At 55.3% G+C, this 55,489-nt stretch carries 57 protein-coding genes, 3 tRNA genes and 1 other annotated feature (1 of these 61 cut by a window edge); of the genes, 34 read left to right on the top strand and 26 right to left on the bottom strand.

Going from position 1 to position 55,489, the window contains the following annotated elements:
* The 8 genes from opgB to ACOTX2_RS14955 form a co-directional block, all read right to left on the bottom strand.
* Positions 1-1,469 carry the 5' portion of a phosphatidylglycerol--membrane-oligosaccharide glycerophosphotransferase gene (opgB, locus tag ACOTX2_RS14990; protein WP_063148259.1) on the bottom strand. Its footprint begins 823 nt before the window's first position, so only the first 1,469 of its 2,292 coding nucleotides appear in the window; its start codon is at positions 1,467-1,469; the stop codon falls past the left edge of the window.
* A gap of 271 nt (positions 1,470-1,740) precedes the next feature.
* Positions 1,741-2,223 carry a DUF2501 domain-containing protein gene (locus ACOTX2_RS14985; RefSeq protein ID WP_032625373.1) on the bottom strand — a complete coding sequence of 161 codons (483 nt, stop codon included), beginning with the start codon at positions 2,221-2,223 and terminating at the stop codon, positions 1,741-1,743.
* Positions 2,224-2,307: 84 nt separating this feature from the next.
* Positions 2,308-3,045, bottom strand: coding sequence for a DNA replication protein DnaC (gene dnaC / locus ACOTX2_RS14980; RefSeq protein WP_003856580.1), 738 nt, complete (start codon positions 3,043-3,045; stop codon positions 2,308-2,310).
* Entirely contained in the window at positions 3,042-3,587 is a 546-nt protein-coding gene (gene dnaT, locus ACOTX2_RS14975; RefSeq protein WP_023299265.1) for a primosomal protein DnaT, read from the bottom strand. Before dnaT ends, dnaC begins: the two co-directional genes overlap by 4 nt.
* A gap of 124 nt (positions 3,588-3,711) precedes the next feature.
* Positions 3,712-4,140, bottom strand: a complete 429-nt coding sequence (locus ACOTX2_RS14970; protein ID WP_063148258.1) for an organic hydroperoxide resistance protein — start codon at positions 4,138-4,140, stop codon at positions 3,712-3,714.
* Between the two features lie 84 nt (positions 4,141-4,224).
* Entirely contained in the window at positions 4,225-4,677 is a 453-nt protein-coding gene (locus ACOTX2_RS14965) for a MarR family winged helix-turn-helix transcriptional regulator (protein WP_022646966.1), read from the bottom strand.
* Between the two features lie 44 nt (positions 4,678-4,721).
* A complete protein-coding gene (locus ACOTX2_RS14960; protein ID WP_032621429.1) occupies positions 4,722-5,195 on the bottom strand; it encodes a threonine/serine exporter in 474 nt (157 codons plus the stop codon).
* The gene (locus ACOTX2_RS14955; protein WP_032625377.1) at positions 5,186-5,962 is read right to left on the bottom strand and encodes a threonine/serine ThrE exporter family protein; all 777 of its coding nucleotides are present in this window, start codon (positions 5,960-5,962) and stop codon (positions 5,186-5,188) included. Before ACOTX2_RS14955 ends, ACOTX2_RS14960 begins: the two co-directional genes overlap by 10 nt.
* Before the next feature lie 389 nt (positions 5,963-6,351).
* Between ACOTX2_RS14955 and ACOTX2_RS14950 the strand changes: the two genes are divergently transcribed.
* Together ACOTX2_RS14950 and bglJ are read left to right on the top strand one after the other, a co-directional pair.
* The gene (locus ACOTX2_RS14950; RefSeq protein WP_022646969.1) at positions 6,352-7,089 is read left to right on the top strand and encodes a helix-turn-helix transcriptional regulator; all 738 of its coding nucleotides are present in this window, start codon (positions 6,352-6,354) and stop codon (positions 7,087-7,089) included.
* Positions 7,086-7,721: a DNA-binding transcriptional activator BglJ gene (gene bglJ / locus ACOTX2_RS14945; protein ID WP_032625381.1), complete on the top strand. Its 636-nt coding sequence runs from the start codon at positions 7,086-7,088 to the stop codon at positions 7,719-7,721. Before ACOTX2_RS14950 ends, bglJ begins: the two co-directional genes overlap by 4 nt.
* Before the next feature lie 37 nt (positions 7,722-7,758).
* Here bglJ and ACOTX2_RS14940 read toward each other — a convergent pair whose 3' ends face one another.
* Positions 7,759-8,217: a YbaK/EbsC family protein gene (locus ACOTX2_RS14940; protein WP_063148257.1), complete on the bottom strand. Its 459-nt coding sequence runs from the start codon at positions 8,215-8,217 to the stop codon at positions 7,759-7,761.
* Between the two features lie 328 nt (positions 8,218-8,545).
* On the opposite strand from ACOTX2_RS14940, the gene ACOTX2_RS14935 reads away from it, so the two are divergent.
* Positions 8,546-9,892 carry a PTS cellobiose transporter subunit IIC gene (locus tag ACOTX2_RS14935; RefSeq protein ID WP_006810218.1) on the top strand — a complete coding sequence of 449 codons (1,347 nt, stop codon included), beginning with the start codon at positions 8,546-8,548 and terminating at the stop codon, positions 9,890-9,892.
* A 77-nt stretch (positions 9,893-9,969) separates the two neighbouring features.
* Here ACOTX2_RS14935 and fhuF read toward each other — a convergent pair whose 3' ends face one another.
* Both fhuF and ACOTX2_RS14925 read right to left on the bottom strand, forming a co-directional pair.
* Complete coding sequence (gene fhuF / locus ACOTX2_RS14930) at positions 9,970-10,758, bottom strand: siderophore-iron reductase FhuF (protein ID WP_022646974.1); 789 nt, start codon at positions 10,756-10,758, stop codon at positions 9,970-9,972.
* Between the two features lie 95 nt (positions 10,759-10,853).
* Positions 10,854-11,918, bottom strand: a complete 1,065-nt coding sequence (locus ACOTX2_RS14925) for a GGDEF domain-containing protein (RefSeq protein WP_063148256.1) — start codon at positions 11,916-11,918, stop codon at positions 10,854-10,856.
* 216 nt (positions 11,919-12,134) lie between these two features.
* On the opposite strand from ACOTX2_RS14925, the gene ACOTX2_RS14920 reads away from it, so the two are divergent.
* Positions 12,135-12,404 (top strand): DUF1435 domain-containing protein, encoded by a 270-nt coding sequence (locus tag ACOTX2_RS14920; protein ID WP_006810214.1) that lies wholly within the window; start codon positions 12,135-12,137, stop codon positions 12,402-12,404.
* 42 nt (positions 12,405-12,446) lie between these two features.
* Here the strand turns inward: ACOTX2_RS14920 and ACOTX2_RS14915 are convergent.
* The 4 genes from ACOTX2_RS14915 to rsmC all read right to left on the bottom strand — a co-directional run bounded on the left by ACOTX2_RS14915 (position 12,447) and on the right by rsmC (position 13,939).
* Positions 12,447-12,533: transfer RNA gene (locus tag ACOTX2_RS14915), tRNA-Leu, on the bottom strand.
* Positions 12,534-12,565: 32 nt separating this feature from the next.
* Positions 12,566-12,651 (bottom strand) — tRNA-Leu (locus ACOTX2_RS14910).
* Positions 12,652-12,679: 28 nt separating this feature from the next.
* Positions 12,680-12,766, bottom strand: a tRNA-Leu gene (locus ACOTX2_RS14905).
* Positions 12,767-12,910: 144 nt separating this feature from the next.
* Positions 12,911-13,939 carry a 16S rRNA (guanine(1207)-N(2))-methyltransferase RsmC gene (rsmC, locus tag ACOTX2_RS14900; RefSeq protein ID WP_032625390.1) on the bottom strand — a complete coding sequence of 343 codons (1,029 nt, stop codon included), beginning with the start codon at positions 13,937-13,939 and terminating at the stop codon, positions 12,911-12,913.
* A gap of 102 nt (positions 13,940-14,041) precedes the next feature.
* On the opposite strand from rsmC, the gene ACOTX2_RS14895 reads away from it, so the two are divergent.
* From ACOTX2_RS14895 to ACOTX2_RS14860, 8 genes are all read left to right on the top strand, one after another.
* Positions 14,042-14,455 carry a DNA polymerase III subunit psi gene (locus ACOTX2_RS14895; protein ID WP_048965864.1) on the top strand — a complete coding sequence of 138 codons (414 nt, stop codon included), beginning with the start codon at positions 14,042-14,044 and terminating at the stop codon, positions 14,453-14,455.
* A complete protein-coding gene (gene rimI / locus ACOTX2_RS14890) occupies positions 14,424-14,867 on the top strand; it encodes a ribosomal protein S18-alanine N-acetyltransferase (RefSeq protein ID WP_032625392.1) in 444 nt (147 codons plus the stop codon). The genes ACOTX2_RS14895 and rimI overlap by 32 nt, the downstream gene beginning before the upstream one ends.
* 19 nt (positions 14,868-14,886) lie before the next feature.
* Entirely contained in the window at positions 14,887-15,564 is a 678-nt protein-coding gene (gene yjjG / locus ACOTX2_RS14885) for a pyrimidine 5'-nucleotidase (RefSeq protein WP_022646980.1), read from the top strand.
* Positions 15,565-15,656: 92 nt separating this feature from the next.
* Positions 15,657-17,246 (top strand): peptide chain release factor 3, encoded by a 1,590-nt coding sequence (gene prfC / locus ACOTX2_RS14880; RefSeq protein ID WP_046619833.1) that lies wholly within the window; start codon positions 15,657-15,659, stop codon positions 17,244-17,246.
* Between the two features lie 304 nt (positions 17,247-17,550).
* On the top strand, positions 17,551-18,168 hold the full coding sequence (osmY, locus tag ACOTX2_RS14875; protein WP_022646982.1) for a molecular chaperone OsmY: 618 nt from the start codon (positions 17,551-17,553) through the stop codon (positions 18,166-18,168).
* 125 nt (positions 18,169-18,293) lie between these two features.
* Complete coding sequence (locus ACOTX2_RS14870; protein ID WP_003856556.1) at positions 18,294-18,455, top strand: DUF1328 domain-containing protein; 162 nt, start codon at positions 18,294-18,296, stop codon at positions 18,453-18,455.
* Positions 18,456-18,577: 122 nt separating this feature from the next.
* Positions 18,578-19,630, top strand: a complete 1,053-nt coding sequence (locus ACOTX2_RS14865) for a patatin-like phospholipase family protein (RefSeq protein ID WP_023299272.1) — start codon at positions 18,578-18,580, stop codon at positions 19,628-19,630.
* Positions 19,627-20,409 (top strand): TatD family hydrolase, encoded by a 783-nt coding sequence (locus ACOTX2_RS14860; protein WP_063146394.1) that lies wholly within the window; start codon positions 19,627-19,629, stop codon positions 20,407-20,409. Before ACOTX2_RS14865 ends, ACOTX2_RS14860 begins: the two co-directional genes overlap by 4 nt.
* Here ACOTX2_RS14860 and ACOTX2_RS14855 read toward each other — a convergent pair.
* Both ACOTX2_RS14855 and ACOTX2_RS14850 read right to left on the bottom strand, forming a co-directional pair.
* Complete coding sequence (locus tag ACOTX2_RS14855) at positions 20,404-21,264, bottom strand: YjjW family glycine radical enzyme activase (protein WP_046619840.1); 861 nt, start codon at positions 21,262-21,264, stop codon at positions 20,404-20,406. The two genes, ACOTX2_RS14860 and ACOTX2_RS14855, sit on opposite strands and share 6 nt — an antisense overlap.
* Positions 21,239-22,774, bottom strand: a complete 1,536-nt coding sequence (locus ACOTX2_RS14850; protein WP_063843837.1) for a YjjI family glycine radical enzyme — start codon at positions 22,772-22,774, stop codon at positions 21,239-21,241. Before ACOTX2_RS14850 ends, ACOTX2_RS14855 begins: the two co-directional genes overlap by 26 nt.
* A gap of 263 nt (positions 22,775-23,037) precedes the next feature.
* Here ACOTX2_RS14850 and deoC point away from each other — a divergent pair, with 263 nt between their 5' ends.
* The 4 genes from deoC to deoD all read left to right on the top strand — a co-directional run bounded on the left by deoC (position 23,038) and on the right by deoD (position 27,362).
* Positions 23,038-23,817 (top strand): deoxyribose-phosphate aldolase, encoded by a 780-nt coding sequence (gene deoC, locus ACOTX2_RS14845; RefSeq protein WP_003856543.1) that lies wholly within the window; start codon positions 23,038-23,040, stop codon positions 23,815-23,817.
* Between the two features lie 100 nt (positions 23,818-23,917).
* Positions 23,918-25,240 carry a thymidine phosphorylase gene (gene deoA / locus ACOTX2_RS14840; protein WP_023299277.1) on the top strand — a complete coding sequence of 441 codons (1,323 nt, stop codon included), beginning with the start codon at positions 23,918-23,920 and terminating at the stop codon, positions 25,238-25,240.
* A gap of 53 nt (positions 25,241-25,293) precedes the next feature.
* Entirely contained in the window at positions 25,294-26,517 is a 1,224-nt protein-coding gene (deoB, locus tag ACOTX2_RS14835) for a phosphopentomutase (RefSeq protein WP_063148254.1), read from the top strand.
* A gap of 125 nt (positions 26,518-26,642) precedes the next feature.
* The gene (gene deoD, locus ACOTX2_RS14830) at positions 26,643-27,362 is read left to right on the top strand and encodes a purine-nucleoside phosphorylase (RefSeq protein ID WP_003856538.1); all 720 of its coding nucleotides are present in this window, start codon (positions 26,643-26,645) and stop codon (positions 27,360-27,362) included.
* Positions 27,363-27,447: 85 nt separating this feature from the next.
* Here the strand turns inward: deoD and lplA are convergent, their stop codons facing one another.
* Together lplA and ACOTX2_RS14820 are read right to left on the bottom strand one after the other, a co-directional pair.
* Positions 27,448-28,464, bottom strand: coding sequence for a lipoate--protein ligase LplA (gene lplA, locus ACOTX2_RS14825; protein WP_022646990.1), 1,017 nt, complete (start codon positions 28,462-28,464; stop codon positions 27,448-27,450).
* 39 nt (positions 28,465-28,503) lie between these two features.
* Complete coding sequence (locus ACOTX2_RS14820) at positions 28,504-29,148, bottom strand: YtjB family periplasmic protein (protein WP_015572615.1); 645 nt, start codon at positions 29,146-29,148, stop codon at positions 28,504-28,506.
* A gap of 117 nt (positions 29,149-29,265) precedes the next feature.
* Here ACOTX2_RS14820 and serB point away from each other — a divergent pair, with 117 nt between their 5' ends.
* From serB to nadR, 3 genes are all read left to right on the top strand, one after another.
* On the top strand, positions 29,266-30,234 hold the full coding sequence (gene serB, locus ACOTX2_RS14815) for a phosphoserine phosphatase (protein WP_003856524.1): 969 nt from the start codon (positions 29,266-29,268) through the stop codon (positions 30,232-30,234).
* Positions 30,235-30,309: 75 nt separating this feature from the next.
* Positions 30,310-31,695 (top strand): DNA repair protein RadA, encoded by a 1,386-nt coding sequence (gene radA, locus ACOTX2_RS14810; RefSeq protein WP_003856523.1) that lies wholly within the window; start codon positions 30,310-30,312, stop codon positions 31,693-31,695.
* Positions 31,696-31,730: 35 nt separating this feature from the next.
* On the top strand, positions 31,731-32,963 hold the full coding sequence (gene nadR / locus ACOTX2_RS14805) for a multifunctional transcriptional regulator/nicotinamide-nucleotide adenylyltransferase/ribosylnicotinamide kinase NadR (protein ID WP_063148253.1): 1,233 nt from the start codon (positions 31,731-31,733) through the stop codon (positions 32,961-32,963).
* Between the two features lie 111 nt (positions 32,964-33,074).
* On the opposite strand, the gene ACOTX2_RS14800 is transcribed toward nadR, so the two are convergent.
* Positions 33,075-34,076, bottom strand: coding sequence for a zinc-binding alcohol dehydrogenase family protein (locus ACOTX2_RS14800; RefSeq protein ID WP_045308048.1), 1,002 nt, complete (start codon positions 34,074-34,076; stop codon positions 33,075-33,077).
* Between the two features lie 107 nt (positions 34,077-34,183).
* On the opposite strand from ACOTX2_RS14800, the gene ACOTX2_RS14795 reads away from it, so the two are divergent.
* Positions 34,184-35,083 (top strand): LysR family transcriptional regulator, encoded by a 900-nt coding sequence (locus tag ACOTX2_RS14795; protein ID WP_022646992.1) that lies wholly within the window; start codon positions 34,184-34,186, stop codon positions 35,081-35,083.
* 126 nt (positions 35,084-35,209) lie between these two features.
* Here ACOTX2_RS14795 and ettA read toward each other — a convergent pair whose 3' ends face one another.
* The gene (ettA, locus tag ACOTX2_RS14790) at positions 35,210-36,877 is read right to left on the bottom strand and encodes an energy-dependent translational throttle protein EttA (protein ID WP_014882470.1); all 1,668 of its coding nucleotides are present in this window, start codon (positions 36,875-36,877) and stop codon (positions 35,210-35,212) included.
* Between the two features lie 226 nt (positions 36,878-37,103).
* On the opposite strand from ettA, the gene sltY reads away from it, so the two are divergent.
* Positions 37,104-39,041: a murein transglycosylase gene (sltY, locus tag ACOTX2_RS14785; RefSeq protein WP_063843839.1), complete on the top strand. Its 1,938-nt coding sequence runs from the start codon at positions 37,104-37,106 to the stop codon at positions 39,039-39,041.
* Between the two features lie 55 nt (positions 39,042-39,096).
* The gene (gene trpR / locus ACOTX2_RS14780; RefSeq protein ID WP_003856511.1) at positions 39,097-39,426 is read left to right on the top strand and encodes a trp operon repressor; all 330 of its coding nucleotides are present in this window, start codon (positions 39,097-39,099) and stop codon (positions 39,424-39,426) included.
* Positions 39,427-39,453: 27 nt separating this feature from the next.
* Here the strand turns inward: trpR and yjjX are convergent, their stop codons facing one another.
* Positions 39,454-39,969 (bottom strand): inosine/xanthosine triphosphatase, encoded by a 516-nt coding sequence (gene yjjX, locus ACOTX2_RS14775; RefSeq protein WP_022646994.1) that lies wholly within the window; start codon positions 39,967-39,969, stop codon positions 39,454-39,456.
* Between the two features lie 48 nt (positions 39,970-40,017).
* Here yjjX and gpmB point away from each other — a divergent pair, with 48 nt between their 5' ends.
* Positions 40,018-40,665 carry a 2,3-diphosphoglycerate-dependent phosphoglycerate mutase GpmB gene (gpmB, locus tag ACOTX2_RS14770; RefSeq protein WP_006810187.1) on the top strand — a complete coding sequence of 216 codons (648 nt, stop codon included), beginning with the start codon at positions 40,018-40,020 and terminating at the stop codon, positions 40,663-40,665.
* Here gpmB and robA read toward each other — a convergent pair.
* Positions 40,662-41,531, bottom strand: a complete 870-nt coding sequence (gene robA / locus ACOTX2_RS14765; RefSeq protein WP_022646995.1) for an MDR efflux pump AcrAB transcriptional activator RobA — start codon at positions 41,529-41,531, stop codon at positions 40,662-40,664. The two genes, gpmB and robA, sit on opposite strands and share 4 nt — an antisense overlap.
* 214 nt (positions 41,532-41,745) lie before the next feature.
* Here robA and creA point away from each other — a divergent pair, with 214 nt between their 5' ends.
* On the top strand, positions 41,746-42,216 hold the full coding sequence (creA, locus tag ACOTX2_RS14760) for a protein CreA (RefSeq protein ID WP_003856503.1): 471 nt from the start codon (positions 41,746-41,748) through the stop codon (positions 42,214-42,216).
* A 48-nt stretch (positions 42,217-42,264) separates the two neighbouring features.
* Here the strand turns inward: creA and arcA are convergent, their stop codons facing one another.
* Positions 42,265-42,981: a two-component system response regulator ArcA gene (arcA, locus tag ACOTX2_RS14755; protein WP_003856501.1), complete on the bottom strand. Its 717-nt coding sequence runs from the start codon at positions 42,979-42,981 to the stop codon at positions 42,265-42,267.
* 95 nt (positions 42,982-43,076) lie between these two features.
* Between arcA and yjjY the strand changes: the two genes are divergently transcribed.
* From yjjY to ACOTX2_RS14720, 7 genes are all read left to right on the top strand, one after another.
* A complete protein-coding gene (yjjY, locus tag ACOTX2_RS14750; protein WP_001541509.1) occupies positions 43,077-43,217 on the top strand; it encodes a protein YjjY in 141 nt (46 codons plus the stop codon).
* Positions 43,218-43,616: 399 nt separating this feature from the next.
* Positions 43,617-44,303, top strand: coding sequence for a tRNA/rRNA methyltransferase (locus ACOTX2_RS14745; protein WP_063148251.1), 687 nt, complete (start codon positions 43,617-43,619; stop codon positions 44,301-44,303).
* Between the two features lie 211 nt (positions 44,304-44,514).
* Positions 44,515-44,583, top strand: a complete 69-nt coding sequence (gene thrL / locus ACOTX2_RS14740) for a thr operon leader peptide (protein WP_015572623.1) — start codon at positions 44,515-44,517, stop codon at positions 44,581-44,583.
* Positions 44,522-44,639 (top strand) — a sequence feature (Thr leader region). It overlaps the preceding gene by 62 nt.
* A 24-nt stretch (positions 44,640-44,663) precedes the next feature.
* The gene (gene thrA, locus ACOTX2_RS14735) at positions 44,664-47,126 is read left to right on the top strand and encodes a bifunctional aspartate kinase/homoserine dehydrogenase I (RefSeq protein ID WP_022646997.1); all 2,463 of its coding nucleotides are present in this window, start codon (positions 44,664-44,666) and stop codon (positions 47,124-47,126) included.
* A 1-nt stretch (position 47,127) separates the two neighbouring features.
* Positions 47,128-48,057: a homoserine kinase gene (gene thrB, locus ACOTX2_RS14730; RefSeq protein WP_023299286.1), complete on the top strand. Its 930-nt coding sequence runs from the start codon at positions 47,128-47,130 to the stop codon at positions 48,055-48,057.
* Between the two features lie 3 nt (positions 48,058-48,060).
* A complete protein-coding gene (gene thrC / locus ACOTX2_RS14725) occupies positions 48,061-49,347 on the top strand; it encodes a threonine synthase (RefSeq protein ID WP_003856490.1) in 1,287 nt (428 codons plus the stop codon).
* 248 nt (positions 49,348-49,595) lie between these two features.
* Complete coding sequence (locus ACOTX2_RS14720; protein WP_022646999.1) at positions 49,596-49,883, top strand: DUF2502 domain-containing protein; 288 nt, start codon at positions 49,596-49,598, stop codon at positions 49,881-49,883.
* 31 nt (positions 49,884-49,914) lie between these two features.
* Here the strand turns inward: ACOTX2_RS14720 and yaaA are convergent, their stop codons facing one another.
* Both yaaA and ACOTX2_RS14710 read right to left on the bottom strand, forming a co-directional pair.
* A complete protein-coding gene (gene yaaA / locus ACOTX2_RS14715) occupies positions 49,915-50,688 on the bottom strand; it encodes a peroxide stress protein YaaA (protein ID WP_063148250.1) in 774 nt (257 codons plus the stop codon).
* Positions 50,689-50,754: 66 nt separating this feature from the next.
* Positions 50,755-52,188, bottom strand: a complete 1,434-nt coding sequence (locus ACOTX2_RS14710; RefSeq protein ID WP_023299289.1) for an alanine/glycine:cation symporter family protein — start codon at positions 52,186-52,188, stop codon at positions 50,755-50,757.
* 262 nt (positions 52,189-52,450) lie between these two features.
* Here ACOTX2_RS14710 and tal point away from each other — a divergent pair, with 262 nt between their 5' ends.
* The 3 genes from tal to ACOTX2_RS14695 form a co-directional block, all read left to right on the top strand.
* Complete coding sequence (tal, locus tag ACOTX2_RS14705; RefSeq protein WP_003856481.1) at positions 52,451-53,404, top strand: transaldolase; 954 nt, start codon at positions 52,451-52,453, stop codon at positions 53,402-53,404.
* Positions 53,405-53,514: 110 nt separating this feature from the next.
* Complete coding sequence (mog, locus tag ACOTX2_RS14700) at positions 53,515-54,102, top strand: molybdopterin adenylyltransferase (RefSeq protein WP_003856479.1); 588 nt, start codon at positions 53,515-53,517, stop codon at positions 54,100-54,102.
* Between the two features lie 122 nt (positions 54,103-54,224).
* Positions 54,225-55,489: MFS transporter (locus tag ACOTX2_RS14695; protein WP_421625934.1), on the top strand; the 1,265-nt coding region annotated here is incomplete at its 3' end.

Below are 55,489 nucleotides of genomic sequence, written 5' to 3'. Positions count from 1 at the left end.
TCTTTCGGGAAGTTCCACAGGCGAATGATATCCGGCTTCCAGGCGAGGATTTTTTCCTTCATGTTGAGGAAGATTTCCGACAGGGACTGGCCCGACAACGTACTGCGGCCCAGGCCAATGAAGTTATCGCCACCCAGAATATCCAGCACGGTAGCGCCGTTATCCATCGAGTTACGTTTAGCGGCAATGATCTCCTGCTGCGGTTTATCGCCGCGCAGCACAAAGAACAGGTTGCTGCGATCCAGCTTATTCAGCTCATCCCAGGCGCTGTTTTTCATCGCCAGATGGTCAGATGAAACGACGATGACCGTATTTTTGAAATACGGCGACGCTTTGATTTTCTCGATTAACGCCGCGATATGTTCCTGGCTACAGGTCACAGCGCTGAACGACTTGTTGTTTTTACCGTCAATGTCGTAGCCCTGACGTTTACAGGTGCGTGAGACGAAACCATCCGGATGATGCGTGTCGACGGTCAACGCAAACAGCGAGAAGCGTTTACCGGCGCGGGAAAGCTCCTCGAATTTCTTCCAGGTTTCATCCAGAACGGTATCGTCGTAAAAGCCCCAGTCGTTGCGGTAGGCCGGATCGGCGACCGTGGTTTTCAGCTCTTCGGAACCATATAAGTGATCGAAACCGTGGGATTTCAGGAACACATCTTTCCCGGCAAAGCGCAGGTTAGCGCCCTGCATAAAGTAGTTTTCATAGCCCGAGTTTTTCAGGATATCGCCGAGACAAATGTTCTGCGGGAAGAAACTCGACATCGAGGCGGAGGCGTTGCCTTCAAACGGGGCGAACAGGGGAATGCCGCACTGGGAAGCCACCATCCCGGCGATGGTGTAATCCGTGCCAGGCAGTTGCATGGTGTGGCTGAAGTCGAGGCCCTGGTTTTTCAGCGCGCCGAGCTCTGGCGTCAGGTTCGGGAAAGCATCGTTATCAAACCAGGTGCGTTCCAGACTTTCGCCGTATATATAGACCAGGTTGAGTCTGGGATTGTCGATCTTCTTCGAGGGTTCTTTGTAATAGGCCGCAAAGTCCGGATCGCCATCGCGCGACTGGGATTTTACCAGCTCGGTAATTTGATGGAATGCCGGGCTGGCATCCACGGAGGCCAGCGCCAGGCACAGCGCCAGCAGGCTGTAGCCATGATGATGCGGACGGTGACGGCGACGGCGCAGAACCCAGGCCAGCGCGGCGAAGATGCCCACCAGGGCGACCACCAGCCCCAGACCCGGAAGGATGTACTTACCCACACCAGCGCCGGTGAGGCTGTTGGTCAACGTGTAGAGCACCGCGTCGTTAATACCGTCGCCGGTAAAGTAATCGCTGGCATATAACGTAATGTTTAAAACAATAAAAATGCCGAGCACCACCAGGGTGGCCACAAACCACCAGGTGTGACGACCGGCTTTCCAGGCATAAACGCCGATGGAAGCCAGGAAAAGGACAAGGGACATTAACTCTGACAACAGCAGATCCTCATCATGCCGGACGCTTAGCCGGCTAATTGCTTATTTTTTGGGTAATACAATGTAATTGCGATGTCGCTTAGCTGCAATTTTAGTGTCACGAAAGTGTGCTGTTGTTAGGATTTGGTTTATAAAATCGGATTTTTGAATACAGTCGCATCGTGGCATACGGAGGCTGAGGTGGTGGCAGGGGGTAAAAAAACGCACTTCACGCCGCGGTATAAGACTAATGTAATAAACGCGGCGTGTTGTGGCAGAAAAAGGGGGACAATCAGGAGAGGAAATTAACGCCTTGTTTCAGCACCAGATCGCAGGCTTTCGTTTTCACCTGTTTCGCCAGAGATGAATTTCCAAGGGTGCTGAGGTTCAGCTGCTGACCATTTTGCGCGTTAAGCAGGCCCTGAATACCGTCCATATAGTTGGTGTCCGCTTTCTGCTCCTGGGTGTCCAGTCCCAGTTTACCCAACACCTGGTTTTTGATGTTTTCGGTATCGGTGACGGAAGCCAGTTTCTGCTTCGCGCAGTATTCCAGAATACCCGCGGCGTTGTTCATCGTTCCGGCACTCAGGCTTTGGGAGCTGTTGCCCAGCAGGCCGGTGAGGGACGAGGCTGACAGTCCGCCCTGGGACGTGCCGCTCTCTTTGGTTAACTCACTTGCTGCGCTGGAGAGCGACTCCTGCCATGATGCGGCCGGCGCTGCGCCAGTCACCAGCAGGGCGCCAGTAAGGATGCTGATAAGAAATTGTTTTTTCATAATGATTTACTCAACAAGGTCCGTTTTGGGCCAGAAGTGGGTTCAGTATATACCTCTGCTCTTCCGGCGCTCCCTGGAAATATCTTAATACTCTTTGCCGGTGACGCGGCTGCGGTAGCTGTCCCAGTCGAAGATGACGTACAGGCTGTTACCCAGCTTCATGCGATCCATCACCCGCTCGCCAAGAAGTCGGGTCATCTCGTCGATATTGTGGTTCGTCAACATACCGGTTGGGCGTTTTGACGACGAACGGCGATCGACAATCTGGTTGATGATCACTTTTTCGTAGCGGGACTCCGTCTGGACACCGATCTCGTCGATGACCAGCAAATCCACGTTACTTAAATCATTCAGCAACTGTTCTTCGCTGGTTTCGCGATTACTGAAGGTGTCTTTCATGGCGGACATAATATCGGCCACGGTGATAATCAGCACTGACTTCCCGCGCAGCAGCAGCTCGTTGCAGATAGCGGCGGCGAGGTGATTTTTCCCGGTGCCGGGTTTTCCGCTAAAGATGAAGCTGGCGATGTTGCCGTCAAATTCATCCACGTACTGGCGCGCCTGGTTAAGGGCGTTCATCTGCCCCTGAGACTCGACCTTATAATTCTCGAAGGAGCAGTTCTGGTGCAGAGGGCGAATGCCCGAGCGGTTAAAGGTGCGCTGCATTTTCATCGCGCGGTTTTCGCGGGCGAGGGCAGCCGCGCGAATTTTACCCTGCTCTTTTTGCCATGCCAGCAGCTCTTCACCGGTGGTGAAGGCGGGCTTCACGTTGGCAGGCATCATCTTCTGCAAACGTTTCATCAGGTCGCCGACGTTTTTCATTTCGCACCTCGGAATCCATCAGGGATTTTTTTGTCCGGTTCTGAAAAAGCATTGATATCACGTTTTGGCTGGCCGTTGTTGCTGGCGCGGTTGATTTGCAGACTGCGCGCGAATTTTTGCTGCCACTGAACATGGTGGAAGACTTTTCCTTCAGCTTGCCAGTATGCGGTAAAGGCTGCCAGCTCTTCCGGTGTTGCGGGCTGCGAGAGGGCTATTCCCCATAAGGCCGCCTGCCGCTGAAAATCGGCGTCCGGCTGCCAACCGGCGTACATGGGAAATTTCCCCATTGGAACGGCCACCGGGGCGCTGGCGGGTTCGTCAAAAAACTGATTATCCAGCATGACATCGCTCGCCGGGCGCGACAGCTTCTCTTCAATTTCCAGAAGCTGCGCCAGACGTTCCGGCGTGACCGCATAAAACGCCGGGGCGTTGTCGGCAAATACCGCGAGCGTGCCGCCTTCAGCGTGCGTCAACACACCGCGAGGATCGCGCATAAAGGCATCAATGCCAGCAATACTGGTGGTCAGAATTCTGGAGGACATAACACTTTCTCAACTGATTACTACGGGCGTGATTGAGGGTTATGGTAGCACAGAGAGAGGGGAGGAAAGGAGAGGATTTCCCCGGTGGCGTTACGCTTACCGGGGCTAAAATCACAGGGGCTGGTTACGCGATGATGTTCAGCGTCACGTCGATATTGCCGCGCGTCGCGTTAGAGTACGGACAGACGATGTGGGCCGCATCCACCAGTTTTTTGGCTTCCGCTGCGTCCATCCCTTCAACGTGGATGTTAAGCTTCGCTTCGATACCAAAACCGGTTGGCAGCGGGCCAATCCCTACTTCGCCTTCAATAAAGGCGTCTTTTGGCAGAGCGAATTTATCGCGTGCCGCAACGAACTTCATTGCGCCCAGGAAGCAGGCGGAGTAGCCCGCAGCGAACAGCTGTTCAGGGTTGGTTACGTCACCCCCCATGCCGCCCATCTCTTTTGGCACACCCAGTTTGACATCCAGAACGCCATCGGAAGACGTGGCGCGGCCATCACGGCCTCCGGTTGCTTTGGCTTTGGCAGTGTAGACAACTTTTTCTAAAGACATGGCAGGTTCCTCATCTTACGTTTATATGCGCTATTAAATAGCGCGCGATGTTTTAAGTTAAAATTAGACGCGTAAAGTACAGCCTTACGCGCGATGCAGCTGTTGGCGCAAACTTTCGAGCTGTTGCTTGAGCGCCAGCATGGTGTCGGTATCACACTGCGCTGCACAGCCCACGGCGTGGGGTATCGTCACGGCCTGCTGTTGCAGCGCCCGACCCGCGTCGCTCAGGGTGACGGCGACCTGACGCTCATCCTGACGGGAACGCTGGCGGAGGATCAATCCTGCGCTTTCCAGGCGTTTCAGCAGGGGAGTCAGCGTGGCGGAATCCAGGAATAGCCGCTCGCCAATGTCTGACACCGTAATATCATCCTGTTCCCAGAGCACCAGCATCACCAGGTATTGCGGGTAGGTCAGATTAAGCGGCGCCAGCAGTTGCCGGTACAGCTTGTTAAGCGCCAGATTTGCCGAATAGAGGGCAAAACAGAGCTGGTTATCCAGCAGAAGCGCGTTGGTAGTGTCGTTCGTTTTTGCGTCCATGAAATGAATATAGATAGTGCGCGATACAATTGCAAGCGATTTTATTATACGCGTGGACGTTTGCGGTAAAGCCATAAGCCGGGGATCGACAGGCCGATGGAGAGCGCACCCACGATCGACGAGGCTTTAAGGAAGTTGCTCAGGAGCAGGATCATCTGGGGTTCGCTGTAGCCAAAATGGCTGATTTTGACGGCGGAGATCATCGCCGTATAGGCTGAAATGCCCGGGAACATAGGAATCACTGCCGCCACGGTGAATACCTTCGGGTGCGCCAGATACCAGCGGGACCACTGAATACCGATGCTGCCAACCAGCATGGAGGCGATAAACGTCGACCATTCAATATTAAAGCCCGCTGTCATCATGATCATACGAGAGCCGTGGCCAATGGCACCCAGCAGCGCACACCAGGGTAATGCACGCTGTGGGACGTTAAACACCATCGCAAAACCAACGGCGGGAAGGGCAGACAAGAGCATGTCCTGTGCCAGTGCGAGCATAAAATCCATCACGCCCATCCGCGTAACCCCCAGAGTGTCATGGCCATTACCACCCCGATACAGGTCGCCAGCGTCAGCAGGCTGGCTATCGCCCAGCGCGCCAGACCGGTGTTGATATGGCCTTTGAACATATCAGCGACGGCATTAATTAAGGGAAAACCTGGCACCAGCAGCAATACGCTGGCGGCCATCGCAATAGTAGGCGTGCTGGCGAAGTAGGGCTGGCGCAAAAGCAGGCCGGATACGGTTGTCGCCACAAATGCCGTGATGCAGAAGTTAATTTGCGGATGTAGCTGTCTGTGCGTCAACAGCTGGCGGACATACATTGCGATGCTGCTGGCAAAGAAGGTCACGACAGCGCCGTCCCAGCCGCCCGCGTTGAGCTTGCAGAAGCAGGCGCAGGACAGTCCCACCATCAGCACAACCAGCCAGCGCGGATACCGGAGGGGTTTGATTTGATTGAAACGTTTTTCTATCTCCCGGAGATCGAGCAGCTTGTGTTCAGCAAGGATCACGATGTGCTGCACTTCCGTCACGACGTGCATGTTAATGCCGCGGTCATGATTTTTACGGGTGGAGGTCAGGCACTGTCCGTCTTTAATGGTGGTCAGCACAATGGCATTTGACGAGATGGAACTCTCAACGCTGTCCATCCCCAGCGCCAGCCCAAGGCGTGTGGAGAGCTCTTCGACGAGGGCGCTTTCTGCGCCGTGCTGTAAGAGAAAAAGCCCGCACTGAATACATAGCCGCGTGGTGGCACGTTGCGTAGACCGATCTGCCTGCATGAAACGCCCTGAAGAGAAGAGAGATTGCTTACTTTTAACACAAAGTGCAGGGCCCTTTGCGCTGGGCCAGATCAACATTTGTGCGATCAGTGGCGCGATGGGGGCGGAGGAAAGACAACATTGTTATTTATTTAATGAATGTGAAATTAGGATTTATAAAAACAATATATTAAGTATTTCTAATTTCATATTTTCGATCTTTTCACGCAATTTGAATTAAATTTAAATGGTCTTTATGCGATATTAGGCCTGTATTGGGCGTTTCTTAACCCATGTGATATTTGTTCTATTTTGCGAGTATTAACCCGTTTGTACTTCGGAATGCAAACGTGTTTAACCTTGCAGGGTTAGTTCGTTCTTAAATAAAGAATTCATGACAGGGAGGGTCTATGTTGCCATTGAATGGTAAACACGGAGTGGTGATCAGCAGAGTACCGGTTATGCAAAATGGGTTAGGTGGCGTCATGTCGCGTCATTTTCCCGATTTTGAGATAACGTACTGCCGTTCGATGCAGGAGTTGACGTTATTACAATTGCGTCGCGCTGGGGTCGTTATTGCCGATATTTCGGGTGAGTATCGTAATCCACGCGGCACGCTTGAGCAATATTATGGGTTAATGAATCAGTACCGGGATATTCACTGGATATTCCTCGTTTCGCGCCCCCTTTATCCACTTGCAGTAGAGCTTCTTATGCGTCCGGAAAGCACGCTGCTTTCGGATATGGAACCCATTGAAGGCGTAATTAACGCTATTCGCGCGGGGAGTGAACGTGCCGAGCGAATAAGCCAGACGTTATTGATACCGGAAAATCCTGATATTGAAGAGGAGAGTGAGCAAATGATTGCGCTTACCCACTCTGAACGCAAGGTGTTGCGTTTGTTAGGTAAAGGTTGGGGAATCAACCAAATAGCCACGCTACTTAATAAAAGTAATAAAACGATCAGTGCACAGAAAAACAGTGCAATGCGTCGCTTATCACTTCGCAGTAATGCCGATATGTACGCGTGGATAAGCAGTACCCAGGGAATGCGAGAACTCAGTTTAATGTCGGCTTATGGAGAGTTTGAGGAATGGAAAAGACCACTGCAACAAAACATATCGCCGTCATCGAAAGCTGCTCAATGAGCGCTATGGGGCTGAAGCATCTTTTTGCGATGCCCGCCCTGAGCCATTACCAGGTGCACCTGTTTGCCAGATTTGACAACTTCAAAGCGGCGCTCTCGGAAATCTCATTCTTTGCCGTAATTTATTCATTGTCCGATGAGCGTGAGGAGCGGCGAAACTGTCTGGCCTGTTTGCGGGATCTCACCTTCACCCACAGCGACGTCAAGCGTATCGTGCTGGCCTCTGATGAAATGGAGGCGAGACTGGTCAGCCATCTTTCGCCTTCTCGCTTACATGGAATTATCAGTAAATCGGTTCCGCTGAAGCAGTTAATGGAGGGGCTGGAGACATTACTCAGCGAAACGCATCACGTGAACGACAACGTGTACAATCACTGGTGTGTGAGCCAGCATCGTATGCTAAGCCCAACTGAAAGGGCGATTCTGCGATATATGTCATCGGGTTTTTCGATCCCTGAAATTGCGGCACAGCTTGAACGCAATATCAAAACCATCCGGGCGCATAAGTTTAACGCAATGGTAAAACTGGGCGTCAATTCTGATGTGGGATTACTGGATGCGGCAGATATCCTGGCGCATCTCCCGGTCAGGGAAATACGCCGTTCCGCTCTCACCGTTCCTTCTTTCTCGTAGTGTTAAGTGATGCGCCAGAATTTTTCTGGCGCAACGTTCAAATACAGACATCAACCCATTTCGCTGCGGTCAGTTCCGCCATTCTGTCGGGCGATATACGCACCGCACTGTGGATGGCGCCCGCTGCGGGTAACACTTCGGCGTACTGTTTTAAAGTGATGTCACAGTAAACAGAGAGCGGATTTTCCAGTCCAAAAGGGCAGACGCCGCCAACAGGATGACCCGTCAGGGTTACTACCTCATCGCAGCTGAGCATGCGGGCTTTTGCGCCGAATGTCTCTTTGAGCTTTTTGTTATCCAGACGCGCATCGCCTTTTGCAACCACCAGAATCACATCATTTTTAATTTTCAGTGACAGCGTTTTGGCAATTTGGCCGGGTTCAACGTTGTGCGCGGCAGCAGCAAGGGCAACAGTCGCTGTGCTTTGGTTAAGCTCGATGATTTCTATATCCGAAGCGTGTTCGGCGAAAAACTGCTGTACAGACTGCAAACTCATTGATTCCTCCTGACAAATATCTTCCGTAATCTGTCATAAGAATTTAGTCGCTGTAAATATCCCTTAAGTAACAAATATCCGTCAGGGGCGATTTCTGGATCGCCTTCACATTCACAGAAACCGGTTACAGTAACCGGTTGCAGAGCGTGATGCAGAGATTAATACTGAGTGTGTAACTTCCCCTGTATCTAATAATAAGAGCTAATTATGAAACCATTCCGTTTGAGCAGTACCGCAGGTACACGATCCGGCAAGGTTGTGACGCTGATGTATGGAACAACGTGTGACGTGAGAACGTCCGAAACGAACGTCTGACAGGAGATCTGCTATGTCTGCCAACCATGCTGCATTTAATCTGATTTTCCGCTTCGTTGAAAATTATGTCAGCCCTATTGCCGGGCGCATCTCTTCCCAGCGTCACGTTATGGCGATTCGTGACGGGTTCATCTCGGCAATGCCGTTTATGATTGTCGGGTCGTTTTTATTAGTGTTCGCTTACCCACCTTTTTCGCCAGATACCACCTGGGGCTTTGCTCGCGCCTGGCTGGATATGGCGAAGCAGTTTGAAGGTCAAATTCTGACGCCGTTTGATATGACGATGGGGGTGATGTCCCTCTATATCTGTGCGGCTATCGCCTACAACCTGGGCAAACATTACGTTAAAACCCATCAGCTGGATCCGTTCATGTGTGCGATGCTGTCGCTGATGGCGTTCCTGCTGGTCGCCGCCCCTAAAACCAAAGGCGCCTTACCGGTTGATAGCCTTGGAGGCACCGGGATTTTCACCGCGATCCTGGTGGCGATTTACTGCGTTGAGATGATGCGTTTCCTGAAAGCACATAATATCGGGATCCGCCTGCCAGACCAGGTTCCGCCGATGATCAAAAACTCGTTTGACCTGCTGATCCCGGTGCTGGTGGTGGTGCTGACGCTCTATCCGCTGAGTCTGTTGATCCAGTCGCAGTTCGGTATGCTGATCCCACAGGCCATCATGTCGATATTCAAACCGCTGGTCTCTGCGGCGGACTCGCTGCCAGCGATCCTGCTGGCGGTGCTGATTGGCCACCTGCTGTGGTTTGCCGGGATCCACGGCGCAGCGATTGTCTCGGGTATGCTGCAAATGTTCTGGCTGACGAACCTGGGGGCGAACCAGACCGCGCTGGCGGCGAGCCTGCCTTTACCACACATCTTTATGGAAGCCTTCTGGACGTTCTTTATTGTGATCGGTGGGTCAGGAGCGACGATGGGGCTGGTGTTCTGTTACCTGCGTAGCCGCTCCGCGCACCTGCGCTCCATTGGACGCCTGAGCGTGGTGCCAAGCATTTTCAATATCAATGAACCGGTGATTTTTGGTACGCCGATTGTGATGAACCCGGTGTTCTTTATTCCTTTCCTGCTGGCGCCGATGGTCAATGCCGTGCTGGCATGGGCAGCGATGAAGTTTGATCTGATTGGCCGCGTGATTTCCGTTGTGCCGTGGACGGCACCGGCTCCGGTTGGTGCCGCCTGGGCGCTGGGCTGGGATTTCCGTGCAGCCATTCTGGTGCTGGTTTTGGCCTGCGTTTCCGCCATTATCTATTTCCCGTTCTTCAAGGTGTACGAGAAACAGTTGCTTCAGCAGGAAGCGGAAGAAGCACAGCGTAATGGGGAAGAGGAAAATCAGCAGGTAGCCTAGATAAAAGCAAAACGGCAACGCAGGTTGCCGTTTTTAGTGTTTGTTCCCTCTCTCTGCGGGTTTCAGGCAGGGCCAGACTACTTAAGCGTGCAATCGCCGCACTGCTGGACATCCGGCAGACGGTAGCGCTGACAGCAGGTACGACGCACCAGAAGTCCCTCACGCGGAACCACGGTGCGGTAAAGAGGGTTATCCCGCCCATCCGACAGCTGTCTGGCAAAGAAACAGCTCTGACGCAGCGCATCCACTTTCTCGTCGCCGAGCAGCGGCTTCATCTCCGTTAAATACCAGTGGATAAGATACCCGGTATTACTCCAGATCAGTTTGCCGTTGATCTCCCCCGTCGCTTCCAGCGCATCAATGACCGGAACCAGCGCTCTTGTAATCAACCGTTCCATACGCGCCTGCGCTGACAGGTGACTCGCGCTCGGATCTTCGTGTACATCAATCCAGAAACAGGCGGCGCGTCCGGTCTCATGGAATTCGACGTGGAAATGTTCCGACGAGAGATCGAGCATCGTTTCCTGGGTCAACAGGGCCAGCATGACAGGCGGCACCATTAGCCCGATATACCATTGTGCCCAGAGGGAAAGCAGCGGTTTATTTTCCCGCGCCAGCGTCGGTTGGTTACGATAAATATGGTCGGAATAGGTTGCCAGCAGTGACCGCAGCTCGGCAGGTCGTTGCCACTGAGTCAGCGTCAGAGCATGATGCGGCGGTGCTTCATCCAGTTTGATGAAATCCAGCAGATGGGCGCGTGTTACGGCGATTTTTTCCCGAATGGCATCCGCAAGCGTCGTTTCTCCGGCGGAGAGTGGAGCTCGCCAGAGCAGTGGCTCAACGATGTGTGCGGTACGAGTCGCCATAGTGTGGATTACAAATCTAAATGATAATGATTGCCAATCCTAACTATAGATAAAACCGAGCGCAAGCGTTTTATCCTGGCGCTGTGAAGGCGGTTTCAGGCGATATGAAGCTCGTTGCTCAGCAGAATGCTGTTGCGTCCCATATGCTTGGCTTCATAGAGGGCTTTATCGGCTTTCGCCAGTGCGCCATCAACGTCTTCACCTTCGAACATGGCTATGCCAATGCTGATGGTCACGTTAGTGGCGACGCTTTCGTTAAACATGTGGGGGATTTTGAGATCGTAAACCTTCTGACGTATGCGTTCAGCTGTCTGGCGCGCTTGCTCCAGTGGGATGTTACTTAACAGCACCATAAATTCTTCCCCGCCAAACCGGGCGACAACATCGCGTGAGCGCACGGCGTCGCGGATCGCAGCCGAGACCCTGATCAAGGCCTGATCGCCCATCATATGGCCGTAATGATCGTTGTAGGCTTTGAAATGGTCGATATCCATCAGCAGCACAAAGTGCTCGCCAGCGTCAGGCCTGGGGAGGTTCTCAAGCCGGCTTTGCAGCCCGCGACGGTTATATAGGCCGGTGAGCGGGTCCATCATGCTGAGATCGGTCAGGGTTTCACGCTCTTCGAGCAGTTCGGAAAGCAGCTCCTGGGCGAAACGGTCATTACGCCGCTGAAGAACATGATGGATACCAATGGCGACCACCGGCAGCGCGAAAAAATAGGCCATTCTCAGCCAGTTTTCGGACGGGCTAAGCCACAGGCAGGATATAAAAGCGGGAAATGAATGTAACGTAAAGGCTTTAATATTACTGGCGAAAGCCAGAGACCCTATAAAAAGCACTGTTAATAGCGCCATCATTAAATAGGTTGCGTGATCGTGCGTTATTAACAGAAATTTTGAGACGATCTGCCATGCCCATAAAAACCCAAAAATAGCTGAAACAGCAGGGATATTTATTTTTCGCGTGCTATTTTTCCAGTGCCAGATAAGTAAGCCAGTGCTGGCAGTCAATACGGCAAACAGGGGGACTGATAACACACGAACGGAATAGAGAGGGTTTGTTATCGAGAACAATGCTGATGCAGCGTTCAGAAATAAAAATAAACGTAAAGAAAGCTGATATTTCTTGTTGACTAAGGACAGCCAGGATTGTGATGTCATATGCGTGCGTTTTTATTAAAACTCAATTAAAACAATGAGCAAGGTGTTGTTATGTATTATTGGTCGCTACAAAATTGAATTTTTATTATCAGAAAAACGTTATCGGAAGTTAACAGGTGGGCAATTTATCACCTTACACATTCTCTGTCATTATGGGAAAGCAATTGCTGGCGCAATTTCTTACGTCGCATGCTGACAAGTGATAATTACTATCATATGATACTGGTTATCATTATCAGTGCGAGAGGTGAAACCATGTTGAGCAAAGCGCTGGGAAGTGGGTGGGGAATATTGCTGCCTGGTTCCATTATCGGTGGGCTGATGTTTGCCGATCTTCCCATTGATATCTGGAAAGCAATGATTGTTTCGGGCTTGCTGGTGACATCCGCGATGATCTGGCACAAACAGTTACGGCATTACGTGCTGTTGCCATCATGCGTTGCGCTAATCAGTGGACTGCTGGTGATTCTGATGAGTTTGAAATAAAAGGGAAAAACAAGAGGTACTGCTGAAGGGATGTAAGATAATTGGTGCGAGGGGGGGGACTTGAACCCCCACGTCCGTAAGGACACTAACACCTGAAGCTAGCGCGTCTACCAATTCCGCCACCTTCGCACAGTCATCTTACTGGTTTGATATCGCCTCGTTGGTGCGAGGGGGGGGACTCGAACCCCCACATCCTAAGGACACTAACACCTGAAGCTAGCGCGTCTACCAATTCCGCCACCTTCGCCCAGTGCGAGCAATATCAACGTGATTTATGGTGCGAGGGGGGGGACTTGAACCCCCACGTCCGTAAGGACACTAACACCTGAAGCTAGCGCGTCTACCAATTCCGCCACCTTCGCATACCATCAACACTGTAAAAGTATCGTAACCACGGAGGCGCATTCTAGATGTTTTCAGCTTTACGTCAACAGAAAATTGCGCACGTTGTTTTGATTGCTGCAAAAATGGGCGATGGCAGCGTCAGCCATCGCCGGGCAGGGGAATTACTTTTTCGCCTGGCGCGTCATCACGGTGCGATACACCTTAAAGCGGCCTGTCTGGGCGATCACTTCGTGGAAGCCGAAGGTTTCATCCAGCACTTTCGGATACGCCAGGAAGGCATTCGCCACAATACGTAGCTCACCGCCGCTGTTAAGGTGACGGGTTGCGCCACGGATCAGCGTTTGCGCCGCTTCAAGGCTGGTCTCCATCCCGTCGTGGAACGGCGGGTTAGAGATGATCATGTCAAAGCGACCGGTCACGTCGGAGAAGACGTTACTGGCAATCACTTCGCCTTCAATGCCGTTCGCAGCAAGCGTGGCGCGGCTGGCTTCTACCGCCGGGGCGCTCACGTCACACAGGGTTAAACGCACTTTTGGTGAGTGGCTGGCGAGAACCGTTGACAGCACGCCCGCGCCACAGCCGACGTCCAGCACCTTGCCCTTGGTGTGCGGCGTCAGGGTGGACAGCAGCAGCTTGCTGCCCGTATCAAGCGCGTCACGGCTAAACACACCCGGCAGGGTTTTAATGGTCAGTCCGTCAAGCTGGTACTCGTCCCAGAAGGTGTTGGCATCAAAAGTGGTCTGTTTTTCCAGACGGCCATGATACAGGCCGCAGCGTCGGGCGCTGTCGATTTTCGTCAACGGCGCGTAGCCTTCGAGCATCTGCTCTGCGCTTCGCACCCCGCTGCGGTTCTCACCGACGACAAAAATATCGCAGCCGACCGGCAGCAGAGAAAGCAGGTTCATCAGCTGGAACTGGGCTTCCGGTTTGTTCTTCGGCCAGTAGTAAATGAGCGTATCGCAGTCAGCAATATCGCTCTGCTCCGCCACCAGGCTAAAGCGTGCGCGCTCGCCCATCTGGCGGCTCAGCACCTGCCAGTGGTGGTAGTATTGGGTGTGGGCACGGCTTTCAGCACAGTCGAAACGTGCGGGCAGGTCATCCTGCATATCTCCGGCAAACAGAATACGGCTTTCTTCGAAATCATCACTGTGACGCAGCAAGACTTCACTTGCCGGGGTAAATGCAGACATGAATTGTTCCTCAATAAACTCAGGCGGGGATTATAGTAGGTAGATGGCGCAGTTTCGACACATTTGCTATATTTGCGCGCCTGAGAGACAGGAGTTTTCGCTATGACATCCCGACGAGACTGGCAGTTGCAGCAACTGGGCATCACCCAGTGGGCTTTGCGTCGCCCGACGGCGTTGCGGGGCGAAATAGCCATCTCCATCCCTGCGCATGTCCGCCTGGTGATGGTGGCAGAAGTGCCGCCTGCCCTGAACGAACCCCTGATTGAGGATGTCCTTCGCACCCTGAAGGTGACAAACGATCAGGTATTACAGCTGGCGCCCGAAAGCGTCGCGATGCTTCCCCCTGACAGCCGCTGTAACAGCTGGCGAATCGGGGCGGTGGACGAGCTACCTCTTGAAGGAAGCCAGATCAGCTCGCCAGCGCTGGACGAACTGAAAGCCAACCCAAAAGCGCGTAGCGCGCTATGGCAACAAATTTGCGAATATGAACACGATTTCTTCCCTCACGACGGCTGACCTGGCCACCGCGTTCGCGATTGAAACACGCGCCCATGCCTTTCCGTGGAGCGAAAAGACGTTTGCCAGCAATCAGGGCGAACGCTATTTAAATCTCCGCCTGGACGTTGACGGTGCGATGGCCGCGTTCGCCATCACGCAGGTCGTTCTGGACGAGGCGACGCTGTTTAATATCGCGGTCGATCCCGCTTACCAGCGCCGCGGGCTGGGCAGGGAGCTGCTTGAGCACCTCATTCGTGAGCTGGAAACCCGTGACGTTTTCACCCTGTGGCTGGAGGTGCGCGCGTCCAATGTCGCCGCCATCGCGCTCTATGAAAGCTTAGGCTTCAACGAGGCGACTATCCGCCGTAACTACTACCCCACCGCAGAGGGACGTGAAGACGCCATTATCATGGCTCTGCCGATTGGATAACGAAAATAAGGTTGTAACGATGAAATGGGACTGGATTTTCTTTGATGCCGACGAAACGCTGTTTACGTTTGACTCGTTCGGCGGCCTACAGCGGATGTTTCTCGACTATAGCGTGACGTTCACCGCGGAAGATTTTCAGGACTATCAGGCGGTGAACAAGCCGCTGTGGGTGGATTACCAGAACGGAGCCATCACCGCGTTACAGCTTCAGCATCAGCGTTTTGACGTCTGGGCTGAACGGTTAAACATCAGTCCTGGGGTGCTGAACGAGGCCTTCCTGAATGCGATGGCAGATATCTGCGCGCCGCTGCCCGGCGCCGTTTCTCTGCTGGATTCGCTGAAAGGGAAGGTGAAGCTTGGGATCATCACCAACGGCTTTACCGCGCTTCAGCAGATCCGCCTTGAACGCACTGGCTTGCGCGATCATTTCGACGCGCTGGTGATCTCCGAAGAGGTAGGCGTGCCGAAGCCGGATCCGCGTATTTTCGATTATGCGCTGGCGCAAGCGGGCAATCCTGACCGCGATCGCGTGCTGATGGTGGGGGATACGGCAGAATCTGATATTCTGGGAGGTATGAGATCGGGCCTGTCGACCGTCTGGCTGAATGCGCATGGCCGCACGCTGCCGGAAGGCATCGAGCCGACCTGGACCGTAACGTCATTGAACGAACTGGAGCAGCTCCTGTGTAAACAATGATTGCCTGCCCCCTGTTGATGGGTAAAATAGCCGCATTTTTCGTATTCCATGATGCGCGGCCTGCTGCCGCGCTTACCTAAGAAGAATTGATTATGACGTTGTCTCCTTATCTGCAAGAGGTGGCCAAACGCCGCACTTTTGCCATTATCTCGCACCCGGATGCCGGTAAAACGACCATCACCGAGAAGGTGTTGCTGTTCGGACAGGCGATCCAGACCGCGGGTACCGTTAAAGGCCGTGGCTCCAGCCAGCATGCTAAATCCGACTGGATGGAGATGGAAAAGCAGCGTGGTATTTCGATTACCACCTCCGTGATGCAGTTCCCGTATCATGACTGCCTGGTGAACCTGCTGGACACCCCGGGGCACGAAGACTTCTCCGAAGATACCTACCGTACCCTGACGGCCGTGGACTGCTGCCTGATGGTGATCGACGCCGCGAAAGGTGTTGAAGATCGTACCCGCAAGCTGATGGAAGTCACTCGTCTGCGCGATACGCCGATCCTTACCTTTATGAACAAACTCGACCGTGACATCCGTGATCCGATGGAGCTGATGGATGAAGTGGAAAACGAGCTGAAAATCGCCTGCGCGCCAATCACCTGGCCGATTGGCTGCGGCAAGCTGTTCAAAGGGGTTTACCACCTCTATAAAGACGAAACCTACCTGTATCAGACCGGTAAGGGCCACACTATTCAGGAAGTCCGTATCGTGAAAGGGCTGGACAACCCGGAGCTGGACGCCGCTGTCGGTGAAGAGCTGGCCGCGCAACTGCGCGATGAGCTTGAGCTGGTCAAAGGCGCCTCTCACGAGTTCGACAGAGAGCTGTTCCTGAGCGGTGACATTACCCCGGTCTTCTTCGGTACTGCACTCGGCAACTTCGGCGTTGACCATATGCTCGACGGTCTGGTTGAGTGGGCCCCGCAGCCGATGCCGCGTAAAACCGACACCCGCGTAGTAGAAGCGAAGGAAGAGAAGTTCTCCGGCTTCGTCTTTAAAATTCAGGCCAACATGGACCCGAAACACCGCGACCGCGTCGCCTTTATGCGCGTGGTTTCCGGTAAGTACGAAAAGGGCATGAAGCTGCGTCAGGTGCGTATTGGTAAAGACGTAGTGATCTCCGACGCGCTGACCTTCATGGCGGGCGACCGTTCGCACGTGGAAGAAGCCTATCCGGGTGACATCATTGGTTTACACAACCACGGTACCATTCAGATCGGCGATACCTTCACGCAGGGCGAGATGATGAAGTTCACCGGTATCCCGAACTTCGCGCCGGAACTGTTCCGTCGCATTCGCCTGCGCGATCCGCTTAAGCAGAAGCAGCTGCTGAAAGGCCTGGTCCAGCTTTCGGAAGAGGGGGCTGTACAGGTGTTCCGCCCTATCGCCAACAACGATCTGATCGTGGGCGCGGTGGGTGTGCTCCAGTTTGACGTGGTAGTTGCCCGTCTTAAGAGCGAGTACAACGTGGAAGCGATTTACGAATCGGTGAACGTGGCGACCGCGCGCTGGGTTGAATGTTCAGACGTGAAGAAATTCGAAGAGTTTAAGCGTAAGAACGAAGTTCAGCTGGCGCTGGACGGTGGCGATAATCTGACCTATATCGCCCCGACTATGGTTAACCTGAACCTGACGCAGGAACGTTATCCCGACGTTCAGTTCCGCAAAACGCGCGAGCATTAATTCCCTCACAGAGCACGGCAGCCGCCGTGCTCTTCTTTAATTCCAGTGTTATTAAACCCTTGCGGAATGTTCTTAATTCAACGTAATTTTTCGCTATTCGTTCGTTTTTTCCCCAATTCTGAATGCACCCCTCTGATTGTGATCTATATTTAACTCAGTGTTTAGCACCGGGCGTGGATGAATTAACTGTTCAATGCATGTCCACTGGTTCTCCATTTCGCCCGTGTGTTAATTCGCAATATATAAAACCAAGATTTAGGGAAGTATGTCGCCCAAATAACGGGCAAAACACAGGAATAAATCGATGAATATGACAAGACTGAAGATTTCTAAAACTCTGCTGGCTGTAACGTTGGGTAGTGTCCTGGTAAGCGGTTCTGCTCTGGCGGAATCCAGCACCATGGATAAAGCGCAAAATACCGCTAATACCGCAGGGGAAAAAATCGATAGCTCTATGAATAAAGTCGGTAATTTCATGGATGACAGCTCTATCACAGCAAAAGTGAAAGCCGCACTGGTGGATCATGAATCCATTAAGAGCACCGATATTTCTGTTAAAACCGACAACAAGGTTGTCACTCTGAGCGGTTTCGTTGAAAGCCAGACTCAGGCTGAAGAGGCCGTTAAAGTAGCGAAAGGCGTTGAGGGCGTAAGCTCTGTAAGCGACAAACTGCACGTACGTGACAGCAAAGAATCGTCGGTGAAGGGCTATGCCGGAGATGCAGCAACTACCAGCGAAATCAAAGCTAAACTGTTAGCTGACGACATCGTGCCATCCCGTATGGTGAAAGTTGAAACCACCGATGGCGTGGTCCAGCTGTCCGGTACGGTTGAGAACCAGGCACAAAGCGATCGTGCCGAGTCAATTGCGAAAGCTATTGATGGTGTGAAAAGCGTCAAAAACGATCTGAAAACGAAGTAAAGCAGTACCACTCGCCCGTCTGGCTGAAAACCGCGGGCGAAATAAAAACGACTCTGGAAAAGCCGGTGAGTGACCTGAGCGCTCACGTTTAGCGGCCGACATTAACTATGGTAAAGGAGAGGCTTATGTTTCGTTGGGGCATTATATTTCTGGTTATCGCGTTAATTGCCGCCGCATTGGGCTTTGGTGGACTGGCGGGTACCGCGGCATGGGCAGCGAAAATTGTTTTCGTCGTCGGTATTATTCTGTTCCTGGTCAGCCTGTTTACGGGTCGACGTCGCCCGTAGCAAACGCAATAGTTATTAAACAAACTCAAGCCAGTCCTCGTGACTGGCTTTTTCTCGTTTGAGAACCATCGGGAATGTGCGTTACTGTGTCTCATCAAAATAATGAAAACAGGAAGGCAGAGGTGGGGCAACGAATTCCCGTGACGCTCGGCAATATTGCGCCGCTGACGTTAAAACCGTTTCATGCAGGCCAGCTTGCGCTGGTCTGTGAAGGAGGCGGGCAGCGCGGTATTTTTACCGCCGGCGTGCTCGACGAATTTATGCGCGCGCAATTCAACCCGTTCGATCTCTACTTCGGTACCTCTGCCGGGGCGCAGAACCTCTCCGCCTATGTCTGCAACCAGCCCGGCTATGCGCGCAAAGTGATTATGCGCTACACCACCTCCAAAGAATTCTTCAATCCGGTACGCTTCGTGCGCGGCGGGAACCTGATCGATCTCGACTGGTTACTGGATGCCACCTCCAGCCAGATGCCGCTGGCCATGGATACCGCGTCACGACTGTTCGATACCGGCAAAGCGTTCTGGATGTGCGCCAGCCGTGGCGATGACTATTCGCCGGGTTACTTTTCGCCGCAGAAAGAGAACTGGCTGGATATCATTCGCGCTTCCAGCGCGATCCCGGGTTTCTACCGTACCGGCGCGCTGCTGGAGGGGATAAACTATCTTGACGGCGGTATCAGCGACGCGGTGCCGGTACAGGAGGCCGCGCGGCGCGGGGCGAAAACCATTGTGGTGATCCGCACGGTACCTTCGCAGATGTATTACACCCCACAGTGGTTTAAGCGGATGGAACGCTGGCTGGGCGACAGCAGCCTGCAACCGCTGGTGAATATCGCGAAGCAGCATGAAACCACCTACGGCGCGATGCAGCGTTTTATTGAAAAACCACCGGGCAAGCTGCGCATCTTTGAAATTTATCCGCCGAAGCCGCTGCTGAGCATGGCGCTGGGCAGTCGGCTGCCTGCGTTGCGTATGGATTACAAAACGGGGCGGCTATGCGGGCGTTACTTCCTGGCGACCGTCGGGAAAATGCTGGCCGAGCAACCGCCTCTTCATCGGCATAAAAGCATCATATTGCCACCCGCTAGTGTGGCCAATGACGCGGTGGCGATGCCGCTGGTGGACGCGCCGCAGGCCAACGACGGCATACTCGATAACGAGGACCTGGCGTGACGCACTCTTTTATCGATACCCATTGCCACTTTGATTTCCCGCCGTTTAGCGGGGTGGAAACATCAAGTATTGCGCGTGCGGCTGAGGCCGGTGTGAGAGCCATTATTGTGCCCGCTATTGAAGCGGCGAGATTCGAGAAAGTCCTGGCGCTTGCCCAGGGTCACGATGCGCTGTATGCCGCGCTGGGTCTGCATCCGATCGTGATTGAGCACCATCTTGATGACCATCTCGACAGGCTGGATGCCACGCTGCAAAACGCGGATACGAAGCTGGTTGCCATCGGTGAGATCGGCCTCGATCTCTATCGTGAAGATCCGCAGTTTGAACGCCAGCAGACGATCCTGGATGCGCAGCTCCGGCTGGCAAAGCGCCACGATCTGCCGGTGATCCTCCACTCCAGGCGCACCCATGACAAACTGGCGATGCACCTGAAGCGCATCGACGTGCCGCGCAGGGGCGTGGTCCATGGTTTCGCTGGAAGCCTTCAGCAGGCGCAGCGTTTTATCGAGCTGGGCTATAAAATTGGTGTCGGTGGCACTATCACCTATCCGCGTGCCAGCAAAACCCGGGATGTGATGGCGCAGCTCCCCCTGTCTTCGCTCCTGCTGGAAACGGATGCCCCTGACATGCCGCTGAATGGTTTTCAGGGCCAGCCCAACCGTCCGGAGCAGGCGGCGCGCGTTTTTGATGTGCTGTGCGAGCTGCGTCAGGAGCCTGAAGATGTGATTGCCAGCGCGCTGCTGGAAAATACCCGCGCGGTCTTCGGCATCACGCTATAGATAAAGGGCCGGGCGGATCACCGTGATCTGCTGTCGTTCCAGGGCCTGCGCCAGCGGCTCGATGTCCTCCGGCGTGGCGCTCCGCCATCGCGCCGCCTCCCCGTAAACCCCATGGGCATGAAACGCGTTGATCCGCACCGGAACGTTCCCCAACGCGTGGATAAAAGCGGTCAGCGATGACAGATGTTGCAGATAATCACACCGATCGGGGATCACCAGCAGGCGCAGCTCCGTCAGGCGATGACGATCGGCCAGCCAGCGGATGCTCTGCTTGATCAGCGTGTTTTCGCGCCCGGTCAGAAAACGGTGATGTTCATTGCCCCAGGCTTTCAGATCCACCATCGCGCCGTCAAACACCGGTAACAGCTTTTGCCAGCCGGTTTCGCTTAACAGGCCGTTGCTGTCCACCAGGCACGTCAGATGGCGCAGGGACGGATCGGCTTTGATCGCGGTGAACAGCGCAACCACAAACGGCAGCTGCGTGGTGGCCTCACCCCCGCTGACGGTCACGCCCTCAATAAACGGCGCGGACGTGCGGATCCGTGAGAGGATCTCCTCGACGCTGTATCGCTGCGCCATCGGCGTCGCCTGCTGCTGACACAGGTGCAGGCAGGTATCGCACTGCTGACAGTGACTCTCCTGCCACCAGACGCGCCCGGCCTGAATCGTCAGCGCATCATGAGGACAGTGGGGAACACAGTCGCCGCAGTCGTTGCAGCGCCCGATGGTCCACGGGTTGTGGCAGGTTTTGCAGCGCAGGTTACAGCCCTGGAGGAACAGCGCCAGGCGGCTGCCCGGCCCGTCCACGCAGGAGAAGGGAATAACCTGACTAACTAAAGCGCATCTGCTGTTCATGGCTTATCACGCGTGGCTGACGTTCCAGAATACGGGTATTGCGCGCGGCCTCCTCGCCGAGCCAGGTGGTGTTGGTGCGCGAGCCGGCCTCCCGATATTTCTCCAGATCGGAGAGCCGCACCATATACCCGGTGACGCGCACCAGGTCGTTTCCGGCCACATTCGCGGTGAACTCACGCATACCGGCGTTGAACGCTCCCAGGCACAGCTGCACCACCGCCTGAGGATTGCGTTTAACCGTCTCATCCAGGGTGAGAATATCGCTGATCCCCGAATGATAGTGTTTATGGTGCGGGGCTACGGCCAGCAGGTGGCTGATGGGATCTGGCTCGTCACCGTACGGCAGACGCGCCCCCGGCGTGGTGCCTGAATCAGAACTGATCCCTGACTGCGCGTGCAGCATCGCGCGGTGCTGCCAGCCGTGTTTCACCGGCGTGTTTTCAACGAACGCCGCCAGCTGTTCACTGATGCGGTAACCCAGCGCATTGGCCTGCTCGTTTTTACCGTACCGTCCCGTAATGCCTGCTTTCTCGCACAGCACGTTTACCGCTTCGGCCAGACCGTACATGCCAAACATCGGTACAAAACGATCGGCATCAATCAGCCCCTCTTTCACCAGGAAGCTATTCTCAAAGAAGCCGGATTGTTCATATAAAAAATCGCAGCGCGCATTGATGATCGCGATTTGTTGCTGGCAGTAGTGGGGAAGGGTACGGGTGAAAAAGTCTTCCGGTGAGCGGCTGTGCTCCGCAATCGCTTTCAGGTTAAGGCGCACCAGCGTGCTACCGCCGCCCGCCAGCGGCAGGGAGTTGTAACAGCTCACCACGCCATAGCGACCTTTTGTGAAAATTTTATCATTCACCGGGCCATTGGAAATATGCGGCTTACTGCACTCACAAATGTTTTTCGCCACGCTCAGCAGCAGATCGTCAGGGGTGACGTCCGGGTCGTAAATAAAGGTCAGGTTCGGCGCGACCTGCTTCAGCTCTGCGTCCGCTCGCAAAATGGCACGCGTGACGGGCGTATCCGCCGGGCCGATATTGGCATGCATAAAGGCATCGGGCAGGGTTCTGTCCAGGTAACGCCAGAAACGTTTTATTCGGCTATCGATTTCATCCTGTGTTAGAATTTTAACATATGGGTTGAGTATCTCATCGAGCTGACCCAGATAGACTGGCATTGATGTGACGGACGGAACATGGTGATAAAGGATAGTGAGCAGTGAGAGGGCATCATCCAGATCTTTCGCCCCTTCCAGCTCCAGCCATTCTGAGCCGTTAGCCAGAAATTTAGCGTAGTCCGGCAGCACGTAGCGCGGTTTGTAAGGTGCATGACCTTCGAACATGTCGCAGATGTATCCCTCGTCCAGCGCGGCGCGGGCCGCCTCTGGCAGAGCGGGATAGAACAGATTGTTCTCCGCTTCCAGCGCCAGAAAATGACGTTTTTGTTCCGGGGTTAACACCGGGCTGGTCACAATGTGCTGGCATCGTTGTTGCAGGGCGTCGGGCATGTTCAACTTCCTTGAGGGTTCTGCGGATGGTGAACGAATTGTAAGAAGCCAGCCTGCCGGGGCTTTTGATCCGACAGGGGGCATCGCTGCTTTTGTCGGCGGTTGACGCATGAAAGTTTGAAGAAGATCTCATTACAGTAATGCAAATTTGCACACAGTTTTCATTAACTGTGATGAATGTCGAAGTGTGGATGCGGGTGAATGTTAGAATACTCACAGACCCGCAAGGTAAAATTTATACGGCACTGCCGTTGGAGAATGTTATGACCGATTTAACTGCAAGCAGCCTGCGCGCGTTGAAACTGATGGACCTGACCACCCTGAATGATGACGACACCAATGAAAAAGTCATCGCCCTGTGCCATCAGGCAAAAACGCCAGTGGGTAATACCGCCGCCGTCTGTATCTACCCGCGCTTTATCCCGATTGCCCGCAAAACGCTGAAAGAACAGGGCACGCCGGACGTGCGCATTGCGACCGTGACTAACTTCCCGCACGGTAATGACGACATCGAGATCGCGCTGGCGGAAACCCGCGCGGCGATTGCGTACGGCGCAGACGAAGTTGACGTGGTATTCCCGTACCGCGCGCTGATCGCCGGCAACGAGCAGGTCGGTTTTGACCTGGTGAAAGCCTGTAAAGACGCATGTGCGGCGGCAAACGTGCTGCTTAAAGTGATCATCGAAACCGGCGAGCTGAAAGAAGAGGCGCTGATTCGTAAAGCGTCTGAAATCTCTATCAAAGCGGGCGCGGATTTCATTAAAACCTCTACCGGTAAAGTGCCGGTCAACGCGACTCCGGAAAGCGCGCGCATCATGATGGAAGTTATCCGTGATATGGGCGTGTCCAAAACCGTTGGCTTCAAACCGGCAGGCGGCGTGCGTACCGCAGAAGACGCGCAGCAGTTTCTGGCGATTGCCGACGAGCTGTTCGGCGCCGACTGGGCGGACTCCCGCCACTACCGCTTCGGCGCGTCCAGCCTGCTGGCCAGCCTGCTGAAAGCGCTGGGTCACGGTGACGGTAAGAGCGCAAGCAGCTACTAAGTTTGAATTGCCGGGTGGCGCTACGCTAACCCGGCCTACAGGATCGTAGGGCGGGTCAACATACCCGCCGCCATTCACCCGATTCCGCATGGAGGTTACCGTGTTTCTCGCACAAGAAATTATTCGTAAAAAACGTGATGGTCATGCATTAAGCGACGAAGAGATCCGCTTCTTTATCAACGGCATTCGTGATAACACCATCTCTGAAGGGCAGATTGCGGCTCTGGCGATGACCATTTTCTTCCACGATATGTCGATGCCTGAGCGCGTGTCCCTGACCATGGCGATGCGAGATTCAGGAACCGTTCTGGACTGGAAAAGCCTTAACCTCAACGGCCCGATTGTGGACAAACACTCCACCGGCGGTGTGGGCGACGTGACCTCCCTGATGCTTGGCCCGATGGTGGCAGCCTGCGGCGGTTACATCCCGATGATTTCCGGGCGCGGCCTGGGTCATACCGGCGGTACGCTCGACAAACTGGAAGCCATTCCGGGCTTCGATATCTTCCCGGATGACAACCGCTTCCGCGACATTATTAAAGACGTTGGCGTGGCGATTATCGGCCAGACCAGCTCTCTTGCGCCAGCAGACAAGCGTTTCTACGCGACGCGTGACATTACCGCGACCGTAGACTCCATCCCGCTGATCACCGCCTCTATCCTCGCCAAAAAGCTGGCGGAAGGGCTGGACGCGCTGGTGATGGATGTGAAAGTGGGCAGCGGCGCGTTTATGCCGACCTATGAACTCTCTGAGGCGCTGGCTGAAGCGATCGTTGGCGTTTCCAACGGCGCGGGCGTGCGCACCACCGCACTGCTGACGGACATGAACCAGGTGCTGGCGTCCAGCGCCGGTAACGCCGTTGAAGTCCGCGAGGCCGTGCAGTTCCTCACAGGCGAATACCGTAACCCGCGCCTGTTCGATGTCACCATGGCGCTGTGCGTTGAGATGTTAATCTCCGGCAAGCTGGCCAAAGACGACGCTGACGCGCGCGCGAAGCTTCAGGCGGTGCTGGACAACGGCAAAGCGGCGGAGATCTTTGGTCGGATGGTGGCGGCGCAGAAAGGCCCGACCGACTTCGTGGAAAACTACGCGAAATACCTGCCCACCGCGATGCTCAGCAAAGCGGTCTATGCGGACAGTGAAGGCTTTGTCTCGGCTATGGATACCCGCGCGCTCGGCATGGCGGTCGTGTCTATGGGCGGCGGTCGTCGTCAGGCATCGGACACCATTGATTACAGCGTCGGCTTTACCGATATGGCCCGTCTGGGCGACAGCGTTGACGGCCAACGTCCGCTGGCGGTGATCCACGCGAAAGACGAAGCCAGCTGGCAGGACGCGGCGAAAGCGGTGAAGGCGGCAATAACTCTTGACGATAAAGCACCGGAAACCACACCGACGGTCTATCGTCGTATCACTGAATAGCGGTATACTGATCTGATCGCATTTTTATGAAGCACTAAGTACGGAGAACAATTATGAAACGTGCATTTATTATGGTGCTGGACTCATTCGGCATCGGCGCAACCGAAGATGCAGAACGTTTTGGTGACGTGGGTTCCGATACCCTGGGTCACATCGCGGAAGCCTGTGCAAAAGGCGAAGCGGACAACGGTCGTAAAGGCCCTCTGAACCTGCCAAACCTGACCCGCCTCGGGCTGGTAAAAGCGCATGAAGGTTCTACCGGTAAAATCGCAGCCGGTATGGACGGAAACGCGGAAGTGGTGGGCGCCTACGCGTGGGCGCACGAGCTCTCTTCCGGTAAAGATACGCCGTCCGGTCACTGGGAAATCGCTGGCGTGCCGGTGCTGTTTGACTGGGGTTACTTCTCCGATCACGAGAACAGCTTCCCGCAGGAGCTGCTCGATAAGCTGGTGAAGCGCGCCAACCTGCCGGGCTACCTCGGCAACTGCCACTCTTCCGGTACCGTGATTCTGGATCAGCTCGGCGAAGAGCACATGAAAACCGGCAAACCGATTTTCTATACCTCTGCTGACTCTGTGTTCCAGATCGCCTGCCACGAAGAGACGTTTGGCCTGGATAAACTGTACGAGCTGTGCGAGATCACCCGTGAAGAGCTGACCGAAGGCGGCTACAATATTGGCCGTGTTATCGCGCGTCCGTTTATCGGCGACAAAGCGGGTAACTTCCAGCGTACCGGCAACCGTCACGATCTGGCCGTGGAGCCACCGGCGCCGACCGTGCTGCAAAAACTCGTCGACGAGAAAGACGGCCAGGTCGTTTCCGTAGGTAAAATCGCGGACATCTACGCTAACTGCGGCATCACCAAAAAGGTCAAAGCGACCGGTCTGGATGCGCTGTTCGACGCCACCATCAAAGAGATGAAAGAAGCGGGCGACAAGACCATTGTCTTCACCAACTTCGTGGACTTCGACTCCTCCTGGGGTCACCGTCGCGACGTTGCCGGTTATGCCGCGGGTCTGGAGCTGTTTGACCGCCGTCTGCCAGAGCTGATGGAGCTGGTGGGGGAAGATGACATTCTGATCCTGACCGCTGACCATGGCTGTGACCCGACCTGGACCGGTACCGACCACACCCGTGAGCACATTCCGGTGCTGGTGTACGGCCCCAAAGTCAAACCGGGCTCGCTGGGTCACCGTGAAACCTTCGCGGACATCGGCCAGACGATTGCGAAATACTTTGGTACGTCTGACATGGAATATGGCAAGGCTATGTTCTAAACGGATTGGGTGAGGCCTGATGCCCTCACCCCGACCCTCTCCCACAGGGAGAGGGAGAACAGAATGTAGGCCGGGTAAGGCGCAGCCGCCACCCGGCAAAAACAACAATGTAAAAGGAACTGAAGATGGCAACTCCTCACATTAATGCAGAAATGGGTGATTTCGCTGACGTCGTATTGATGCCGGGCGACCCGCTGCGCGCGAAACACATTGCAGAAACCTTCCTCGAAGACGTGCGTGAAGTGAACAACGTGCGTGGCATGCTGGGCTTCACCGGTACCTATAAAGGCCGCAAAATCTCCGTGATGGGTCACGGCATGGGTATCCCATCCTGCTCCATCTACACCAAAGAGCTGATCACCGATTTCGGCGTGAAGAAAATCATCCGTGTCGGCTCCTGCGGCGCGGTGCGCATGGACGTTAAGCTGCGTGACGTGGTGATCGGCATGGGCGCGTGCACCGACTCTAAAGTCAACCGCATTCGCTTTAAAGATCATGACTTTGCGGCCATCGCTGATTTTGACATGGTGCGTAACGCGGTTGACGCAGCAAAAGCGCTGGGCGTTGACGCGCGCGTGGGCAACCTGTTCTCTGCCGATCTGTTCTACTCGCCAGAAGGCGATATGTTCGACGTGATGGAAAAATACGGCATTCTGGGCGTAGAAATGGAAGCGGCCGGTATTTACGGCGTGGCGGCTGAATTCGGTGCGAAAGCGCTGACCATCTGCACCGTGTCTGACCATATCCGTACTCACGAGCAGACCACCGCTGCCGAGCGTCAGACCACCTTCAACGACATGATCAAAATCGCGCTGGAATCCGTTCTGCTGGGCGATAAAGAGTAAGAGCTGTTGTGCCGGGTGGCGGCCTCGCCTGACCCGGCCTACGGTTTTGTAGGCCCGCTAAGCGCAGCGCCAGCGGGCTTTTTTACTAGCGCACGGCCTGAGCAATCCACGCCGATACATCCCGCAGCTCTTTTTCCTGCTCAGGAAAATCCCCAATTAATGCATCACATTCCTGCTGCAGCATATCCGCCCGATACAGACAGCCCTGTAAACGTGCGGCCAGCGCCTCCAGCGGTGCAGGATTGAGACTATCCGTAAAGACCTGCGTGCGGGTAATATGGCCCTTCTCCACGTCAAAGTGCAGCTCAACGCCGCCCCATGTAAATCGCTCATCCAGCAGGTGTGAAAACGCCGGTGCCTGACCGAAGTTCCACTCCCAGCTGCTCTGGCGCGCAAAGGTTTCCGCGAAGTTGGGCAGGTCCGGGGTTTTATCCGGAGAAATCACCTCGGCTTCTACGCGTTCACCGTAATGCTTGAAAAAGGCTTCACGGATCGCGTCGCAAATCTGCTCATGAGTAATCCCCGGCAGCAGATCCACCAGATTCGCCACGCGACCGCGCACGGAGGTAATGCCTTTCGCCTGGAGCTTTTTCTTGTCCGGGTTCAGATAGTTTGCCAGACGGCTCAGATCGGCATTCAGCAATAATGTGCCGTGGTGGAATCCGCGATCCATCGTTTCGCGGTAGGCTGAGCCTGACACTTTCCGGTCGCCTTCAGGTGTTTTCACCACCAGATCGTTACGACCCGAGGCTTCAGCCGTCACGCCGAGCGAATTGAGCGCGTTGAGCACAATGGAGGTCGAGATGGTTTTGTCGTATTCCGGCTTGCCCGCCATAAAGGTAAAGCAGGTGTTGCCGAGATCGTGGAACACCGCACCGCCGCCGCTGCTGCGGCGCGCCAGGCGGACGTTGTCCTCTTCCATACGGCGGGTGTTACACTCTTTCCACGGATTTTGCGCGCGGCCAATAACGACCGTATCAGCGTTGCGCCAGAGAAACAGGACGCGCTGGGTGGCGGGCATCTGGCGGAAGATGCACTCTTCCACCGCGAGATTAAACCAGGGATCGTAAGAGTCAGAGATAAGCAGGCGTAACGTCGACATGGCAGAGTTCCTTTTCCGAATCATCCGCCTACTTTATCACTATTCTTTCTTCTCGCTCTCTTCCTCTTCGGGAACTGACTTGCTGGCGGTTAACAGGAACGGCGACTGCTGCCAGCGGGTGCGCTTGCCTTGCAGCAGCGTGCGCGCCAGTACCACGCCAATCGCCAGCGAGAGCAGCAGCATCAGGCGCAAAATATTGGTGGTGTTATCCACCTGTTTGGCTTCGGTTGGCAGGGTGTGGGTGTCGAGTGTCAGACGTAAATAGCCGAGTGGGCCATTCTTGCCCTGAATGGGTTCAACGATTTGTTGATTGAAATAACCGCCAGCTTTTTTGCCGTCCAGCGCCAGCCTGTCGCGCACGTCGACATGCTCACCCGCGCGGGCAATCAGGTCGCCCTGTTCATCGTACACGCCCGCATCCAGAATGCGGCTGTTTTCCGTAAGCTGGCGCAATACCTGCGCTATCCGCTTGTCATCCGGCGTTTCGGTGCGCATAGACGGCGCAACGTTGAGCGTCACCTGGCGCGCCAGCGTACGGGCCAGTTCTTCAAACTGTGGGTTACGCTGTCGTTGGTGATTCTGGCTAAACCAGGATGCCCCCTGCATAAGCGCCACTAATAGTGCGAGACAGATCAGGACAATCACGGCGCGATGAAGCCGGAATTTCAGTTTTGCGCGAGCCATATTCCACCTGCTTAAAATTTACGGCTTAATGTTGCCAGAAGTGATGGTTACAGGGTAGCCTCATGCGTTATTTTCCCTCTGGAACCTTCCGGCGCGAACGAAATTACAGGAGCTTCAATGCCGAACATTACCTGGTGCGACCTGCCAACGGATGTCTCTTTATGGCCAGGATTGCCGCTCTCTTTAAGTGGCGATGAGGTGATGCCTCTCGATTACCACGCTGGCCGTAGCGGCTGGCTGCTGTACGGACGCGGCCTGGATAAGCAACGCCTCACCCAGTATCAAACTAAACTGGGCGCAGCGATGGTCATCGTTGCGGCCTGGTGCGTGGAAGATTATCAGGTTATTCGCCTGGCGGGTTCCCTGACGCAGCGCGCCACGCGTCTGGCGCACGATGCCGGGCTGGACGTAGCCCCGCTCGGCAAAATTCCGCACCTGAAAACGCCTGGCCTGCTGGTGATGGACATGGACTCCACCGCCATTCAGATCGAGTGTATTGACGAGATTGCTAAACTGGCGGGCAGCGGCGAGCTGGTGGCGGAAGTCACCGAGCGCGCGATGCGCGGCGAGCTGGATTTCACCGCCAGCCTGAGACAGCGCGTGGCGACCCTGAAGGGGGCCGATGCTAACATTTTGCGTCAGGTGCGCGATGAACTGCCCCTGATGCCAGGGCTGACGCAGCTGGTGCTCAAGCTGGAGACGCTCGGCTGGAAAGTGGCGATTGCCTCCGGTGGGTTCACCTTCTTTGCCGATTACCTGCGTGACAAGCTGCGTCTGACCACCGTGGTGGCAAACGAGCTGGAGATCATGGACGGCAAACTCACCGGACAAGTGATTGGCGACATCGTGGATGCGCAGTACAAAGCCAATACGCTGACGCGTCTGGCGGAGAAATACGCCATTCCGGTCGAACAGACCGTCGCCATCGGTGATGGCGCGAACGATCTGCCGATGATCAAAGTTGCCGGACTGGGTATTGCCTACCACGCCAAGCCGAAAGTGAATGAAAAGACGGAAGTCACTATCCGTCATGCTGACCTGATGGGCGTGTTCTGCATTCTCTCCGGCAGCATTAATCAAAAATAGCGGCCTGCTTTTGTAGGCCGGGTAAGCGTCAGCGCTATCCGGAGCGCAGACCGCACAGAAATAACGAGGTAAACCGTGGCGAAAGCTCCAAAACGCGCATTTGTCTGTAATGAATGTGGTGCGGATTATCCGCGCTGGCAGGGGCAATGCAGCGCCTGTCATGCCTGGAACACCATCACCGAAGTGCGTGGTGTGGCGGCTTCGCCGAGCGTGGCCCGCAATGAACGCCTGAGCGGCTATGCGGGCAATGCAGGCGTGTCGAAGGTACAAAAACTTTCGGATATCAGCCTTGAGGCGCTGCCGCGCTTCTCAACCGGATTCAAAGAATTTGACCGCGTGCTCGGCGGTGGCGTAGTGCCGGGCAGCGCTATTCTGATCGGCGGTAACCCGGGCGCGGGTAAATCGACCCTGCTGCTGCAAACGCTCTGCAAGCTCGCCGAACAGATGAAAACCCTGTACGTCACGGGCGAAGAGTCACTCCAGCAGGTGGCGATGCGCGCGCACCGCCTCGGTCTGCCGACCGGCAATCTGAATATGCTCTCGGAAACCAGCATCGAGCAGATCTGCATGATCGCCGAAGAAGAGCAGCCGAAGCTGATGGTGATCGACTCCATCCAGGTGATGCACATGGCGGACATTCAGTCGTCACCGGGGAGCGTGGCGCAGGTGCGTGAAACGGCTGCGTACTTAACGCGCTTTGCCAAAACGCGCGGCGTAGCGATAGTGATGGTGGGCCACGTCACCAAAGACGGCTCGCTGGCCGGCCCGAAAGTGCTTGAGCACTGTATCGACTGCTCGGTGATGCTCGACGGCGATGCGGATTCCCGTTTTCGTACCCTGCGCAGCCATAAAAACCGCTTCGGCGCGGTGAATGAACTGGGCGTGTTTGCCATGACCGAGCAGGGGCTGCGCGAAGTCAGCAACCCGTCGGCCATCTTCCTGAGCCGTGGCGACGAAATTACGTCCGGTAGTTCGGTGATGGTGCTGTGGGAGGGGACGCGTCCGCTGCTGGTTGAAATTCAGGCGCTGGTGGATCACTCGATGATGGGTAATCCGCGGCGCGTGGCGGTCGGTCTGGAACAGAACCGCCTGGCGATCCTGCTGGCGGTGTTGCACCGTCACGGCGGCCTGCAAATGGCGGATCAGGACGTGTTCGTCAACGTGGTTGGTGGGGTGAAGGTTACGGAAACCAGCGCGGATCTGGCGCTGTTGCTGGCGATGGTCTCCAGCCTGCGTGACAGACCGTTGCCGCAGGATCTGGTGGTATTTGGCGAAGTAGGGCTGGCGGGCGAAATTCGCCCGGTGCCGAGCGGTCAGGAGCGTATCTCCGAAGCGGCAAAACATGGCTTCCGCCGCGCAATTGTTCCGGCCGCCAACGTGCCGAAAAAAATTCCGGAAGGGATGCAGGTTTTTGGCGTTAAAAAACTCGCAGATGCGTTAAATGTCTTTGACGACTTATAATTACGTATTCGATTTTGCAGGAGGCACCGTAATTTATGTCATCATTTGACTACATCAAGACCGCTATCCGCCAGAAGGGTTGCACGTTACAGCAGGTAGCGGACGCCAGCGGCATGACCAAGGGCTACCTGAGCCAACTGCTGAACGCCAAAATCAAAAGCCCCAGCGCGCAGAAGCTGGAAGCACTGCACCGTTTTCTGGGGCTTGAATTTCCGCGGATGCAAAAGAACATTGGCGTGGTGTTCGGTAAGTTCTACCCGCTGCATACCGGCCACATCTATCTGATCCAGCGCGCCTGTAGTCAGGTCGACGAGCTGCATATCATCATGGGTTATGATGAAACCCGCGATCGCCAGCTGTTTGAAGACAGCGCCATGTCGCAGCAGCCCACCGTGCCGGACCGCCTGCGCTGGCTACTTCAGACATTTAAGTATCAGAAAAATATTCGTATTCATGCCTTTAACGAAGAGGGCATGGAGCCGTACCCGCACGGCTGGGACGTGTGGAGCAACGGCATCAAAGCGTTTATGGAAGAGAAGGGCATTGCGCCTAACTGGATCTACACCTCTGAAGAGTCCGACGCGCCGCAGTTCCGCGAGCATCTGGGCATCGAAACCGTGCTGATCGATCCTAAACGCACCTTTATGAACATCAGCGGGGCGCAGATCCGCGAGAACCCGTTCCGCTACTGGGACTACATTCCGACCGAGGTGAAGCCATTCTTCGTGCGTACGGTGGCGATCCTCGGCGGCGAGTCGAGCGGGAAATCGACGCTGGTGAATAAGCTGGCGAATATCTTCAATACCACCAGTGCGTGGGAGTATGGCCGCGATTACGTCTTCTCACACCTCGGTGGTGACGAGATGGCATTACAGTATTCCGACTACGATAAAATCGCGCTTGGTCATGCCCAGTACATTGATTTCGCGGTGAAATACGCCAATAAAGTTGCCTTTATTGATACCGATTTCGTCACCACGCAGGCGTTCTGCAAAAAGTACGAGGGGCGCGAGCACCCGTTTGTGCAGGCGCTGATTGATGAATACCGCTTTGATCTGGTGATCCTGCTGGAAAACAACACCCCATGGGTTGCCGACGGCATGCGCAGCCTGGGCAGCTCGGTGGACAGGCGGGAGTTCCAGACCATGCTGGTGGAGATGCTTAACGAGAACAACGTTGAGTTTGTGCATGTGGAAGAGTCGGATTACGAGACCCGTTTCCTGCGCTGCGTCGAGCTGGTGAAAGAGATGATGGGTGAGCAGGGGTAAAAGATTTACCCCTCACCCTAACCCTCTCCCCAAAGGGGAGAGGGGATCGCACGGAGCTGTCTTTACCCTCTCCCCCGTGGGGAGAGGGCAGGGTGAGGGGGAACAAACCACTCAATACTCAACCACCACTTTCCCACGCATATGCCCCTCCAGCACCATGCGGTGCGCTTCGGTAATGCTTTCCACGCTCAGCCCGTGCAGCGTTTCGCTGAGCGAGCTTTCCACCACGCCGTTATCCACCAGCTTCGCCACCTCATTTAAAATCTCGCCCTGGCGCGCCATATCCGCGGTCTGGTACATGCTGCGGGTGTACATAAATTCCCAGTGCAGGGCGGCAGATTTGGACTTCAGCTTGTCCTGGTTTAGCGGATGCGCATTTTCAACGATGGAACAAATGTGTCCCTGAGGGGCAATCAGATCGCTGACCGCATCCCAGTGCCCGTCGGTGTCGTTGAGGATAAAAATGTAATCCACAAAGGTGAGCCCCTGTTTCGCCAGTTCACCCTTCAGGTCGCGGTAATCTACGACAACGTCAGCCCCGCGATCGCGACACCATCGGGCGGAATCTTCTCGTGAGGCGGTTGCGACGATCTTCACCTTGCTGTTGTGCTTCGCAAACGGGATCGCCAGCGATCCGACTCCACCCGCGCCGCCAATTATCAGCAGCGTTTTATCTGCGTCGGCATCCTGAATCTTCAGCCGTTCAAACAGGCCTTCCCACGCGGTGAGCGCCGTCAGCGGCAGTGCTGCCGCAGAGGCCCAGCCAAGGTTTGCAGGCTTGTGCCCGACAATGCGCGCATCGATAAGCTGGTGCGTGGTATTGCTGCCCGGTCGGGTGATATCCCCCGCGTACCATACTTCGTCACCCGGTTTAAATCCGGTGACGCCAGCCCCGACGGCTTTGACGATCCCGCTGGCATCCCACCCGAGAATGCGCGGCTCCTTCAGCCCGCTTTTAGCAATGCCTGCATGTACCTTGGTGTCCACCGGGTTTACGGAGACGGCTTTCACCTCCACCAGCAGATCGTACTCGCCGGGCTGCGGCATCGGCGGGGTAATTTCAACGAAGGTGGAGGGATTTTCTGGGTTAACGGCAATGGCTTTAACAGACATGATGTTCTCCTCAATGAATGCGTTGTGTTGAGGCTAGTCTATTAAGTGGTCAGTTGCATGATAAGATGGACAATCAAGAACTCAGCGTTCGTACAGGGTGAACAATCATGTTTAAACAGCTACAGGATATGGCGCTGTTTGCGCTGGTGGCTGAGATGGGCAGCTTTACTGCGGCGGCGCAGAAGGCTGAACTGCCGAAATCCAGCGTCAGCCAGCGCATTAGCCAGCTGGAGCAGCAGGTGGGGATCCGCCTGCTTAACCGCACGACGCGCAGAATAAGCCTGACGTTTGCGGGCGAGCACTATCTGGTGCACTGCCGCGAGATGCTGGCGGCCAGCGAGCGCGCGGAGTATGCCATTCAGCGGCTGCGAGAAAACCCCAGCGGACGGCTGAGGATCACCTGTCCGGCAGGGATTGGCGCGACGCTGCTGGCGCATATGAATGCCGAGTTCCAGCTTCGCTACCCTGACGTGTCGCTGGATGTATCAATTTCAGACGATGTGGTAGATCTGGTCGAGTCGGGTTTTGACGTGGCGCTGCGCACCGGCAAACCGCAGGATTCTTCCCTGATTGGTCGCATGATTGGGCACTGTCCGCGCTACATGCTGGCCTCGCCTGACTATCTGGCACGTCGGGCGCCGTTAATCCATCCCCGACAGCTGGTGGATCACCGCTGCATTACGCACCGGGCATGGTCGGAGTGGCTTCTGCGAAGCGAGAGTGAGGATTACCGTTACCTGCCGGATAACGCCCACATGACGGATAACCTGGTGTACGCCCGAGAATGCGCCATTGCCGGGGCGGGGATCACGCTGTTACCCGCATTCCTGCTGGAAGATAAAATTGAAAAGGGCGCGCTGGTAAAGGTGCTACCGGAGTGGCGCGTTGAGGGGAACGATCTCTGGCTGGCCTATCCGAGCCGTAAGCTCAATTCGCCTGCGCTGATGAGCTATATCGACTTTGCGATGCAGTTTGATGAGGTGAAGCGGTATTACGTGGGCAAATAAAAAAGCCGGGTGGCGGCTTCGCCTTACCCGGCCTACACACTGTGCGGCCTGATGCCCTCACTCTGGCCCCCTCACGGGGAGAGGGAACAAACATAAAAAACGGCAACCGAAGTTGCCGTTTTGCTTTTATTTCGCAATACGCTTGTACTTAATACGCTTCGGCTCCAGCGCGTCTGCGCCCAGCGTGCGTTTCTTGTACTCTTCGTATTCGGTGAAGTTACCTTCGAAGAACTCCACTTTACCTTCGTCCTGGTAGTCCAGAATGTGGGTCGCGATACGGTCAAGGAACCAGCGGTCGTGCGAGATAACCATGGCGCAGCCCGGGAATTCCAGCAGGGCGTTTTCCAGCGCGCGCAGGGTTTCGATGTCCAGGTCGTTGGTAGGTTCATCGAGCAGCAGAACGTTGCCGCCAACCTGAAGCAGCTTCGCCAGGTGCAGACGACCACGCTCACCGCCAGACAGCTCGCCCACGCGTTTGCCCTGGTCGGTGCCCTTGAAGTTAAAGCGGCCAACATAGGCGCGGCTTGGCATCTCGGTGTTGCCGATACGCATGATATCCAGACCGCCGGAGACTTCTTCCCACACGGTTTTGCTGTTGTCCATCGCGTCACGGAACTGGTCAACGGAGGCCAGCTTCACGGTCTCACCCAGGGTGATAGAGCCGCTGTCAGGCTGTTCCTGACCGGACATCATGCGGAACAGGGTGGATTTACCCGCGCCGTTCGGACCGATGATGCCGACGATAGCGCCTTTCGGTACGGAGAAGGTCAGATCGTCGATCAGCAGGCGGTCGCCGTACGACTTACGCAGGTTGGTCACTTCAACCACTTTATCCCCCAGACGTGCTCCAGGCGGGATAAACAGTTCGTTGGTTTCGTTACGCTTCTGGTATTCGGTGTTGTTCAGCTCTTCGAAGCGTGCCAGACGGGCTTTGCCCTTGGACTGACGGCCTTTCGCGCCCTGGCGCACCCACTCCAGCTCTTTCTCAATAGATTTACGGCGCGCCGCTTCCTGAGACGCTTCCTGCGCCAGACGCTGATCTTTCTGCTCCAGCCAGGAAGAGTAGTTGCCTTCCCACGGAATCCCTTCACCGCGGTCCAGCTCCAGGATCCAGCCCGCCACGTTGTCGAGGAAGTAGCGGTCGTGGGTAATTGCCACCACGGTGCCTTCGAAGTCGTGCAGGAAGCGTTCCAGCCACGCCACGGATTCCGCATCCAGGTGGTTGGTCGGTTCGTCGAGCAGCAGCATGTCTGGTTTTTCCAGCAGCAGGCGGCACAGCGCCACGCGGCGGCGTTCACCACCGGAGAGATTCGCGATTTTCGCATCCCAGTCCGGCAGACGCAGGGCATCTGCCGCGCGCTCCAGCTGCACGTTCAGGTTGTGACCGTCGTGCGCCTGGATAATCTCTTCAAATTTGCCTTGCTGAGCGGCCAGTTTGTCGAAGTCCGCATCCGGCTCGGCGTATTTGGCATACACTTCATCCAGACCTTTCAGGGCGTTAACCACTTCGGATACCGCTTCTTCAACGGATTCACGCACGGTGTGTTCCGGGTTCAGCTGAGGTTCCTGCGGCAGGTAGCCGATCTTGATGCCAGGCTGCGGACGGGCTTCACCTTCGATGTCTGTATCGATGCCGGCCATGATGCGCAGCAGGGTGGACTTACCGGCACCGTTGAGACCCAGAACACCGATTTTTGCGCCCGGGAAAAAGCTCAGCGAGATATTTTTAAGAATATGACGTTTCGGCGGGACAACTTTGCCGACACGATGCATGGTATAAACGAATTGAGCCACGTTGGACTTCGCCTCTTTTATCGTGATGAGAATGAATTTCAGCCTCGAAGTGTAGCCTTTTTCACGCCCTAATCCCAGCCAGGAACGTCGGGAGTGTTAAAACGCGCAAGAAAGGTAAAAAAGTGTCCATGACGTGGCGCGTTGTGGGATGCCTGGTTAGCATAAGTTGAGGTAACTTTAACGTGGCAAGACGCTGCAACTGACGAAAAACAATGAGGAAGAGCTTGTGGAAAAAGCCAAACGGGTGGTCTGGCGTCTGCTGGCTGCCAGCGTATGCGTAATGGCGGTAAGCCAGGCGGTGCATGCCGATTCACTGGATGAACAACGTAACCGCTATGCCCAGATTAAGCAGGCATGGGACAACAAGCAGATGGATACCGTGCAGGCGCTGATGCCGACGCTGAAGGATTATCCGCTGTATCCGTATCTGGAGTATCGTCAGATCACTGATGATCTCATGAATCAACCGACCGTCACCGTAAATAACTTCATTCAGGCGAACCCGACACTGCCGCCTGCGCGTAGCCTGAAGTCCCGGTTTGTGAACGAGCTGGCCCGTCGCGAAGACTGGCGCGGCCTGCTGGCTTTCAGCCCGGATAAACCGGGCGCGACGGAAGCGCAGTGTAATTACTATTATGCGAAATGGGCGACCGGTCAGCAGGAGGAAGCCTGGACCGGCGCGAAAGAGCTGTGGTTGACGGGCAAAAGCCAGCCAAACGCCTGTGACCCGCTGTTCAGCGCCTGGCGCGCCTCGGGCAAGCAGGATCCGCTCTCTTACCTGGAACGTATTCGCCTGGCGATGAAGGCCGGAAACACCCGGCTGGTTACCGTGCTGGCGGGCCAGATGCCCGCGGATTATCAGACCATTGCCTCTGCCGTTATCAGTCTGGCAAACGATCCCAATACCGTGCTGACGTTTGCGCGTACCACCGGCGCGACCGATTTTACCCGCCAGATGGCGGCGGTGGCCTTTGCCAGCGTGGCGCGTGAGGATGTGGAAAACGCCCGGCTGATGATCCCGCAGCTGGTGCAGGCCCAGCAGCTTAATGACGATCAAACCCAGGAACTGCGCGATATTGTGGCATGGCGACTGATGGGAACAGATGTCACCGACGAACAGGCGCGCTGGCGTGACGACGCGGTAATGCGTTCAAACTCTGTCTCGCTGGTGGAGCGTCGCGTGCGCATGGCGCTGGGAACGGGCGATCGTCGTGGCCTCAATACCTGGCTGGCGCGCCTGCCGATGGATGCTAAAGAGAAAGATGAATGGCGTTACTGGCAGGCGGACCTGTTGCTGGAGCGTGGTCGTGAAGACGAAGCCAAAGCGATCCTCCACTCCCTGATGCAGCAGCGCGGCTTCTACCCGATGGCGGCGGCGCAACGTCTGGGCGAGGAGTACACCCTGAAGATCGACAAAGCGCCAGCCAACGCGAACCCGGCGCTGACGCAGGGTCCGGAAATGGCGCGCGTGCGCGAGCTGATGTACTGGAATCTGGATAATACCGCGCGCAGCGAATGGGCCAACCTGGTCACCAGCCGTACCACCGACGAGAAGGCGCAGCTTGCCCGCTATGCGTTTGATAATCGCTGGTGGGATCTGAGCGTGCAGGCGACGATCGCCGGCAAGCTGTGGGATCATCTCGAAGAGCGTTTCCCGCTGGCTTATAAGGATCTGTTCGATCGCTACACCAGCGGCAAAGATATTCCGCAAAGCTACGCGATGGCCATTGCCCGTCAGGAAAGCGCCTGGAACCCGAAAGTGCGTTCGCCGGTGGGGGCCAGCGGCCTGATGCAAATTATGCCGGGCACCGCGACGCACACGGTGAAGATGTTTAATATCCCAGGCTACAGCAGCCCGTCCCAGCTGCTGGATCCGGAGACCAACATCAACATCGGTACCAGCTACTTGCAGTACGTCTATCAGCAGTTCGGTAATAACCGTATCTTCGCGTCAGCGGCGTACAACGCCGGGCCAGGCCGCGTGCGGACATGGCTTGGTAACAGCGCAGGGCGACTCGACGCCGTGGCGTTCGTCGAGAGCATTCCGTTCTCGGAAACGCGCGGATATGTGAAGAACGTGCTGGCGTATGACGCCTACTATCGGCACTTCATGGGGGAGAAAGATGCCCTGATGAGCGATGCCGAGTGGCAGAGACGTTACTGATAGGCGTGGGTTGTGTTATGCTGTACTCGCTAATGAGTACAAGAGGCAGCATAACATGACCCAGCATTCCCCGTATTCCTCGGCCATGGCCGAACAGCGTCATCAGGAGTGGCTTCGTTTTGTGGAGTTGCTCCGCCAGTCTTACGACAAAGATCTGCATTTACCCTTGCTACAGCTGATGCTGACGCCAGACGAGCGTGAAGCGCTGGGTACACGGGTACGCATTATTGAGGAACTGCTGCGTGGCGAAATGAGCCAGCGTGAACTGAAAAACGAGCTGGGCGCGGGCATCGCGACGATTACCCGGGGTTCAAACAGCCTGAAGTCGGCGCCGGTTGAACTGCGTCAGTGGCTGGAAGCGGTATTGCTTAAAAACGCCGGATGACGGCTTCGCCTAATCCGGCCTACAAACTTAACGATAAATCGCGTTATGGAACGGACTTAACGCCAGAATAACGGCCTGGTGGTAAACGCTCGAACGGGTGAGCTTGCCCGCGGTAAAGACGCCAATCGCCCCCTCTTTACGACCAATCTCATCAATGCCGGTGTAGTGCGACATTACCGGCCCCAGCGCCTCACCCGCGCGGACTTTCTCCAGTATGACCTCCGGCAGCGGCAGCGTGGCTGAACGCGCTTCGCCGCGCTGCTCGCGGCTTTCGATGACAACCCAGCTGAAGGTCGCCCCTTCGTCGATACCTGCTTCAATCGCGACCCAGAAGTCAGCATCTGGCGCGGCGGCTTTTGCATTCGCCACGCGATTTCGTGCGCCAGCGCGTGTTTCCTCGCTGCCAAACGGCTGTTCCGGCACACCGCTCTCGACGCCGACGGCGTCAATATGGCAGGATCCTTCGCCGAAGATCTCTTCAAATGCCCTTAGAATTGCCTGAATTTTGGCAGGATTGGTGGTAGCAGAGACAACATGGTGCATAATTAAGCTCGATTTAAAAAATTCATCGCAGTATAACGGAAAAAAAGCATGTTACAGGTATACCTTGTTCGCCACGGTGAAACGCAGTGGAACGCCGAGCGACGTATTCAAGGCCAGTCAGACAGTCCTCTCACCGACAAAGGTGTGCAGCAAGCGTGGCAGGTGGCGGAACGCGCCAGAACGCTGGGTATCACTCACGTCATCTCCAGTGATTTAGGCCGCACGCAGCAGACGGCACGCATCATCGCCGATGCCTGTGGCTGCGACGTGACCCTTGAACCGCGCCTGCGCGAGCTGGATATGGGCGTGCTGGAAAAACGCCCTATCGATACGCTGACGGAAACCGAAGAAGGCTGGCGTCGCACGCTGGTGAACGGCACTGAAGATGGTCGCATCCCTGAGGGGGAATCCATGCAGGAGCTGAGCGTGCGCATGCATGCCGCGCTGGCCGAGTGCCTGAAACTCCCGGCAGGTAGCCGACCGCTGCTGGTGAGCCACGGTATCGCGCTGGGTTGCCTGGTGAGTACCATTCTGGGGCTGCCGGCTTACGCCGAGCGCCGTTTGCGTCTGCGCAACTGTTCCATTTCCCGTATCGACTATCAGGAAAGTGCCTGGCTGGCATCGGGGTGGGTGGTTGAGATGGCAGGGGACATTTCGCATCTTGATGCCCCTGCACTGGATGAGTTGCAGCGTTAACGACGTACCGGAATCAGGAATTCCATACGCAGATTGATAGGGCCTTCTTCCGGTTTTGCATCTTGCGCCGGATAGTAGCGCTCAATGTCCTGACCTTTACGGCGATTCAGATTCAGCATCGGCATGCAGGTCCCGTAAACGGTCAGGATGAACTCCTGAACGCCCGTTCCTAACCCTTCGTATGAGAACATCACATACTCGCCGCCTTCCAGCACGACAGGCTTCGAGCCATGAATGTAACCGTTCGCCATGTCAGGCGTCAGCGCCGTGGTATAGAACACTTCCTGCTCGTCGTCTTTTTCCTGGCTTGGATACGTTTCGTTCAGGCCATACAGAATCGGCGGGATCGCCGGAGCGTGGCTTAAAAATTCGCGCCAGAACTGAACGCGCATCTGATGGCGGAACTCGGAGATCTGCTCCAGGGAACAGGAGTAGCTCTGCGTGGTGCCGACCAGGTGCGTTTCCGGCAGGGTGATGATTTCATATTTTGGCATCGCAAACTCGCCCAGACGCAGCGGCGGACGCATACCAAAGGAGCTCCAGTCCGGCGAGCGGCGATAAAGCGCTGGCGTTAACGAGAACTGTTTTTTAAAGGCGCGAGTGAAGGTTTGCTGTGAATCGAAGCGATATTGCAGGGCAATATCCAGGATTGGTCGCGCGGTCAGGCGCAACGCAACAGCAGACTTTGATAAACGACGTGCGCGAATATAGGCACCGATAGCATGACCGGTGACATCCTTGAACATCCTTTGCAGATGCCACTTGGAATAGCCTGCTTTTGCCGCCACATTATCCAGTGACAAAGGCTGGTCGAGATGACCTTCCAGCCAGGTGAGCAGGTCGCGAATAATTCCAGCCTGATCCATATACTATCCTCATCCTTAAAACTGCCGCAGGTGCCTGTTTACAGGTTAGCGGATAATAGCATTTTTTGACGTTTTAGCATTCAGTGTTTTTTTTGCGCATAAATGCTTTTTGTGGTGATTTAAGTGCGGATATATTCTAATCCTGTGATCTTGCTACATTTTTATCTAACCTGTTGAATAATCGCTCAGCGTAATTTTTATGAATGGTAACAATATGAAATACAAGGTTTTAGTCTTTGCAGCACTGGCGCTGATGGCAGGGCGCGTGGCACAGGCGGAGCAAATTGGCTCCGTGGACACCGTGTTTAAAATGTTTGGGCCGGACCACAAAATTGTGGTGGAGGCCTTTGACGATCCGGACGTTAAAAACGTCACCTGCTATGTCAGCCGGGCGAAGACCGGCGGGATTAAAGGCGGCCTGGGGCTGGCTGAAGACACGTCTGACGCGGCCATCTCCTGCCAGCAGGTTGGTCCGGTGGAATTGAGTGACAAAATTAAAAACGGCAAAGCGCAGGGCGACGTTGTATTCCAGAAACGGACCTCGCTGGTGTTCAAAAAGCTACAGGTGGTCCGTTTTTATGACGCGAAGCGCAACACACTGGCTTATCTGGCTTATTCCGACAAAGTCGTGGAAGGCTCACCGAAAAACGCGATTAGCGCGGTGCCGATTATGCCGTGGCATTGATAAAAAAAACGGCGCAAAAGCGCCGTTTTTTACTGCGTGACGGGAGGATTACTCCTGGAGGTCACCGCAGAAACGATAGCCTTCACCATGGATCGTGGCGATGATTTCCGGCGTATCAGGCGTAGATTCGAAATGTTTACGAATACGACGGATGGTTACGTCAACGGTACGATCGTGTGGCTTCAACTCACGACCGGTCATTTTCTTCAGCAGTTCTGCACGGGACTGGATCTTGCCCGGGTTTTCGCAGAAGTGCAGCATCGCGCGGAATTCACTGCGCGGCAGTTTGTACTGCTCACCGTTCGGGCTAATCAGCGAACGGCTATTGATATCAAGTTCCCAGCCGTTGAATTTGTAGCTGTCGACGCTACGACGCTCTTCACTGACCGTACCCAGATTCATGGTGCGGGACAGCAGGTTGCGTGCACGAATGGTTAACTCGCGAGGGTTGAACGGCTTGGTGATGTAGTCATCCGCGCCGATTTCCAGACCAAGAATTTTATCAACCTCGTTGTCACGGCCTGTCAGGAACATCAACGCGACGTTCGCCTGTTCACGCAGTTCGCGCGCCAGAAGAAGCCCGTTTTTGCCCGGCAGATTGATATCCATAATCACCAGGTTGATATCATTTTCAGAAAGGATCTGATGCATCTCTGCGCCATCGGTCGCTTCAAAGACATCGTAGCCTTCTGCTTCGAAAATGCTCTTTAACGTGTTGCGTGTTACCAACTCGTCTTCAACGATAAGAATGTGCGGGGTCTGCATGTTTGCTACCTAAATTGCCAACTAAATCGAAACAGGAAGTACAAAAGTCCCTGACCTGCCTGATGCATGTCGCAAATTAACATGATCGGCTTAACGTGACTAAAGTACGTAATTGCGTTCTTGATGCACTTTCCATCAACGTCAACAACATCATTAGCTTGGTCGTGGGTACTTTCCCTTTGGACCCGACAGTGTCAAAAACGGCTGTCATCCTAACCATTTTAACAGCAACATAACAGGCTAAGTGACACCGGACACCCAATAAAACTACGCTTCGTTGACATATATCAAGTTCAATTGTAGCACGTTAACAGTTTGATGAAATCATCGTAGCTGAATGCTAGCCTTTGTCACAATTTTTCAATAAACCAACTAGTTGCGGACATTGATTGATAAACGGTACGAATCCAATCGGAAAAGAGTATTCATAAGGTCATTATCATTACAAAACATAAGGATAATGGACTTCTGTTAACATTCTAACTGATTGTTCAGCCACAAAATAGTTTAGCTTTTTTTAATTGTTATGAAACGCTATTTCGGTGATTTGTGTTGCAAAATTGTAAATTCGTGCTGCGTAATATGTTGAAGTGAATCACATTTTTACCTGCTAACTGATTAAAAAGAGAGCATAAATGCATCTGTCGATTGTGCTGGTGGCACCAGCAAGAGCTGAAAATATTGGCGCTGCGGCGCGTGCCATGAAGACCATGGGTTTTACCGATTTGCGTATCGTAGACAGCACGGCGCATCTGGAGCCTGCTGCGCGATGGGTGGCGCACGGTTCGGGTGATATTCTCGATAATATAACCACTTACGCTACGCTCGCTGAGGCGCTGCACGATATGTCGTTTACCGTCGCGACGACCGCGCGCAGCCGGGCGAAGTTTCATTATTACGCCACGCCTGCTGAACTGGTGCCAATGCTGGAAGAGAAAAGCCAGTGGCTGGAGAAAGCCGCGCTGGTGTTTGGGCGAGAAGATTCCGGGCTGACTAACGAAGAACTGGAACTGGCTGACGTGCTGACGGGCGCGCCGATGGTGGCGGATTATCCGTCACTCAATCTGGGGCAGGCGGTGATGGTGTACTGCTATCAATTAGCATCCTTAATACAAATTTCTCAGCCGCCAGCGTCAGTAACGGATGAAAACCAGCTGGCGGCGCTGCGTATTCGTGCAGATAAGCTTCTCGAGCAACTGGGCGTCGCTGACGATCAAAAAATGGTGGACTGGTTACAGCAGCGCCTGGGGCGTCTTGAACAGCGCGACACGGCAATGCTGCACCGATTGCTTCATGATATTGAAAAAAAATTAGCCGAGTAAAATAGTGTCATAGGTTTTTATTATGGCCGATCCTGCTGATGTCTGGGGTTGCATCTGGGGTATTCCGATGAAAATAAATCTGCACGCAGCGGGACGTGAGAATGTCCCGAATTGTGATCAAATTAAAAATTCATTGACTTAAGGTGTCCGATCCTTTAACCCTAAAAGAATAGAGCACAGACAGATAATAATGACAGAGTACACAACATCCATGAAACGCATCAGCATCACCACCATTACTACAACCATCATCATTACCACAGGTAACGATGCGGGCTGACGCGTACAGGAAAAACAGAAAAAAGCCCGCACCTGAACAGTGCGGGCTTTTTTTTCGGCTAAAGGAAATGAGGTAGAACCATGCGAGTGTTGAAGTTCGGCGGTACATCAGTGGCAAATGCAGAGCGTTTTCTGCGTGTTGCCGATATCCTGGAAAGTAACGCCAGGCAGGGGCAGGTTGCTACCGTGCTCTCTGCCCCGGCAAAAATCACGAACCACCTGGTGGCGATGATTGAAAAAACCATCGGTGGCCAGGATGCACTTCCGAACATCAGCGACGCCGAGCGTATCTTCGCTGAACTGCTTCAGGGGCTGGCAGACGCCCAGCCTGGCTTCCCGCTGGCGCAGCTGAAAACCACCGTTGAACTCGAATTTGCCCAGATTAAACACGTTCTTCACGGTATCAGCCTGCTGGGTCAATGTCCGGACAGCATCAACGCGGCGCTAATTTGCCGGGGTGAAAAACTCTCTATCGCCATCATGGCAGGCGTGCTGGAAGCGCGCGGTCATCACGTGACGGTCATCGATCCGGTTGAAAAACTGCTGGCTGTGGGACACTACCTTGAATCCACCGTCGACATTGCCGAGTCGACACGCCGCATTGCGGCGAGCAAAATCCCGTCTGACCACATGATCCTGATGGCAGGCTTCACCGCCGGTAACGAGAAGGGCGAACTGGTGGTGCTGGGGCGTAACGGCTCTGACTACTCCGCTGCCGTGCTGGCGGCCTGTTTACGTGCAGACTGTTGTGAGATCTGGACTGACGTTGATGGTGTATATACCTGTGACCCGCGCCAGGTGCCGGACGCCAGGCTGTTGAAGTCGATGTCGTACCAGGAAGCGATGGAGCTTTCCTACTTCGGCGCCAAAGTGCTTCACCCACGTACCATCTCCCCGATTGCCCAGTTCCAGATCCCTTGCCTGATTAAAAATACCGGTAATCCGCAGGCGCCGGGTACGCTGATTGGCGCCAGCGCTGATGAAGATGACCTGCCGGTAAAAGGCATTTCGAACCTTAATAACATGGCGATGTTCAGCGTCTCTGGCCCGGGTATGAAAGGTATGGTTGGCATGGCGGCACGCGTATTTGCGGCCATGTCCCGTAACGGGATCTCCGTGGTGCTGATCACGCAGTCTTCTTCCGAATACAGCATCAGCTTCTGCGTCCCGCAGGGCGATTGCCTGCGCGCCCGTCGCGCGCTGGAAGAAGAGTTCTACCTGGAGCTGAAAGAAGAGCTGCTGGAGCCGCTCTCTATTCAGGAGCGTCTGGCCGTGATCTCCGTGGTAGGCGACGGCATGCGCACCCTGCGCGGAATCTCCGCCAAATTCTTTGCCGCCCTGGCGCGGGCCAATATCAATATCGTGGCGATTGCCCAGGGCTCATCAGAGCGTTCAATTTCCGTTGTCGTGGATAACGATGACGCCACTACCGGCGTGCGCGTGGTGCATCAGATGCTGTTCAACACCGACCAGGTGATTGAGCTGTTCCTGGTGGGCGTCGGCGGCGTCGGCGGCGCGCTGCTGGAGCAGGTAAAGCGCCAGCAGGAGTGGCTTAAGAAGAAACATATCGATTTGCGCGTCTGCGGAATTGCGAACTCGAAAGCGTTGCTGACTAACGTCCACGGTCTGAACCTGGAAAACTGGCAGGCGGAACTGGAAGAGGCGAAAGAGCCGTTCAACCTGGGTCGTCTGATCCGTCTGGTGAAAGAGTATCACCTGCTTAACCCGGTGATCGTCGACTGTACCTCCAGCCAGGCTGTGGCCGATCAGTACGCGGATTTCCTGCGCGAAGGTTTCCATGTGGTGACGCCGAACAAAAAGGCCAACACCTCGTCGATGGATTACTATCACCAGCTGCGTCTGGCGGCGAGCAAGTCGCGCCGCAAGTTTCTGTATGACACCAACGTGGGCGCAGGCCTGCCGGTCATCGAGAACCTGCAAAACCTGCTGAACGCGGGCGACGAACTACAGCGTTTCTCCGGCATCCTCTCCGGCTCCCTGTCGTTTATCTTCGGCAAGCTGGACGAAGGGATGAGCCTGTCGGAAGCCACCCGCGCCGCGCGCGAGCTGGGCTACACCGAGCCGGATCCGCGCGACGACCTCTCCGGTATGGATGTGGCGCGTAAGCTGCTGATCCTGGTGCGCGAAACCGGCCGCGAGCTGGAGCTTTCGGATATCGTGATTGAGCCGGTGCTGCCAGCAGAATTTGATGACAGCGGCGACGTCAGCGCTTTTATGGCCAGGTTGCCGCAGCTTGACGACGCCTTTGCCGCCCGCGTTGCGAAAGCCCGTGATGAAGGTAAGGTATTGCGCTATGTTGGCAATATTGAAGAAGACGGCGTCTGCCGCGTGAAGATTGCCGAAGTGGATGGCAACGATCCGCTGTACAAGGTGAAAAACGGCGAGAACGCCCTGGCGTTCTACAGCCATTATTATCAGCCACTGCCGCTGGTACTTCGCGGCTATGGCGCAGGGAATGATGTGACGGCGGCGGGCGTGTTTGCCGATCTGCTGCGTACCCTGTCATGGAAGTTAGGAGTTTAAGATGGTTAAAGTATATGCCCCGGCTTCCAGCGCCAATATGAGCGTCGGATTTGACGTGCTGGGCGCGGCGGTTACGCCGGTGGATGGTTCGCTGCTGGGCGATACGGTAACGGTTGAGGCGGCAGAGCGCTTCAGCCTGAATAACGTCGGCCGTTTTGCCAGCAAGCTGCCGCCTGAACCGCGTGAGAATATCGTTTATCAGTGCTGGGAACGCTTCTGTCAGGAGATCGGTAAAAACGTGCCGGTCGCCATGACGCTGGAAAAGAGCATGCCGATTGGTTCGGGACTCGGCTCCAGCGCCTGCTCGGTGGTCGCCGCGCTGGTGGCGATGAATGAGCACTGCGGCAAGCCGCTGAACAACAGCCGCCTGCTGGCGCTGATGGGCGAGCTGGAAGGGCGCATCTCCGGCAGCATTCATTATGATAACGTGGCGCCGTGCTTCCTTGGCGGCATGCAGCTGATGATTGAAGAAAATGGCATCATCAGCCAGCAGGTGCCAGGGTTTGATGAGTGGCTGTGGGTGCTGGCCTATCCGGGCATTAAGGTTTCTACCGCCGAAGCGCGTGCGATCCTGCCGGCGCAGTATCGTCGTCAGGACTGTATCGCCCACGGGCGTCATCTGGCGGGCTTTATTCATGCCTGCTACACCCGACAGCCGCAGCTGGCGGCGAAACTGATGAAAGACGTTATTGCCGAGCCGTATCGCACGAAGCTGCTGCCGGGCTTTAACGAAGCGCGACAGGCATCCATGGATATCGGCGCACAGGCGTGCGGCATCTCCGGCTCCGGCCCAACGCTGTTCGCCTTATGCGACAAGCCAGACACCGCGCAGCGCGTGGCGGACTGGCTCTCTAAACACTACCTGCAAAATCAGGAAGGCTTTGTTCATATTTGCCGTCTGGACACGGCTGGCGCACGAGTACTGGGATAACGAATGAAACTCTACAACCTTAAAGATCATAACGAGCAGGTCAGCTTTGCGCAGGCGGTAACGCAGGGTTTGGGCAAAAATCAGGGGCTGTTCTTCCCCCACGACCTGCCGGAATTTCAACTGACTGAAATCGATGAACTGCTTAAGCAGGACTTTGTCACCCGCAGCACCAAAATTCTGTCTGCGTTTATTGGCGACGAAATCCCGCAGGAGCTGCTCGAAGAGCGCGTGCGCGCGGCGTTTGCTTTCCCGGCCCCGGTGAAGCAGGTGGAGCCTGACGTTGGCTGTCTGGAGCTGTTCCACGGCCCGACGCTGGCGTTCAAAGATTTCGGCGGTCGCTTTATGGCGCAGATGCTGACCCACATCAGCGGCGACAAACCGGTGACCATCCTGACCGCGACCTCAGGTGATACCGGTGCGGCGGTGGCTCATGCGTTCTACGGCCTGAAAAACGTCCGCGTGGTGATCCTCTATCCGAAAGGCAAAATCAGCCCGCTTCAGGAAAAACTGTTCTGCACTCTTGGGGGCAACATTGAAACCGTGGCGATCGACGGCGATTTCGATGCCTGCCAGGCGCTGGTGAAGCAGGCCTTTGATGACGAAGAGCTGAAGGCGGCGCTGGGGCTGAACTCTGCCAACTCCATCAACATCAGCCGTCTGCTGGCGCAGATCTGCTACTACTTCGAAGCGGTGGCCCAGCTGCCGCAGGACGCGCGCAATCAGCTGGTAGTTTCTGTGCCAAGCGGGAACTTCGGCGATCTGACGGCGGGCCTGCTGGCGAAATCACTCGGCCTGCCGGTGAAGCGCTTTATCGCCGCTACCAACGCCAACGACACCGTGCCGCGTTTCCTGAAGGACGGAAAATGGGCGCCGAACGCGACGCAGGCCACGCTCTCCAATGCGATGGATGTGTCACAGCCTAACAACTGGCCGCGTGTGGAAGAGCTGTTCCGCCGTAAGGTCTGGCGTCTGGGCGACCTGGGCTACGCAGCGGTGACGGACGAAACCACGAAAGCCACCATGCGCGAGCTGAAAGCGGTGGGCTATACCTCTGAGCCGCACGCGGCGATTGCCTATCGTGCCTTGCGCGATCAGCTTCAACCGGGTGAGTATGGCCTGTTCCTCGGTACCGCCCATCCGGCCAAGTTCAAAGAGAGCGTGGAAGCGATCCTGGGTGAAACGCTGCCGCTGCCAAAAGAGCTGGCCGAGCGCGCCGACCTGCCGTTGCTGTCCCATGAGCTGCCCGCAGACTTTGCCGCACTGCGTAAGCTGATGATGACCCGAGCGTGAGTTTATTGCCCGGTGGCGGCTACGCCTTACCGGGCCTGGAACATTTCAGAAAGTAGGCCGGGTAAGGCGAAGCCGCCACCCGGCTTTTTTATGGAGAAAATAAGGAGAAAAACAGCAGGAAAAAAGCAGAAATTCCCAATAAATGCGGTCACTTAGGGTTTAGGATTGCAGAGAATAACATCCACCGTTCCCATCACGTACTCTCCTTACATCGGCCCACGTTGGGCAAGAAGAATAAGGAGTCACCTATGTCTACACTGAAACCTGCGCTTATCGCGCTTTCACTGATGCTGGTCGCTCCCATGGCGGTGCAGGCAGCTGAGATCACCCTCGTCCCTGCGGTAAAACTGCAAATTGGCGATCGGGATAATAACGGACACTACTGGGATGGCGGCCGCTGGCGCGACCATGACTGGTGGAAAGCGCACTATGACTGGCGCGATAACCACTGGCGTCCGCACGATGAACATCGCGATCGTCACGATCATCACCGTCATGACGATCATCGCCCGGGGCCGGACCGGAAGCACCATTAACACAAACCCCGCCAGCTGGCGGGGTTGTCTTTTATTGCTCGTGACGCTTAAACACCAGCTCGTTTTTTCCTGACGATGCCTCGTCGAAGAAATACCCTTCACTGTTAAAGCCAGTGAGCTGCTCTGGCTTCGTCAGGCGGTTTTGAATGATGAAACGGCTCATCAGACCGCGCGCTTTTTTGGCGTAGAAGCTGATCACTTTAAATTTGCCGTTTTTCTCGTCGAGGAACACCGGCTTGATAATGTCCGCATTCAGCTTTTTCGGCTTCACCGATTTGAAGTACTCATCGGAGGCCAGGTTGATCGCCACGTTGTCCCCCTGGGCTTGTAGCACCGCGTTAAGCTTATCGGTAATGACATCGCCCCAGAACTGGTACAAATCTTTGCCTTTGGCGTTTTCCAGGCGGATACCCATCTCCAGACGATATGGCTGCATCAGATCCAGCGGGCGCAGCACCCCGTACAGGCCGGATAACATGCGCAGATGCTGCTGGGCAAAATCGAAATCGGCTTCGCTAAACGTTTCTGCTTGCAGGCCAGTGTAGACGTCACCTTTGAAGGCCAACAGCGCCTGGCGGGCGTTAGCGGGCGTGAAGTCAGGCTGCCACTCGTGAAAACGGGTGGCGTTCAGGTCGGCGAGTTTATCACTGATGCTCATCAGCGAAGCGATTTGCGGAGCCGAAAGCTTACGCGCCTCGTGGATCAGTTGTTGCGAGTAGTCCAGCAATTCCGGCTGGGTATAACGCTCAGTGGCGAGCGGGCTCTGGTAGTCGAGCGTTTTGGCAGGTGAAATCAGAATCAGCATATCCAGTCCTTGCAGGAAATTTAGAGCGACTTTAACAAAAAATCGCCCTGAATTGATCGATAGCTGTTATTGCCGCGGCAAATCATCCCAGGTGCCAGGAGCAATTTGTGATTCGATTTCGGGATAGCGTGAGGCGTCAAAGACGGGCTGTACGCCGAGCTTGCGCTGACGCAGATAATCGCGCGCGATCAGCGCCACAACCGGTGAAAGAAGCAAAATTGCCGTCAAATTGGTGATGGCCATCAGCGCCATAATGACATCCGCCAGTTGCCAGATCATCGGCATGCTGAGCAGGCAACCGACAAATACCATCGCCAGCACACCCGCGCGAAGGATGTTGCGGGCCAGACGCGAGTCAACTTTCAGGAAAATAAGGTTGTTCTCGGCATAGATATAGTTCACCACAATAGAACTGAAGGCAAAAAGCCCCACGACAAGGGCGACAAGGCCTGCGCCCCAACCGCCGACGAGGGAGACCAGCGCCTGTTGTACCCAGTGAATGCCTGCTGTACTGCCGGATGGATGTTCAACGGCGCCGGACAGCAACATTATCATCGCACTGGCGGAGCAGATAACAATGGTGTCTGTGAAGACGCCAATCATCTGTACAATGCCCTGCGCGGCGGGATGCGGGGGCCAGGATGCGGCCGCTGCGGCGGCATTCGGCGTGGAGCCCATTCCCGCTTCGTTGGAGAACATGCCTCGCTGAAAACCCGCAGTGAGAGCCTGGCTAAGGGTGTAACCCAGCGCGCCGGAAGCCGCTTCGCGCCAGCCGAACGCGCTTTGGAAAATGGTGACGATGACGTTCGGCACTTCGTCGATATGTATCGCGCATACCAACAGGCTGGTTGACACCCACAGCAGCGCCATCAGCGGAACCAGCCACTGCATCAGGCGGGCTACCCCTCTCAGCCCGGTCACAATGGTCAGCAGGGTGAGAAGGGCAAGCGCGCTGCCCGTCAGCCACTCCGGACAATTGAAGGCAAAGCGCAGCGCGTGGGCGACGGAATTAGCCTGAACGGTATTGAAAATAAGACCATAGGCCATCAGTAAAAAGATTGAGAACAGGACGCCCATCCAGCGCATTCCCAGTCCGCGAGCCATATACCAGGCGGGGCCGCCGCGAAATTGACCGTTGCCGTCTTTTTCTTTGTAGAGCTGCGCAAGCGAGCATTCAGCAAAGGAGGTGGCCATACCGATAATCGCCGTCACCCACATCCAGAATACCGCGCCCGGACCGCCCGCGCCGATTGCCAGCGCGACACCGGCCAGGTTACCGCTGCCGACGCGCGCGGCCAGGCTGGTACAGAGCGCCTGAAATGAGGTCAGGCCGCCCGGCTGTGGTGTGACGCTGTTTTTCAGACTTCTGCCAAATTTGCGAATATAGCGAAACTGAATCAGTCCGCTGCGCCACGTAAACCAGATACCTGCTCCTGAAAGCAGGTATATCATGATAGAACCCCAGAGGACTTCGTTAATAAAGAAAAAGAAATCAGGCACTAACGTCCCTCTTGTTGATGCCAACGTGAATATGTAAGCGCTACCACTGATTGTGCATGCTGTTACTTAGCAGCCTGTTAATATTCTGAGTTTATCATACTCTGCCTAAGCGCACTGTCTGCGGTTGCGCTGCCTCTCACTCGTGTTATCATCAGGGCAGACCGGTTACATCCCCCTAACAAGTAAACCTGTCATTTTTCCGCTGCTGGCAGGCTGTCGGTAGTGTGAATTATCCAGGGAACGTTAAAAGAGAAACACTATCATGACGGATAAATTGACCTCCCTTCGTCAGTTCACCACTGTCGTCGCTGACACCGGAGATATTGCGGCAATGAAGCTGTACCAGCCGCAGGATGCTACAACCAACCCTTCTCTGATCCTTAACGCCGCGCAGATCCCTGAGTATCGCAAACTGATCGACGAGGCGGTGACCTGGGCAAAAGCACAGAGCAATGACCGCGCGCAGCAGGTTGTAGATGCGACTGACAAACTGGCAGTAAACATCGGTCTGGAAATCCTGAAGCTCGTTCCTGGCCGTATCTCTACTGAAGTTGATGCTCGCCTGTCCTACGACACCGAAGCGTCTATTGCCAAAGCAAAACGCCTGATCAAACTGTACAACGATGCGGGCATCAGCAACGACCGTATCCTGATCAAACTGGCCTCTACCTGGCAGGGCATTCGCGCCGCTGAACAGCTGGAAAAAGAAGGGATCAACTGTAACCTGACTCTGCTGTTCTCCTTCGCACAGGCGCGTGCATGTGCCGAAGCTGGCGTATACCTGATTTCTCCGTTTGTGGGCCGTATTCTGGACTGGTACAAAGCCAACACCGACAAGAAAGAGTATGCGGCGTCTGAAGATCCAGGCGTGATTTCCGTGACGGAAATCTACGAATACTACAAACAGCACGGCTATGAGACCGTTGTTATGGGCGCAAGCTTCCGTAACGTCGGTGAAATCATTGAGCTGGCTGGCTGTGACCGCCTGACCATCGCCCCTGCGCTGCTGAAAGAGCTGGCAGAAAGCGAAGGAGCTATCGAGCGTAAACTGTCCTACACCGGTGAAGTGAAAGCGCGCCCAGAGCGCATCACCGAGTCCGAGTTCCTGTGGCAGCACAACCAGGATCCAATGGCCGTAGATAAACTGGCGGACGGTATCCGTAAGTTTGCTATCGACCAGGAAAAACTGGAAAAAATGATCGGCGACCTGCTGTAATCATTCTGCGTGACCGGGTTCCCGGTCACGCCTCTTTCCCCCGCCTCTGTCTGAATTTTCTCTCTGCGTGTATCATTCCCTTTAATCAGTACTTTTTGAATGGAATGGATATGAATACCTTACGCATCGGCTTAGTGTCGATTTCTGACCGCGCCTCCAGCGGTGTTTATCAGGATAAAGGCATCCCTGCTCTGGAAGCGTGGCTGGGCAGCGCGCTCACTACCCCGTTTGAGATCCAGACTCGCCTGATCCCGGACGAGCAGCCGATCATCGAGCAGACCCTGTGTGAGCTGGTGGATGAGATGAGCTGCCACCTTGTGCTGACGACGGGCGGAACCGGCCCCGCGCGCCGCGATGTAACGCCGGACGCGACGCTGGCTATCGCCGATCGTGAAATGCCGGGCTTCGGTGAACAGATGCGCCAGATCAGTCTACACTTTGTCCCGACGGCCATTCTTTCCCGTCAGGTCGGGGTGATCCGCAAACAGGCGCTGATCCTGAACCTGCCGGGGCAGCCGAAGTCGATAAAAGAAACGCTGGAAGGAGTAAAAGCCGAAGACGGCAGCGTTATCGTCCACGGTATCTTTGCAAGTGTACCGTATTGTATACAACTGCTTGACGGTCCGTACGTGGAAACTGACGGCAATGTGGTAGCAGCATTTCGCCCTAAAAGCGCTCGCCGCGAAACAATCTCCTGAAAATGCTTTAAATGTGACATTAGCGCCAGCCGCAGTAGCGTGTAAATGGATTTACGATATAGTAATTTTTTCTTTACGATTGCTGTAAAAAATAATCCACAACACATGCACAATGGTTCGCTATGTCACATAACACCCGACCTCTGAATCGACAGGACTACAAAACCCTCACGCTCGCTGCTCTGGGCGGCGCGCTGGAGTTTTACGACTTCATCATCTTTGTCTTCTTCGCCGCCGTCGTGGGGGCGCTGTTTTTCCCGGCGGATATTCCTGAATGGCTGCGTCAGGTGCAAACCTTCGGCATTTTCGCTGCCGGGTATCTGGCGCGTCCGCTGGGCGGCATTGTTATGGCGCACTTTGGCGATCTGGTTGGGCGCAAGAAGATGTTTACCCTCAGCATCCTGCTGATGGCCGTGCCGACGCTGGCGATTGGCCTTTTGCCTACATATGAGTCGATGGGCATTATCGCCCCGTTATTGCTGCTGCTGATGCGTATTCTCCAGGGCGCGGCCATCGGCGGGGAAGTGCCGGGCGCGTGGGTGTTTGTCGCTGAGCACGTCCCGGTGCGCCGCATCGGCATTGCGTGCGGAACGCTGACCGCAGGACTGACGATCGGGATCCTGCTTGGCTCCGTGGTTGCAACCATCATCAATACCAGCATGACGCAACAGGCCGTTCACGACTGGGGCTGGCGTATCCCGTTCCTGCTGGGCGGGGCGTTTGGGCTGGTGGCAATGTACCTGCGACGTTGGTTGCAGGAGACGCCAGTATTTCTGGAAATGCAGCAGCGGAAGGCGCTGGCGCAAGAATTGCCGGTAAAAACCGTAGTAGTGCGGCATAAAAAAGCGGTAGTCGTGTCGATGCTTCTGACCTGGCTGCTGTCTGCGGGTATCGTGGTGGTCATTTTGATGTCGCCGGTCTGGCTGCAAAAACAGTACGGTTTTGCGCCTGCTGTGACGTTACAGGCGAACAGTATCGCGACAATTATGCTCTGCTTTGGCTGTCTGGCCGCGGGACTGGCGGCGGATCGTTTCGGTGCCAGCGTGACCTTTATTGTCGGCAGCCTGCTGCTGGCCGCGTCGAGCTGGGCATTCTACCATCTTGCGGGCAGCCATCCTGAACAGTTGTTCCTGCTGTACGGCATCGTCGGGCTGTGCGTGGGCGTCGTTGGCGCCGTACCGTACGTAATGGTCCGCGCCTTCCCGCCGGAGGTACGCTTCACCGGCATCTCTTTCTCTTATAACGTCTCGTATGCCATTTTCGGTGGGCTGACCCCGATTGTGGTCACGGTGTTGATGGGGCTGTCACCCCTTGCACCTGCATGGTACGTGCTGGCGTTATCGCTGATGGGGCTGGTATTGGGGATGTGGCTTCGCCAGTCAGAGGG

Source organism: Enterobacter cloacae complex sp. IR5412 (assembly GCF_049237385.1).
GTDB lineage: Bacteria > Pseudomonadota > Gammaproteobacteria > Enterobacterales > Enterobacteriaceae > Enterobacter > Enterobacter intestinihominis.
This window is presented reverse-complemented; position numbering and strand designations above follow the sequence as displayed.

What these genes read in the sequence shown, in the direction of transcription:
- osmY (WP_022646982.1), top strand. Translation starts at nt 17,551, where the DNA reads ATGAATATGACAAGACTGAAGATTTCTAAAACTCTGCTGGCTGTAACG.
- robA (WP_022646995.1), bottom strand. Translation starts at nt 41,531, where the DNA reads ATGGATCAGGCTGGAATTATTCGCGACCTGCTCACCTGGCTGGAAGGT.
- thrA (WP_022646997.1), top strand. Translation starts at nt 44,664, where the DNA reads ATGCGAGTGTTGAAGTTCGGCGGTACATCAGTGGCAAATGCAGAGCGT.
- ACOTX2_RS14800 (WP_045308048.1), bottom strand. Translation starts at nt 34,076, where the DNA reads ATGTCTGTTAAAGCCATTGCCGTTAACCCAGAAAATCCCTCCACCTTC.
- ACOTX2_RS14895 (WP_048965864.1), top strand. Translation starts at nt 14,042, where the DNA reads ATGACATCCCGACGAGACTGGCAGTTGCAGCAACTGGGCATCACCCAG.
- dnaT (WP_023299265.1), bottom strand. Translation starts at nt 3,587, where the DNA reads ATGTCCTCCAGAATTCTGACCACCAGTATTGCTGGCATTGATGCCTTT.
- arcA (WP_003856501.1), bottom strand. Translation starts at nt 42,981, where the DNA reads ATGCAGACCCCGCACATTCTTATCGTTGAAGACGAGTTGGTAACACGC.
- lplA (WP_022646990.1), bottom strand. Translation starts at nt 28,464, where the DNA reads ATGTCGACGTTACGCCTGCTTATCTCTGACTCTTACGATCCCTGGTTT.
- bglJ (WP_032625381.1), top strand. Translation starts at nt 7,086, where the DNA reads ATGAGCGCTATGGGGCTGAAGCATCTTTTTGCGATGCCCGCCCTGAGC.
- ACOTX2_RS14940 (WP_063148257.1), bottom strand. Translation starts at nt 8,217, where the DNA reads ATGAGTTTGCAGTCTGTACAGCAGTTTTTCGCCGAACACGCTTCGGAT.
- serB (WP_003856524.1), top strand. Translation starts at nt 29,266, where the DNA reads ATGCCGAACATTACCTGGTGCGACCTGCCAACGGATGTCTCTTTATGG.
- thrB (WP_023299286.1), top strand. Translation starts at nt 47,128, where the DNA reads ATGGTTAAAGTATATGCCCCGGCTTCCAGCGCCAATATGAGCGTCGGA.
- ACOTX2_RS14870 (WP_003856556.1), top strand. Translation starts at nt 18,294, where the DNA reads ATGTTTCGTTGGGGCATTATATTTCTGGTTATCGCGTTAATTGCCGCC.
- ACOTX2_RS14925 (WP_063148256.1), bottom strand. Translation starts at nt 11,918, where the DNA reads ATGACATCACAATCCTGGCTGTCCTTAGTCAACAAGAAATATCAGCTT.
- deoC (WP_003856543.1), top strand. Translation starts at nt 23,038, where the DNA reads ATGACCGATTTAACTGCAAGCAGCCTGCGCGCGTTGAAACTGATGGAC.
- thrC (WP_003856490.1), top strand. Translation starts at nt 48,061, where the DNA reads ATGAAACTCTACAACCTTAAAGATCATAACGAGCAGGTCAGCTTTGCG.
- trpR (WP_003856511.1), top strand. Translation starts at nt 39,097, where the DNA reads ATGACCCAGCATTCCCCGTATTCCTCGGCCATGGCCGAACAGCGTCAT.
- deoB (WP_063148254.1), top strand. Translation starts at nt 25,294, where the DNA reads ATGAAACGTGCATTTATTATGGTGCTGGACTCATTCGGCATCGGCGCA.
- rsmC (WP_032625390.1), bottom strand. Translation starts at nt 13,939, where the DNA reads ATGTCTGCATTTACCCCGGCAAGTGAAGTCTTGCTGCGTCACAGTGAT.
- ACOTX2_RS14960 (WP_032621429.1), bottom strand. Translation starts at nt 5,195, where the DNA reads ATGGGCGTGATGGATTTTATGCTCGCACTGGCACAGGACATGCTCTTG.
- ACOTX2_RS14920 (WP_006810214.1), top strand. Translation starts at nt 12,135, where the DNA reads ATGATACTGGTTATCATTATCAGTGCGAGAGGTGAAACCATGTTGAGC.
- creA (WP_003856503.1), top strand. Translation starts at nt 41,746, where the DNA reads ATGAAATACAAGGTTTTAGTCTTTGCAGCACTGGCGCTGATGGCAGGG.
- ACOTX2_RS14935 (WP_006810218.1), top strand. Translation starts at nt 8,546, where the DNA reads ATGTCTGCCAACCATGCTGCATTTAATCTGATTTTCCGCTTCGTTGAA.
- rimI (WP_032625392.1), top strand. Translation starts at nt 14,424, where the DNA reads ATGAACACGATTTCTTCCCTCACGACGGCTGACCTGGCCACCGCGTTC.
- ACOTX2_RS14970 (WP_063148258.1), bottom strand. Translation starts at nt 4,140, where the DNA reads ATGTCTTTAGAAAAAGTTGTCTACACTGCCAAAGCCAAAGCAACCGGA.
- mog (WP_003856479.1), top strand. Translation starts at nt 53,515, where the DNA reads ATGAATACCTTACGCATCGGCTTAGTGTCGATTTCTGACCGCGCCTCC.
- fhuF (WP_022646974.1), bottom strand. Translation starts at nt 10,758, where the DNA reads ATGGCGACTCGTACCGCACACATCGTTGAGCCACTGCTCTGGCGAGCT.
- gpmB (WP_006810187.1), top strand. Translation starts at nt 40,018, where the DNA reads ATGTTACAGGTATACCTTGTTCGCCACGGTGAAACGCAGTGGAACGCC.
- ACOTX2_RS14745 (WP_063148251.1), top strand. Translation starts at nt 43,617, where the DNA reads ATGCATCTGTCGATTGTGCTGGTGGCACCAGCAAGAGCTGAAAATATT.
- tal (WP_003856481.1), top strand. Translation starts at nt 52,451, where the DNA reads ATGACGGATAAATTGACCTCCCTTCGTCAGTTCACCACTGTCGTCGCT.
- yjjX (WP_022646994.1), bottom strand. Translation starts at nt 39,969, where the DNA reads ATGCACCATGTTGTCTCTGCTACCACCAATCCTGCCAAAATTCAGGCA.
- ACOTX2_RS14795 (WP_022646992.1), top strand. Translation starts at nt 34,184, where the DNA reads ATGTTTAAACAGCTACAGGATATGGCGCTGTTTGCGCTGGTGGCTGAG.
- ACOTX2_RS14855 (WP_046619840.1), bottom strand. Translation starts at nt 21,264, where the DNA reads ATGAACAGCAGATGCGCTTTAGTTAGTCAGGTTATTCCCTTCTCCTGC.
- ACOTX2_RS14955 (WP_032625377.1), bottom strand. Translation starts at nt 5,962, where the DNA reads ATGCAGGCAGATCGGTCTACGCAACGTGCCACCACGCGGCTATGTATT.
- dnaC (WP_003856580.1), bottom strand. Translation starts at nt 3,045, where the DNA reads ATGAAAAACGTCGGCGACCTGATGAAACGTTTGCAGAAGATGATGCCT.
- ACOTX2_RS14950 (WP_022646969.1), top strand. Translation starts at nt 6,352, where the DNA reads ATGTTGCCATTGAATGGTAAACACGGAGTGGTGATCAGCAGAGTACCG.
- deoD (WP_003856538.1), top strand. Translation starts at nt 26,643, where the DNA reads ATGGCAACTCCTCACATTAATGCAGAAATGGGTGATTTCGCTGACGTC.
- prfC (WP_046619833.1), top strand. Translation starts at nt 15,657, where the DNA reads ATGACGTTGTCTCCTTATCTGCAAGAGGTGGCCAAACGCCGCACTTTT.
- yjjG (WP_022646980.1), top strand. Translation starts at nt 14,887, where the DNA reads ATGAAATGGGACTGGATTTTCTTTGATGCCGACGAAACGCTGTTTACG.
- ACOTX2_RS14985 (WP_032625373.1), bottom strand. Translation starts at nt 2,223, where the DNA reads ATGAAAAAACAATTTCTTATCAGCATCCTTACTGGCGCCCTGCTGGTG.
- yaaA (WP_063148250.1), bottom strand. Translation starts at nt 50,688, where the DNA reads ATGCTGATTCTGATTTCACCTGCCAAAACGCTCGACTACCAGAGCCCG.
- ACOTX2_RS14965 (WP_022646966.1), bottom strand. Translation starts at nt 4,677, where the DNA reads ATGGACGCAAAAACGAACGACACTACCAACGCGCTTCTGCTGGATAAC.
- nadR (WP_063148253.1), top strand. Translation starts at nt 31,731, where the DNA reads ATGTCATCATTTGACTACATCAAGACCGCTATCCGCCAGAAGGGTTGC.
- ACOTX2_RS14850 (WP_063843837.1), bottom strand. Translation starts at nt 22,774, where the DNA reads ATGCCCGACGCCCTGCAACAACGATGCCAGCACATTGTGACCAGCCCG.
- ACOTX2_RS14820 (WP_015572615.1), bottom strand. Translation starts at nt 29,148, where the DNA reads ATGGCTCGCGCAAAACTGAAATTCCGGCTTCATCGCGCCGTGATTGTC.
- ACOTX2_RS14720 (WP_022646999.1), top strand. Translation starts at nt 49,596, where the DNA reads ATGTCTACACTGAAACCTGCGCTTATCGCGCTTTCACTGATGCTGGTC.